We start from the raw sequence: 56566 nt of genomic DNA, 5'->3' as shown, positions 1-56566 counted from the left end.
CCGCCCGGCGGCGTTGGCCGAATTGATGGGCATCATCGTCAATGACGGCGTGAGGCTGCCCAGTGTGCGCATCGACAGCCTGCATTTCGCCAGCGACACGCCGTATGAGACTCGCCTTGGCATCAAGCCGGATGTCGGGGTGCGGGTGTTGCACAGTGAGGTGGCGACGGCCTTGCGCGAAGCGCTTGCCAGCGTGGTCGAAGGTGGCACCGCGCGGCGCCTGCGTGGCAGCTTCATGCAGACTGATGGGGAAGCACTGCGGGTTGGCGGCAAAACCGGAACGGGTGACAACCGTATCCAGACTGTCGGCGCGGGCGGCCGACTGATCAGCTCGCTGGCGCTGAATCGCACTGCGACCTTCGTGTTCTACCTCGGGCCCAATCACTTCGGGACGCTGACAGCCTACGTGCCGGGCCGCGGGGCGGACAGCTTCCGCTTTACCTCTGCGCTACCGGTACAGGTGCTCAAAGGCATGGCGCCGATACTGCAGCCGTATCTGCAGCCAGGTGCGCAGTCGCAATGCCAGCCCGTCGGCGAGCCCTTGAAGCCGACGCTGACAGCGAGCACTGAGAACAAGGCCTGACGATGGCGGGCGAGCGGTTAGGGGCACCTGACCGCATCGGCCCCCTTATCGCAAATGGCCTTTGCCGATCAGCCTGTGCTCGGCGACACTCTTCCGCTTCGCGAACCTAATGAAGGGCTCGCGCAAGGGCGAGGGAGAGATGATGAAACTGCCGATCTATCAGGTCGATGCGTTTACCCAGCAGCTGTTCAAAGGCAACTCGGCCGCAGTGGTTCCGCTGGAGCATTGGCTGAGCGACGCACAGATGCAGGCCATCGCCGTGGAGAACAACCTGTCGGAAACGGCCTTTCTGGTGCGCGCGCCTGACGGTGCGTTTCTCATTCGCTGGTTTTCGCCGCTGACTGAAATCGACTTCTGCGGGCACGCCACCCTGGCCAGTGCCTTCGTGTTGTTGGGACAGAACTTGGCCACGGCTCCGCTGACTTTTCGTGCCGCTGCGGTAGGCGATATCAGCGTCGCCGAGTTGGATGATGGTCTGCTGGAGATGAGCTTCCCCAACCGTGCCCCGGAGCCCGTCGAGAATCCGCCGGCTGAGCTGTTCAACGGTCTTCGGACCTTGCCGCGGGCGGTGCTGCGAAACCGTCAGGCCTGGTTTGCCGTGTACGACGATGAGGATCAGGTGCGCCAGCTGGCACCCGACCTGTCGCTACTCAAAACGTTGGCACCATTGGATGTCGTGGCAACGGCGCCGGGTCGCCAGCAGGATTTCGTCTCGCGCTATTTCTGGCCGGCCAACGGCGGGGATGAAGACCCGGTCACCGGTTCCATCCATGCAGGCCTTGCGCCTTACTGGAGCGAGCGGCTGGGCAAGACGCAGTTGCTGGCGCTGCAGGCCTCACGCCGAAGCGGTTTGCTGCACTGCCGGGTCGAAGGCGAGCGCGTATTTGTCGCCGGGCATGCGGTCCTGTATCTACAGGGCACGATTGAGGTGTAGTTCCCGGATCTGGAAAAGGGGCGCTCGCGTCACGCAGCGCCGCTATCGAGCCGGGCGCTAGAACGATTTCACGATCCGCCCGAGCAGCTCCATCGCTTTTTCGCTGCGCTCGTCCCAGGGATGGCCGTAGTTCAGGCGTGCACAGTTGCGAAAGCGCCGGGTGGCTGAAAAGATCGGGCCTGGAGCGAGGCTGATGCCCTGCGCGAGCGCCAGCTGCAACAATTGCAGCGAATCGACCCCCTCGGGAAATTCGAACCAGAGGAAGTAGCCGCCGCTGGGCCGCGTTACCCGGGTGCTGGCCGGGAAGTGACGCGCGGCGGAGGCAAGCATTTCGCCCTGTTGACGCTCCAGTGCATGACGCAATTTACGTAAATGGCGGTCGTAGCCGCCGTGTTGCAGATAGTCAGCGATAGCCGCTTGGGCCGGCACCGAAGGTGAAATCGTCGTCATCAGCTTGAGGCGACTGATCTGTTCGGCATAGCGGCCGCCCGCCACCCAGCCGATCCGGTAACCCGGCGCCAGGCTTTTGGAAAAAGAGCCGCAATGCATCACCCATCCGTCACGGTCGTGGCTCTTGACCGGTTTAGGCGGCTCCTGGTTGAAGTACAGCTCGGCGTAGACATCGTCTTCGATCAGCGGGACTTGATGGCGCTGCAGCAACGCATAGAGGTTCTCTTTGTTTGACTCGCTCATGCTCGCACCGAGCGGATTCTGCAGGCTGCTCATGAACCAGCAGGCCTTGATCGGCAAGCTGCTCAGCCGGCTTTCCAGGGTGCTCAGGTCGATTCCGTCCCGCGGATGCACCGGGATTTCCACAGCCTTGAGCTTGAGCCGCTCCAGCACCTGCAAAGTGGCATAGAACGCGGGCGCTTCGATGGCGACCAGGTCGCCCGGCTGGGTGACCACCTGTAAACAGAGATTCAACGCTTCCATGGCGCCGGTGGTGATTACCAGCTCGTCCAACGGCAGCATGACTCCGCTGACCATATAACGCAGCGCGATCTGCCGGCGCAGGTCAGGGTGGCCGGTAGTCATCTCGGCGATCACTTCACGCCCCGGCATCTCGCGCACGGTGTGCGCCATTGAGCGCGCCAGGCGTTGCAGCGGGAACAGATCGGGACTGGGGAAGGCGGAACCGAACGGAACGGTGTCCGGATCGCGCAGCGAGGCGAGCACCGAGAACACCAGTTCGCTAACGTCGACATCGGTGGTTTCGCTCAGGCGTGGGCTGATCTCCGGCTCGGGAAGCAGGCGTCTGGCGTGCTCGCGAACAAAATAGCCCGAGCGCGGCCGGGCCTGAATCAATCCGCGATCCTCCAGCAGGTAGTACGCCTGGAACACAGTGGAGGGACTAACGCCGTAGGTGCGACTGGCATGGCGCACGGACGGCACCTTTTCGCCCGGCGCCAGCACGCCGGAGCGGATCAGTTCGGCAATTTCGTCAGCGAATTTCTCGTAGCGCTTCATCTGCTTCTGCTTCACCAAGGGACAATATCGGCCAGCCGCGTGAGCGGGCGCGTGCGCACTGCCACCATCCTATCGAACCCTTGGTGCAATGAAGGTACTCGGGGCGGTTACCTGGCGTGCCGGGTCGCTCGCGTCAGTGACCAAGAAGTGCAGCTTCTCGTGCGCGTCCACTTTGTCGTCAACGAGCGCCACGCTGACCGGGACATCGACGATCTCGCCTGCGGCCAGACTGATCTGGTGCGGGCCGTGCAACTCGTAGGGGCCTTCGCCCAGGGTGATCAGATAGTCGTGCGGCTGCTGGGTTTTATTGATCACCTTCAAGCTGTACATGTTTTCGATCTGGCCCTCGATATTTTCTCGGTAGAGGGTGCGGTCCTTGGTTACATCCAGGGATAACGTCGGTCGCGCTTCCAACGCCCAGACGAAGGCACCGATCATAATCACTAGCGCTCCGGCATAGCCGATCAGACGCGGTCGCAGCAGCCTGGTCTGGCCGCCTTCAAGCGCACGTTCGGAGGTATATCGAACCAGACCCCGGGCGTAACCCATCTTGTCCATGACGCTGTCGCAGGCGTCGATACAGGCACCGCAGCTCAGGCAGTCGAGTTGCAGGCCGTCGCGGATGTCGATACCGGTGGGACAGACCTGCACGCACAGCGTGCAGTCGATGCAGTCGCCAAGGCCTTCGGCCTTTGGGTTGGCGTCTTTGCGCCGCGCGCCTCGTTGTTCACCCCGGGCGGCATCGTAGGACACCACCAGCGTGTCGCCATCGAACATCACACTCTGGAAGCGTGAATAGGGGCACATGTGTACGCACACCTGTTCACGCAGCCAGCCGGCGTTGATGTAGGTCGCGGCGGTGAAGAAGAACAGCCAGAACGCGGTGGTTCCGCCCAGCTGCAGACTGAACAGATTGATGACCAGTTCACGGACCGGGGTGAAGTAGCCGACGAAGGCAATCGCCGTGGCCAGGCTTACGGCAAGCCAGGCGGCGTGCTTGGCAGCGCGTCGTAACAGCTTGCTGAATGACAGCGGGGCGGCGTCCAGTTTGATTCGCTGGCTGCGATCACCCTCGGTGACTTTCTCAGCCCACATGAACACCCAGGTCCAGGTGCTTTGTGGGCAGGCGTAGCCGCACCAGACTCGACCCGCGAGCACAGTGATGAAGAACAAGCCGAAGGCGGCGATGATCAGCAACGCCGATAACAGGATGAAATCCTGCGGCCAGAATGTCGCCCCGAAAATATGGAATTGTTGTTTGTTCAAATCCCATAGCACCGCTTGGCGTCCCCCCCAGGTCAGCCACTGGGTGCCGAAATAGAGCAGAAACAAAAGTCCGCCGCCGATCAGGCGCAGATTGCGGAACAGGCCGGCAAAACTGCGGGTGTGAATCGGCCCGCCCGCCTGTGCCGGGGTCAAGCGGATCGGCTTGCGTGGATCGACGGTGTCGATGATTGTTGCGGGGATGCGTTCGGTCATTGGGGGGCCCCTGTCAGGCTATATCAGGCGGCGCCGATGATCTGATCAGGGTGTTTCGCATAACAGGCTCAGGTACCGCTGAAAAATACGCATCAGATGGCCGCTGTGCTGGTTTGGACTAGCATCCGACGGTCCATCCAAGGCGTACGCCGGCGTAACGTAGGGTTTTGGCGACGACCTCGGTAAATTTGAACGTTGCACCGTGCTGTGCCATGCGACGCCAGGCCACAGTCACCGCGAGCAGCTGATACGGTTTTTTCGTGCCCATCTGCACCTGTTTCGAGGCGCGCGAGGCAAGTCATAGTTCGTCGCCTGTGGCCGATGCGTGCTGTCAGCGCCCATTCCCGGCATGATTACCCGCTCCGCTCAACCGCTTGATAGGACCCCTGATGATTCTCAAAGGCCTGACCTGGCTGGTCGTACTGCAGCTGCTCGGCAGCGTCATCCACCTCTCGCTGCTGCCCGCCTTGCCGGGCCCGATCATTGGCATGGTGTTGCTGTTTGCGCTGTTACTGCTGCGGCGAGGCATTCCTGAGCCCCTCGAGAAGACCGCTGCGCTGCTGTTGCAGTACTTGCCGTTGCTGCTCATCGTGCCGGCGGCGGGAATCATGACCAGCAGCGATGCGTTGCTCGCCGACCTGCCGGCTATTGCCGCCGGATTGGTCCTGTCGCTGGTGGTAACCGTGCCGTTCTGCGGTTGGCTGATGCAGACGCTGATCAGACGAATGGATCGGCAGCGTGAGGATCAGGCATGAGCGGCCTCGACTGGCGCAGCGTCTGGGCGATGACTCTGGATCATCCGCTATTTTCCGTAGGGCTCACGCTGATTGCGTTTCAGCTAGCGCTGGCGCTCTACCGGCGCAGCGGCTGGCTGGTGCTGCAGCCGGTGATGGTTGGCATGTTGCTGGTGGTCGGCACGCTGTACCTGTGCGGCATCGACTATGCGAGCTATCGGGCCGACGCGTCGATGATCGCCGTCCTGGTCGGCCCTGCGACGGTCGCCTTGGCTGTGCCGTTGTACCGTCATATCCGCCGCATTCAGCAGCTGTTCTGGCCGATCGTTATCACCTTGGTAAGCGGCGGGGTGCTGGGCGTCGTCCTGACGCTGACCATTGCCGGCTTGTTGGGCGCGGACATGGCCGTATTGATGAGCCTGTCGCCCAAGGCGGCAACCATGCCGATTGCCATGCTGGTGGCTGAGCAATTGGGCGGCCTCGCGTCGCTGGCGGCGGTCTTCGTCATGCTGACGGGCGTGATCGGTACGGCCTTGGGCCCGCTGTTGCTGGGTTGGGCTGGGGTCGATCACCCGGCGGCACGCGGTTTGAGCTACGGCATCAATGCGCACGCCATCGGTACGGCGCGGGCGCTTGAGGAGGGGGACGAGTGTGGCGCTTTCTCGGCGCTGGGAATGAGTCTGCTGGGCATCCTGATCGCGCTGTTCCTGCCGCTGGCACTGGGCTGACGCTGTTTTGCGGCCTCGAACCTGTTGCGATTGCTTCGGGTACGCCTAGGCTTAGGGCTCCCATCTCAGGAGCGGTCCCATGTTCGAGCAGTTCCAGCGTAGCGAGTGCGAGGTCAATGGCGTTCGGATCAACTATCGGAAGGGCGGCTCCGGTCCGCCCCTCCTCTTGCTGCACGGCTACCCGCAAACCCATGTGATCTGGCACGAAATCGCCGATCAGCTGGCTGAACGCTTCACCGTCGTGGCGGCTGACCTGCGCGGTTACGGCGATAGCAGCAAGCCCGACGGCGGCGAGAACCACGTCGCCTATAGCAAGCGGGAAATGGCGCGGGATCAGGTCGAGCTGATGCGCTCGCTGGGCTTCGAGCACTTTGACATTCTCGCCCACGACCGCGGTGCGCGAGTCAGCCATCGGCTGGCGATGGATCACCCTGAAGCGGTAAGAAGGATGATCCTGCTGGATATCGCGCCGACCCTGGCCATGTACAGCCAGACCGACGAAACCTTCGCGCGTGCCTATTGGCACTGGTTCTTTCTGATCCGACCGGCGCCGCTGCCGGAAACCCTGCTCGAAGCGAACCCTGAACTCGTTCTGCAAAGCGCCGTGGCGACTCGTGCTGATCATGTGCACCCATTCACTGAGGCGGCTTACGCCGAGTACCTGCGTTGCATGAAGCAGCCAGGCACCATCCACGCGTTCTGCGAAGACTATCGGGCCAGTGCAGGTATCGACCTTGAGCATGACCGTGCTGATCGCGCCGCTGGCCGAATGATCCAGGCACCGTTACTGGTGCTCTGGGGGGCGCACGGAATCATCGAGCGATGCTTCGATCCGCTGAAGGAGTGGCGTGTGGTGGCGCAGGACGTACGAGGCAAGGCGTTACCGGCTGGGCACTATTTGCCTGAAGAGGTGCCCGAGTTGCTTCTGGAGGAAGTGCTTGCTTTTCTCGACTGACAAGCCGACGTATCGGTTTTTGCGATTGATTTGTGCGGAATAATCCAACCATGCACTCGCCGATCCAATAGAAGATGGCCTCATTCCGCCGCTCGGCGCCGACAGTCGAGCCGGCCAGACATTGAGGCTTCTGCAATGATCGATATTCGTCCCCGCGCGGGCCTTGGCGCTGCTCAACACGGATGGCTGGATACGCGTCATCACTTCTCGTTCGCTGAATACCACGATCCGGCGCGCATGCACTGGGGCCATCTACGGGTCTGGAATGACGACAGCATCGCCCCGCACTCCGGATTCCCGACACATCCGCACCGTGATATGGAAATCATCACCTATGTGCGCAAGGGGGCGATCACCCATGAGGACAGCCTCGGCAACCGCGGGCGGACCGTGGCCGGTGACGTGCAGGTGATGAGCGCGGGCAGCGGCATCGCCCACAGCGAATACAACCTCGAAGACGAGACCACCGAGATCTTCCAGATCTGGATTTATCCGGACCAGTCCGGCTTGCCGCCCGCCTGGGGCACACGACCTTTTCCAGCAGGCGAGCGGGCTGGCAGCTTCGTCACTCTGGCCAGCGGCATGGCCGAGGACGGCGACGCTCTGCCCATACGAGCCGATGCCCGTCTGGTTGCCGCGACACTTTCGGCCGGTCAGGTTGCCGAATACGACATTGGCTCGGACCGTAAGGTCTACATGGTGCCTGCCAGCGGGCGTATCGCAGTAGGTGAGCGAGTGGCGGCTGCAGGCGATGGAGTCGCTGTGCGAGATGAGACACGGCTGACCATCAAGGCGTTGGAAGACAGCGAAATTGTGCTGGTCGATGTGCGCTGAGCGTATCGACTAAAGCAGGAATACAACCCAGGAAGAGGAAACTGAAAATGGCAAAGATTCTCGTGCTGTACCACTCAATGTATGGCCACGTCGAAACCATGGCCAATGCAGTGGCCGAAGGTGCGCGTCGCGTTGAAGGGGCCGAAGTGACCGTCAAGCGTGTGCCGGAAACCATGCCGGAAGAGGCTTTCAAGAATGCTGGCGGCAAGGTTGACCAGGAGGCGCCGGTCGCCAATCCCTCGGAGCTGGCCGATTACGACGCGATCATTTTTGGTACGCCGACGCGCTTCGGCAACATGTCCAGCCAGATGCGCACCTTCCTCGACCAGACCGGCGGGCTCTGGGCCAAGGGCGCGCTGCATGGCAAGGTCGCCAGCGTGTTCACTTCCACCGGCACCGGCGGTGGCCAGGAGATGACCATCACCTCGACCTGGACCACCCTGGCGCACCACGGAATGATCATCGTGCCGACCGGCTATGGCATCGGCGAGTTCTTTGACATCTCCGAAATGAACGGCGGAACGCCTTATGGCGCTTCGACTATCGCTGGCGGTGATGGCTCGCGTCAGCCTTCGAACAAGGAACTGACCATTGCCCGCTATCAGGGCGAGCTAGTGGCCCAGACCACGGTGAAGCTGAAAAGCTGACCCGCTGCCCATGGTGCCGAGGCGGCTTGGCTCGCCCGGCACCACGGCGACCTGCGATCAATCGTTCCGCAGCAACCCGTACATCAGCTCGTCGACGTAGCCGCTGTCGCTGGCACGTTTGTAGGCCGCGCGCTGAGTACCCTCGTGGACAAAGCCCAGGCGTTCATAAAACGCAATGGCACGGGGATTGTCCGCCTCAACTGTCAGCTCGATACGGGTGATGCCCGCTTGCCACAGCCGCGAGATCGCGTCCTGCATCATTGCAATGGCGACGCCTCGGCCTTGCGCTTCCGGCGCCACGGCCAAGGTTCCCAGGTAGGCCACATGGGCAGTGCGACCAACATGCCGCTGCGCCTTGTAGAAGCCCATCACTTCGCCATCGACCTCGTACAGGTAGAAGCAGCCGCTCTCGAACAACGGGTCGAACACCTTGCTGAAAGCCTCCCGTGGCATCGGGTCGAAGCCGAGGAAAGGCACCACCGTTTCGTGCATGTAGATGTCGTAGACGCGGTCGTAATCGGCAGGGGCAACCAGTCGGCGCATGTCCATTTTCCTAGGGCAGTGGCGCGAACAGCGCCTCGATATCACTCGGCTCCAGTTGCCAGCCGCCTTGCTCACCGGCGTCCAGCACGCCGGAAGCCAGTTCGGCTTTGCGTTGCTGCAGTTGCTGGATCTTCTCTTCGACGGTAGCCCTGGCGATCAGCTTGTAGACGAACACCGGTTTGTCCTGACCGATGCGGTGGGCGCGGTCGGTGGCCTGGTTTTCCGCGGCCGGGTTCCACCAGGGGTCGTAATGGATCACGGTGTCGGCCGCGGTCAGGTTCAAGCCGGTACCGCCAGCTTTCAGGCTGATCAGAAACAGCGGGACGTCCCCGTTCTGGAACCGCTTGACGGGGGTGCGCCGGTCCTTGGTTTCGCCGGTGATCTGAACGTAGTCGATGGCGCGGCTCTGCAGCTCGTCTTCGATCAACGCGAGCATCGAGGTGAACTGTGAAAACAACAGGATCCGCCGGCCTTCAGCGAGCAGTTCGGTCAGCATCTCCATCAGGCTATCGAGTTTGCCTGAGGTGCCGCCACGAACTGGTCGCACGGCTTCGCCCTTGACCAGGCGCAGATCACAGCACACCTGACGCAGCTTGAGCAGTGCATCGAGGATAACGATCTGGCTGCGCGCCAGGCCTTTGCGGTCGATCTCCTCGCGGACCTTGATGTCCATGGCCAGTCGTACGGTTTCGTACAGGTCGCGCTGAGCCGGGCTGAGTTCGACCCAGTGCAGGATCTCGGTTTTCGGCGGCAGCTCCTGGGCAACCTGCTCTTTACGCCGCCTGAGCAGGAAGGGTTTTATCCGTTTGCTGAGGTGCTCCAGCCGCTCGGCGTCGCCGTGTTTCTCGATGGGCGTGCGGTAGTCCCGATTGAATTGCTTGGTGTCACCCAGCCAGCCGGGCATGAGGAAATGAAACAGCGACCAGAGTTCGCCCAGATGGTTTTCCAGCGGCGTGCCGGTCAGGCAGAGGCGCTGGCGGGCGTCCAGGCGTCCGGCGGCTTGTGCCGCCTTGCTGCTGGCATTCTTGATGTTCTGGGCTTCGTCGAGCACCAGCAGATGCAGCGGTACTTCTGCGAGCAGGTCGATGTCTTTGGGCAGCAGCGCATAGGTGGTGAGCAGCATATCGTAATCGCCCAGATGTTGGTAGAGCTTTCGACGTGTCGTCCCATGCAGCGTCGCGACTTTCAGTGACGGCGCGAAGCGGGCCGCTTCGTCCTGCCAATTGGGGATAAGCGTGGTGGGCATCACGACGAGCGAGGGGCGGTCCAGCTTGCCGGCTTGCTTCTCGAGTAACAGGTGAGCAAGGGTCTGCAATGTTTTACCCAGGCCCATGTCGTCGCCCAAGATACCGCCGACCGCGAGAGTGCGTAGGGTTTGCATCCAGCGCAGGCCATCCAGCTGATAGGGGCGCAGCGTTGCGTTCAGACCCTGCGGTGGGCTGATGTCCTGCGCGCGGTAGTCGCGCAGTCGCTGGGCGAATTCCCGCAAGTGCTCGCCGCCCTTCCATTGCAAGGGAAGGGCATCCAGTTCGGCCAGCCGCGCTGCATCGGATCGCTCCAACCGAAGGTTTTCGCCGTTTGGCTGTTCCTGCAGATAGAGCTCGGACAGAGTGGCGAGGATGGGCTTCAAACGACCAAAAGGCAGCAACACCTGCAGTGGCTGATCATCGCCGTCACGGCGTCGGGCAAGTTGCACCCGAAGGGTCTCGTCGTCGTTGCGTTGCGCCAGCGCTTGCGCTGAAAGCAGGGCAGGGTTGCGCCTGATCAGGCTGAGCAGAACCGGCAACAGACTGATCCGCTCACCTTCGACGATGATGCCCAGTTCCAGGTCGAACCAGCTGTGCTCGGGCGGTTCGTCGACCTCGGCATACCAGGCATCAATCTGCGTCACGTCATAGGCAAAGCCGGGCTGCATGACCACTTGCCAGCCTTGCTCGCGCAGCGGGGAGAGCTGGGTCTGCGTGAAAGTGAGCCAGGCCGCCTCGTTCTGCAGCTCGAACATCTCTGCCGAGTCCTTGGGAAGCGCCAGGCTCTGACGCAGCGCCGGACGGAAACCCAGTTGCTGCAATTGCTGGCGCAGTGCCTGCTCGACGTCTGGCTGGCGGGCAATGCTAAGCACGCGAGCGCCTTCGGTCTGGCGTAGGCGCTGGCCAGGCTTGGCTTTGCCGTGAACCTGGGTGCGGCCGTAGAGGAAACTCAACCCGGCACGATGTTGGTGCTCGCTGACCATGCGGCCGCTGCTGGGCTGGTAGTTGACCGCCTGATGACTGCCGAGGCTCAGGTGGGGCAGGGGGAGCAGGTCATCGACCTGATGTTCTTCAGGCTTGGCGGGGGCCGGCAGCTGTGGGGCGATTTCATGCAGCGTCAGGCTGAACAGGGCGGCCTGGGCGGACGGCACCGCAGGTGCATCGAGCAGGTGCCGGGCCAGCGACATCGGCAGACCGTGATCGACCAAGCCCAGTTCGTTCTTGGCCCCGTCGAAGTAGTACAGCGGGTCCACAGTGGTAATCAGTTGGCCGTCGGTATCGGCCATGTCCAGGCCAGGCTTGAAGCTGCCGTCGGATTGCTCGTTCCAGCTGAAGCGTGCCTGGCGGGTTCTTCCGGACTGCAGAGAGGGCTGATCCCAACTGAGAAAGGTGCGACCGGTCTGGAGAATCAGTCGCAGGATTTCGCCGCCGTTTTCGCCGTTCGGGTTGAACCCGTTACCTGACGTGCGGCCCAGCGTAGCCAGTGCGGCAATGCGTAGATCCAGCGGTTGCATGAAGTTTGGCTGGCGAAAGCCGGCTTCACGCAAACCGTAGTAGGGCTGTCGCTCGCCCCATGTGCCGTCTTTGGGTTGGCGCGCCTTGTAGACCTCTATGGTGAAGTCAGGGCATAACAGATAGTGCAGACACCAGCCTTGGCCGGCTTGGAGGTTGTCGCCCAACGCCTGCGGGAGCTGCGATAGCCACTGTTCCAGCCGGTCAGGGAAGCGCTCACCGGACTGCTCGCTCTGCTTGGCAGGCAAGCGCTCGGCTTGCGTTTCGAGGGTTGCTATCAGGGCAGCGCAATGCTTGCAGTTGAGACCAGCCGGGCAGCTGCAGAGGCAGCTGAGCCTGCCATCGCGGGACAGCTCAAGCGACTGGCGATAGACGCTGCCAGCTGATCCGCGGCACGTCGCTTCAACGTACCGCGAATCCTCCCGCACGAGCCTGATGCGGTCCTCCGCTGCGTACTGCTGGCCCCTGGCGATAGCGTTTTCAGAAAACGGCAATCGCCACGCGGCTGGGAGGTTGGGAAGAAAGTCACCTTGCATCGGCGGGTCGGGTGGCGAGCACGGGTGTTATCGACATCGTTAAGGCTTATCCGCAGACAAACGTTCGAGGAGCGCTTCAAGCGTGTTGAAGCGCTCCTCGGCACGCTCCATCGGCACCTGAAACTTGAACATCGTGGCGCCTTCGAACTTGTAGCGGTTGGGCTGGCTCTGGATCAGTTTGATCAGCACCATCGGGTCGACACTGGTGTCCGCGGCGAACTCGATACGTCCGCCTTGGGGCCCTGCGTCGATCTTGGTGATACCGAGGCTGGCGGCCTGCAACTTGAGCAAGGTCAACCTGACCAGGTGCTTGGCCGGCTCCGGCAGCAGTCCGAACCGATCGATCATCTCCACTTGCAGTTCGCGCAGGCCGTTCTCATCGGCAGCATTGGCGATGCGCTTGTAGAGAATCAGGCGTGCATGCACATCCGGCAGATAATCTTCCGGGATGAGCGCCGGAACGCGCAGGTTGATTTCCGGGCCGCCGCCGAGCGGCTGGTCGAGGTTCGGCTGTTCACCTTTCTGAATGGATTTGACCGCGCGCTCGAGCATTTCCATATAGAGGGTGAAGCCGACCGCCTGGATTTGCCCGCTCTGACCATCGCCAAGCAACTCGCCCGCGCCGCGAATCTCCAGATCGTGGGTGGCGAGGACGAATCCAGCCCCGAGATCCTGCGCATTGGCGATGGCTTCCAGGCGCTTTTCAGCGTCGGGCGTCATGGCCTTGCGTGGCGGCGTCAGCAGGTAGGCATAGGCCTGGTGGTGGCTCCGGCCGACCCGGCCGCGGAGCTGGTGCAGCTGGGCCAGACCGAACTTGTCGGCACGTTCGATGATGATGGTGTTGGCGCTCGGTACGTCGATGCCCGTTTCAATAATGGTCGAGGCGATCAGCACGTTAAAGCGCTTGTGGTAGAAGTCGCCCATCACCTGTTCGAGCTCGCGCTCGCGCATCTGCCCGTGACCTACGCCGATGCGCGCTTCCGGGACCAGTTCGGCGAGATCAGCGGCGCACTTCTCGATCGTTTTCACATCGTTGTGCAGGTAATAGACCTGGCCGCCGCGCAACAGCTCGCGCAGTAGCGCCTCTTTGATCACGGAGTTTTGCTGCTCCATGACAAAGGTGCGTACTGACAGTCGACGCGCCGGCGGCGTGGCGATGATGGACAGATCGCGCATCCCCGCGACGGCCATGTTCAGCGTGCGCGGAATCGGCGTGGCGGTCAGGGTCAGAATGTCTACTTCACTGCGCAGCGCCTTGAGCTGTTCCTTCTGGCGCACCCCGAAGCGGTGTTCCTCATCGATGATCACAAGGCCCAGGTTGGTGAACTTCACATCGTCTTGCAGCAGCTTGTGGGTGCCGATGAGGATGTCGACTTTGCCTTCGGCCAACTGGTCGACCGCGGCCTGAATCTCCTTGGCTGACTTGAAGCGGCTCATCACTTCGACGCGCACCGGCCAGTCGGCGAAACGGTCACGGAAGCTGTTGTAGTGCTGCTGGGCGAGCAGGGTGGTGGGCACCAGCACCGCCACTTGACGGCCGCTGTGCACCGCGATGAATGCCGCTCGCATGGCGACTTCGGTCTTGCCGAAGCCCACATCGCCGCAGATAAGGCGGTCCATGGGCTTGGGCGCAAGCATGTCGTGACGTACGGCTTCGATGGCGGCCTGCTGGTCCGGCGTTTCTTCGAAAGGGAAGCCAGCGCTGAATGTTTCGTAGTCCAGCTGCGGATCTTCGAAGGCGTAGCCTTCGCGTGCGGCGCGGCGGGCATAAATGTCGAGCAGCTCCGCAGCGACATCGCGAACCTGTTCGGCGGCCTTGCGCTTGGCTTTTTGCCAGGTTTCCGAACCCAGGCGGTGCAGCGGGGCGAGGGCGTCGTCACTGCCGGTGTAGCGGGCAATCAGGTGCAGGCTGGAGACCGGCACGTAGAGCTTGGCGTCCTCGGCGTACTGCAGCATGAGGAATTCGGCGGCCTGGCCTTCGATTTCCAGCGTGACCAGGCCGTGATAACGACCGACACCGTGGTCGATATGCACCACCGGCGCACCTTCGCGCAGTTCGGTGAGGTTCTTGATGACGTTCTCGCCGGCATCACGACCTTTTTCACGCCGACGACGCTGCATGATGCGTTGGCCGAACAGCGGGCTTTCCGCGATGAGCGCGATAGCCGGATCCTGCAAAAGCAGGCCGTCGTCCAATGGTGCGATCGAGATGGCTAAACGCTCACCACTTTCGACAAACTGCGGCCAGCCTGAAACTTCCAGCGGGCGTAGCTTCAGTCGCGCCAGTAGCTCCAGCAGGACTTCACGGCGACCAGCCGATTCGGCGGTGAAAAGTACGCGACCGGGAAACTCATCGAGGAAACGGCGAAGCGCACCGAGCGGCTCGCTGGCCTTGGCATCGATCGCCAGTTCCGGGAAGCGACTGGCGGCAAAGCGCTCGCGGCCGATGCCGCTTTCCACATCGTCCTGGCTGGCCACGATGCGAGGCCACAGCTTCAGGTGAGCGAAGCAATCCTCGACGGCCATGAACAATTCGGCCGGCGGCAACAATGGCCGCTCAGGGTCGACGCGACGCTCTTCGTAGCGAGTACGTACGTCTTTCCAGAAGTGCTCCGCGGCCTGCTCGATACCCGGCAGCGAAAACACCTGGGTGTCCTCCGGCAAGTAATCGAACAGTGTCGAGGTCTCGTCGAAGAACAGCGGCAGGTAGTACTCGATCCCGGCCGGGGTGATGCCGGTGGACAGATCCTGGTAGACCGGGCAACGGCGGAAATCCACATCGAAGCGTTCACGGAAGCGCGCGCGGAAGCCAGTGACCGACTCCTTCTTCAGCGGGAATTCGCGAGCTGGCAGCAGGCGGATCGACTCGACCTTGTCGATGGATCGCTGGTTTTCCGGATCGAAGGTGCGCAGCGTTTCGATTTCGTCGTCGAACAGGTCGATACGGTAGGGCAGGGGGCTGCCCATCGGGAACAGGTCGATCAGCGCGCCGCGCACTGCAAACTCGCCATGCTCGTACACCGTATCGACGCAGCGATAGCCGGCCGCTTCGAGGCGGGCACGCATCTGCTCGACATCGAGTTTCTGGCCGACATCCAGTACCAGACTGGAACCGAGCAAAAAACGCTTCGGGGCGAGTTTGTGTAGCGCTGTGGTAATGGGAACTACCAGAACTCCGTGAGTCAGCTCTGGCAGCTGATAGAGCGCTGCGATCCGTTGGGAAATGATGTCCTGATGCGGTGAAAAAACGTCATAGGGCAGCGTCTCCCAGTCGGGAAAGTGCAGAACCGGCAAGTCGGGCGCAAAGAAGGCAAGCTCTTCCTGCAGGCGTTCGGCGCTCTGGCTGTCGGCGGTCAGGAGGAGAGTGAATCGATCTGCGTTGCTGGCGGCTTCGGCAATGGCCAGGCTCAGCGCAGCTCCAGGAAGGTTGCCCCAGGTTTGCTTGCCGCTGGCGGCAGGCATGGGCGGAAGGCGCAATACGGACACGAGTGGGCGTGGCTCCGGTCGATAAAAAATGGACCGCCGGGATTGTAACTATCCGCGCGGAACGCTGTCAGTGTTTCGGCTGCACAGATTGCCGACGCTAGGGTGCGGCGGCATAATGTAGCCCTTTTTCTCAGCCCCTACATGTTGGAAGGAACTGCCCGTGACTCAGAAGCCCGACCAGTGTCTTGGTGAATGGATTGATCGAGAAGCCCTCGCCGAAGCGATGATTCCGCTGATTGGTCAGCTGTATCGTAACAACAACGTGGTGACTTCCATCTATGGCCGTGGGTTGATCAACCGTTCGGTCATCGCACTGCTCAAAGCTCATCGTTTTGCGCGTCACCGTCAGGCCGACGAAGCCGAGCTGTGCGTCAATGAAACTCATCAGATTCTTACCACCATGAGCCAGATGGACCTGGGTGCCGCTTCGGTGGACCTGGGTAAAGTCGTGGGGAAGTTCAAGGCCGAGGGGAACGGTCGCAGCCTTGACCAGTTCGTGCGTGACGAGCTGGCTGAAGTCGCTGGCAAGCGCAACACCACCGGCGTCCACAAGGGCACCGACGTCGTGCTCTATGGTTTCGGTCGGATCGGTCGCTTGCTCGCCCGCATCCTGATTGAAAAGACGGGCGGCGGCGATGGCCTGCGTCTGCGTGCCATTGTCGTGCGCAAGGGGGCTGACAACGATCTGGTCAAGCGCGCCAGCCTGCTGCGCCGCGATTCGGTGCATGGTCCGTTCGAAGGCACCATCCACATCGACGCCGAAAACAACACTATCACTGCCAATGGCAACCTGATTCAGGTGATCTATTCGAACGATCCTGCCTCGGTGGATTACACCGAGTACGGCATCGAAAACGCTCTGCTGGTCGACAACACCGGTAAATGGCGCGACGCCGAGGGTCTCAGCCAGCACCTCAAGTGCCCGGGTGTTGCCCGTGTTGTGCTGACTGCGCCTGGCAAGGGCGAGTTGAAGAACATCGTTCATGGCATCAACCATGGCGAGATCACGGCTGACGACAAGATTGTTTCTGCGGCGTCCTGCACCACCAACGCAATCGTGCCGGTGTTGAAGGCGGTCAATGACCAGTACGGCATCGTGAATGGTCATGTCGAGACTGTGCATTCCTACACCAACGACCAGAACTTGATCGACAACTTCCATAAAGGCAGTCGTCGTGGTCGTAGCGCTGCGCTGAACATGGTCATCACCGAAACGGGTGCTGCGACAGCTGCCGCCAAGGCGCTGCCGGTGCTCAAGGGCAAGCTGACCGGCAACGCCATTCGCGTTCCGACGCCGAACGTTTCCATGGCGATTCTCAATCTGAACCTGGAAAAGGCAACGAACCGCGAAGAAATTAACGAGTACCTGCGCCAGATGGCCATGCATTCGGACCTGCAGAAGCAGATCGACTTCGTTAATTCGCAGGAGGTTGTTTCAAGCGATTTCGTAGGCTCTCGTCACGCAGGCGTAGTGGATGCCGAGGCAACGATCTGCAGCGACAACCGTGTCGTTCTGTATGTCTGGTACGACAACGAGTTCGGCTACAGCTGTCAGGTGGTGCGCGTAATGGAAGACATGGCGGGCGTAAACCCACCTGCGTTTCCACGCTAACAGGCAGCTAGCACTGCAGACAAAACGGGAGCTTCGGCTCCCGTTTTTCATTTTTTAGCTCGCCGCGTATGCCGTATTCATTGTGCTTGCAGGCGAAGCGTCAATAGTCGGTTGCGGATGACCGCTTGTCTTCAGTCAAAAAATTGGAAGGCCTTGGGTGGTCAGTCACGTGTCGCGGCCTCTATAATCGGGCGGATTTCTACCTGGGCCCGTGGCATAGCGTCGCGCCAATATATTTTTGGTGCGCGTCGTGCAATTCGACCTTCAGCTAAATCGCTGGGCCTGTAAAAAAGTCTTTCAAAATCAGTGGTTAGGCGAGCCGATGATCAATATTAAACGTGGGCTAGATTTGCCCATTGCAGGTGCGCCGGCGCAGCGTATCGAGGCCGGAAGGCCCGTGCGAAGCGTCGCCGTAGTAGGGTTTGACTACCCTGGCATGAAACCGACCATGGAAGTTCAGGTCGGTGATCGCGTGAAACTGGGTCAGGTATTGTTTTCCGACAAGAAGATACCTGGCGTCCACTTCACCGCCCCCGGTGCGGGTGTTGTAAGCGCGATACACCGTGGCGAAAAGCGCGTCCTGCAATCGGTAGTCGTCGATTTGGAGGGCACCGAAGAGCTAACTTTCAACCAGTACGGTTCGACCGAGCTGGAAGGCCTGGGTGACGAGAAGGTCCGTGAGAATTTGCAGCAAGCCGGTCTCTGGGCTGCGTTGCGCACTCGTCCGTATAGCAAAGTTCCGGCTATCGATGCCGTGCCGAGCTCAATCTTTGTCACTGCCATTGATACTCACCCGTTGGCTGCCGACCCAGCAGTGATCATTGCGGAGCGGGCCGCTGATTTCGAAGCAGGGCTCAAGGTTCTTGGCAATCTGGGTAAGCTATTTCTGTGCAAGGCCGATGGCGCTTCGCTGCCCGGCGAACAGGTTGCCAAGGTTCAGACTGAGCGCTTTGCTGGTCCGCATCCTGCGGGTCTAGCTGGCACGCATATCCATTTCCTGGATCCAGTAAGCGCCACCAAAAGCGTGTGGACGGTCGGTTATCAGGATGTGATTGCGATCGGTGCGCTGTTTCTGACCGGTAAGCTTTCGGTGGAGCGTGTGGTCTCGTTGGCCGGCCCGGTCGTAGAAACCCCGCGTCTGGTACGCACTCGCCTGGGCGCCAATCTTGATGAACTGACCGCCGGCGAGCTGCAGCCTGGCGCAAACCGTGTCGTGTCCGGGTCTGTCCTGGGCGGCCGTACAGCGCATGGCGCTTTTGCCTTTCTAGGTCGCTATCACCAGCAGGTGTCCTGTCTGCGCGAAGGCAAGGAGCGGGAAATGCTGCACTACCTGCGTGCCGGTAGCGACAAGCACTCGATCCTCAATATCTACATCTCCAAGTTGATGGGCGGCAAGAAGTTTGCTTTCTCAACCTCCACCAACGGCAGCCCGCGCGCCATGGTGCCGGTTGGCAACTACGAGGAGGTAATGCCGCTCGACATTCTTCCAACCCAGCTGCTGCGCTCGCTGATCGTTGGAGATACGGAGGTTGCGCAGAAACTGGGTTGCCTCGAGCTCGATGAAGAAGACCTGGCGTTGTGCACTTACGTCTGTGCCGGCAAGTACGAGTACGGCCCGATCCTGCGAGACAATCTGACCCGTATCGAGAAGGAGGGTTAAGGCATGGGCATTCGCGAATTCCTCGACAAGATCGAGCACAACTTCGAAAAGGGCGGCAAGTACGAGAAGTGGTACGCGCTCTACGAAGCGGCGGACACCTTCCTCTATCGTCCGGGCAGCGTTACCAAGACCACTGCTCATGTGCGTGATGGCATTGACCTGAAGCGGATGATGATTACCGTCTGGCTCTGCACCTTTCCGGCCATGTTCTTTGGTATGTGGAACACCGGTTATCAGGCCAACCTGATCTACGCACAAAGCCCTGATCTGCTTGCCGTACAGGAAGGCTGGCAGTTTGCACTGATCAGTGCGTTGGCGGGTTTCGATCCAACCAGTGCGTGGGATAACTTTATCCAGGGCGCAGCGTACTTCCTGCCGGTTTATGCGGTCACCTTCATCGTCGGTGGCTTCTGGGAAGTGCTTTTCGCTTCGATCCGCAAGCATGAGGTCAACGAGGGCTTCTTCGTTACCTCGGTCCTGTTCGCGCTTACGCTGCCGCCTAGCATCCCGCTTTGGCAGGTCGCACTGGGTATCAGCTTCGGTATCGTTATCGGTAAGGAAATCTTTGGCGGCACCGGTAAGAATTTCCTCAACCCTGCTCTGACTGGTCGTGCGTTCCTGTTCTTCGCCTACCCGGCACAAATGTCCGGCGACGCGGTTTGGACTGCAGTCGACGGCTATGCCAGCGCCACTGCTCTTAGCCTCGGTTTTGCCGGTGGCATAGAAAACGTTGTGGAAAGCGGTATCACCTGGATGGACGCCTTTGTCGGCACCATTCATGGTTCGCTGGGCGAAACCAGTACGCTGGCTATCTTCATTGGCGGCGCGGTACTGCTGATGACCAAAATTGCGTCGATGCGTATCGTTGCCGGCACCATGATCGGCATGATCGCACTGAGCTCGTTGTTCAATCTGATCGGTTCGGACAGCAATCCATTGTTCGCCATGCCTTGGTACTGGCACATGGTGGTGGGTGGTTTCGCCTTCGGTCTGATCTACATGACCACCGACCCCGTGTCGGCTGCGATGACCAATACCGGTAAGTGGGTCTATGGCATTTTCATCGGTGTGATGGTGGTGCTGATCCGTGTAGTCAACCCGGCCTTCCCTGAGGGCATGATGCTGGCAATTCTATTTGCCAACCTCTGTGCTCCCTTGATTGACCACTTCGTCATCCAGGCCAATATCAAGCGGAGGCTGGCGCGCAATGTCTAGTCAAAAAGAATCCACTGTCCGTACGCTGATAGTGGCCCTGCTGGTTTGTCTGGTGTGCTCGGTATTTGTTGCCGGTGCGGCTGTCGCACTACGTCCGACACAGCTGGAGAACCGTCAGCTCGACAAGCAGCGCAGCATTCTAGCGATTGCCGGGCTCGGTGAGGCCGGTATGTCCGGCGCCGAGGTGAAGGCGCTGTATAAAGAGCGCATTGTCGCCAAGCTGGTCAATCTCGAAACTGGCAAGTTCAGCGACGAGTTCGATCCGAATACCTTCGACCCGCTGGTTGCTGCGAAGGACCCACAGCTGTCCGATGCACTGCCTCCAGAGCAGGACATCGCTTCGATCAAGCGTCGCGAGAAGTACAGCGTCGTGTATATCGTCGAAACCGAGGGAGAGCTGGATACCCTGGTGCTGCCTGTGCGTGGCTATGGTCTTTGGTCGACGCTCTACGGTTTCCTTGCCCTTCAGGAGGATCTGAATACCGTGGCGGGCCTCGGCTTCTACCAGCACGGTGAAACACCAGGCCTGGGTGGTGAAGTCGACAATCCCAAGTGGCGCAGCCTCTGGGAAGGCAAGGAGCTGTACAACGAGGATGGAGAGCTGGCGATTCAGATCGTCAAAGGTGGAGTCGATCCGCAGAGCCCGAAAGCCGACCATCAGGTCGATGCACTGGCCGGCGCAACGCTGACCAGTAATGGGGTCAACAATCTGTTGCACTTCTGGCTCGGTGAGAACGGCTTCGGTCCTTTTATCGCTAACCTGCGCGCTGGGGAGGCTTGAGTATGTCGCAACCTACTATTAAGGAAGTCCTGTTAAATCCGGTCTTCAACAACAACCCCATCGGCCTGCAGATCCTTGGTATCTGCTCGGCGTTGGCGGTTACCTCCAACTTGAAGACAGCGTTGGTCATGTCCATCGCGCTGACACTGGTTGTGGCATTCTCCAACCTGTTCATCTCGATGATCCGCAGCCAGATTCCTGGTTCGATCCGCATGATCGTGCAGATGGTGATCATTGCGTCACTAGTTATTCTGGTCGATCAGGTGCTCAAGGCTTACGCGTTCTCCTTGTCCAAGCAGCTCTCGGTCTTCGTCGGTCTTATCATCACCAACTGTATCGTGATGGGTCGGGCCGAGGCGTTTGCCATGCAGAACCCGCCGGTGCTTTCGTTCTTTGACGGGCTCGGCAACGGCCTGGGTTACAGCGCCATGCTGATCGCGCTCGGGATCATTCGCGAGCTGTTCGGTGCGGGTAAATTGATGGGCTACACCATTCTTCCCGTCGTCAATGACGGTGGCTGGTATCTGCCGAATGGCCTGCTGTTGTTGCCGCCTTCTGCGTTCTTCCTGATCGGTCTGTTCATCTGGGGCATCCGTAGCTGGAAGCGGGAACAGGTCGAGAAGCCGTCCTTCAAGATGGCGCCTCAGGTCTCGAACAAGGAGGCTTATTAATGGAACACTACATCAGCCTGTTCGTCCGTGCCGTGTTCATCGAGAACATGGCCCTGGCGTTCTTCCTTGGCATGTGTACCTTCATCGCAATCTCGAAGAAGGTCGAAACGGCTATCGGTCTGGGTATCGCGGTCATCGTGGTGCAGGCCATCACCGTTCCAGCCAACAACCTGATCTACACCTACCTGCTGAAGGCCGGTGCGTTGTCCTGGGCTGGCCTGCCGGAAGTCGATTTGAGCTTCCTCGGCCTGCTGAGCTACATCGGCGTAATCGCGGCGATCGTTCAGATCCTGGAGATGACCCTCGACAAGTACGTACCCAGCCTCTACAACGCGCTGGGCGTGTTCCTGCCGTTGATCACCGTGAACTGCGCCATCATGGGTGGCACGCTGTTCATGGTAGAGCGCGATTACAACCTGGCTGAAAGTGTGGTCTATGGCATGGGTTCGGGGTTGTCCTGGGCGCTTGCTATCGCCTTGCTTGCCGGCATTCGCGAAAAGCTCAAGTACAGCGATGTGCCGGAAGGCCTTCAGGGCCTCGGGATCACCTTCATCACCATCGGACTGATGTCGCTGGGCTTCATGTCTTTCTCTGGCGTACAGCTGTAAGGACGGGATGAACTGATGAGTTACGAAATTTTCCTCGCCATCGGCATGTTCACCGCCATCGTGCTTGCACTGGTTGTGATCATCCTCGCGGCGCGCGCCAAGCTGGTCTCCAGCGGCGACGTGAGCATCGAGATCAACGGCGAACGCACCATTACGGTCCCTGCTGGCGGCAAATTGCTGCAAACCTTGGCGGCCAACAATATCTTCCTGTCGTCTGCCTGCGGCGGCGGTGGTACCTGCGCGCAGTGCAAGTGCATCGTCGAAAGCGGTGGCGGAGAGATGCTGCCGACGGAGGAGTCTCACTTCACCCGTCGTGAAGCTGGGGAAGGCTGGCGCTTGTCCTGCCAGACGCCGGTCAAGGCAAACATGCAGATCGAAGTCCCGGAAGAAGTGTTCGGCGTCAAGAAATGGGAATGCACGGTTCTGTCCAACCCCAACGTGGCGACCTTCATCAAGGAACTCACCTTGAAGCTGCCGGAAGGCGAGAACGTAGACTTCCGTGCGGGTGGTTATGTGCAGTTGGAATGCCCGCCTCATGAAGTCCGTTACAAGGACTTCGATATCCAAGAGGAATATCGCGGCGACTGGGACAAGTTCAACCAATGGAAGTATGTGTCGAAGGTCGAGGAGACCGTGATTCGTGCGTACTCCATGGCGAACTACCCGGAGGAAGTGGGGCTGGTCAAGTTCAACATCCGTATCGCTTCGCCACCCCCAGGCAAAGATGATCTGCCGCCTGGCCAGATGTCCTCTTGGGTCTTCAGCCTGAAGCCTGGTGACAAAGTGACCGTGTACGGACCGTTCGGCGAGTTCTTCGCCAAAGACACCGACGCGGAAATGGTCTTCATCGGCGGCGGTGCGGGTATGGCGCCCATGCGTTCTCACATCTTCGACCAGCTCAAGCGTTTGAAATCCAAGCGCAAGATGAGTTTCTGGTACGGCGCGCGCTCGATGCGCGAGGCCTTCTACGTCGAAGAATACGATCAGCTGCAGTCCGAGAACGACAACTTCCAGTGGCATCTTGCATTGTCCGACCCGCAACCTGAAGACAACTGGGAAGGTCCGACTGGCTTCATTCACAACGTGCTGTACGAGAACTATCTTAAGGACCATCCGGCGCCTGAGGACTGTGAGTTCTACATGTGCGGCCCGCCAATGATGAATGCCTCGGTGATCAAGATGCTCACCGACCTCGGCGTCGAACCGGAGAACATCCTTCTCGACGACTTCGGCGGATAGTATGACCCATGCGTTACTTCAGCCCGTCATCGTTGCCGCCCTGGCGGCAGCCCTGACGGGCTGTCTGTTTCAGGACAAGGTAGAAAGTTTCGGCGGGCCCACCATGGGCAGCACTTATTCTGTGAAGTATGTGGCCGATGACGCCGCTGTTTCCAAAGAGCAGTTACGAGACGAGACGGAGGCAATTCTGGCCAAGATCGACAGCCAGATGTCGACCTACCGTGCCGACTCGGATATCGAGACGTTCAATGCGCTACCTGCCGGCGCGTGCATGGCCATGCCCGGCGAGGTTCTCGAGCTTTTTCGCGCCGGCCAGCAGCTCTCGAAGGAAAGCGCAGGCGCTTTTGATCTGACGGTAGAACCCTTGCTTGATCTCTGGGGCTTCGGTCCCCATGGAACCGGCGAGCGGGTGCCTTCTGCCGACGAGATCGCCGCGGCTCGAGAAAACATGGGGCATCAGCATATTCGGATTGATGGCGAACAGCTTTGCAAGGATGTAGCCGTACAGGTTGATTTCAATAGCATCGCTGCCGGCTACGCAGTGGAACGGGTAACCGCCAACCTGGAGGCTTCCGGCGTTCGTCGTTACCTCGTCGAGATCACTGGAGAGCTCAAAGCGCTTGGCCGTAAGCCCGATGGGGCGCCCTGGCGAATTGCAATCGAGGCGCCGCATGACAATGAGCGAGTAGCCCAGCGGATTGTCGAGCTCAATGGCTATGGAGTGTCCACGTCAGGCGACTATCGCAACTATTTCGAGCGTGACGGCAAGCGTTATTCGCATACGCTTGATCCGGTAACCGGCGCGCCGATCGATCATCACCTGGCCGCCGTGACGGTTGTCGATCGCTCGACATTGAGGGCAGATGGGTTGTCTACTGTATTAATGGTGCTCGGCCCCGAGCGTGGTCTGGCGTACGCGACGGAGCGAGGCATTGCGGCGTTCTTCGTAATTCGTGAAGAACAGGAATTCATTAGCAAAAGCACTGAGGCCTTTGATGAGCTATTCGGTGTGGGAGTAGGCGAATGACTTGGTTAATTGTTTTTCTGGTCATGTTGCTGGTGGTGTTCGGCATGTCCATCGGCGTGATCATGGGTCGAAAGCCCATCGCCGGCTCCTGCGGGGGCATTGCCAATCTTGGCATTGAAAAAGAGTGTTCGATTTGCGGTGGGAGCCGTGAGAAGTGTGAAGAAGTCAATGAACAGGCGAGCCACGGTGATAAAGCAGATCTCGCGTACGACGCGACCAGACGCTGACAGCCGACTTGATCGAAAGCTCGGGATATTCAGTGTCCCGAGCGTTGGTCTTTGCATGCAAGGTCGAGGCAAACCGTCCACCGGCGCAATGAGCCACTTGGCGGCGCGCCGATAAGCAACTTCCGCTACCCGGTTTCCCGAATTCGTTAACAGCGGCAGGGCTGCCTGCTGCCTGGTCTGGGGTGAATATGGCTGTCTACAATTACGATGTGGTGATATTGGGCTCGGGCCCTGCCGGCGAAGGCGCGGCGATGAACGCGGTCAAGGCCGGGCGCAAGGTCGCTGTGGTCGACAGCAGGCCTCACGTGGGTGGTAACTCGACCCATCTGGGCACCATCCCGTCCAAGGCGCTGCGCCACTCGGTACGGCAGATCATGCAGTACAACACCAACCCTTTGTTTCGTCAGATCGGTGAGCCTCGTTGGTTTTCGTTTCCCGACGTCCTGAAGAGTGCCGAAAGCGTAATTGCCAAGCAGGTCACCTCCCGTACGGGCTATTACGCGCGTAACCGCATTGATATCTTCTTTGGCACCGCCAGCTTTGCTGACGAGCAGACCGTGGAAGTGGTCAGTGCTAACGGGATGGTTGAAACTTTGGTTGCCAACCAGTTCATCATCGCGACTGGATCTCGTCCCTATCGCCCTGATGATGTCGACTTTTCTCACCCGCGTGTCTACGACAGCGACACTATTCTCACCTTGAGCCATACCCCGCGTCGTCTGATTATCTACGGGGCAGGCGTGATCGGTTCCGAGTACGCATCGATCTTCAGCGGCCTCGGTGTGCTGGTTGACTTGATCGACAATCGTGACCAGCTGCTCAGCTTCCTCGATGACGAGATTTCCGATGCGCTCAGCTATCACCTGCGCAACAACAACGTGCTTATCCGTCATAACGAGGAGTATGAGCGCGTTGAGGGTGTGGACAACGGCGTGATCCTGCATCTGAAGTCGGGCAAGAAGATCAAGGCCGATGCCTTCCTCTGGTGTAACGGTCGAACCGGCAATACCGACAAGCTCGCCTTGGAAAATATTGGCCTTAAAGTCAACAGCCGCGGTCAGATCAAAGTCGACGAGCATTACCGAACTGATGTCGGCAACATCTATGCGGCGGGCGACGTAATCGGTTGGCCATCACTGGCGAGCGCCGCTTACGACCAGGGGCGTTCTGCGGCTGGCAGTATCGTGGAGAACGACAGCTGGCGTTTCGTCGATGATGTGCCTACCGGTATCTACACCATTCCGGAGATCAGTTCGATCGGCAAGAACGAGCGTGAACTGACTGAAGCGAAGGTGCCGTACGAGGTGGGCAAGGCGTTCTTCAAGGGCATGGCACGTGCGCAGATTTCAGCCGAGCCGGTCGGTATGCTGAAAATCCTGTTCCATCGCGAGACGCTGGCGGTACTGGGTGTGCATTGCTTTGGCTATCAGGCTTCGGAAATTGTCCATATTGGCCAGGCGATCATGAACCAGCCGGGCGAGGCAAACACCCTCAAGTATTTCATCAATACAACCTTCAACTACCCGACCATGGCCGAGGCCTACCGCGTCGCCGCCTTCGACGGGCTAAACCGGCTTTTTTGAGCGGCTCCGACCGGTGGCCTGAGCCGGTCGGGGAAGATACACGAGGGTGGCGTTGGCCAAATCGGGAAAGTTTTTAGGGCAGGATTTCAGGCCGCCAGTGATGGCGGCCTTGCTTTACGCGTTGCGTAGCGTCGTCACGGCGAGGCCGGGATAGTCGGTGATCAGGCTATCAACACCGAAATCTGCAAGTCGACGCATCAAGGCCGGATCGTTCACCGTCCAGACCGAGACGTGCAGGCCAAGTTGACGCGCTTTGGCGATTCGCTCGGGCGTGCATAGGGTCCACTTCAGTGCCAATAGCGAGCAATCATATTGCTTGGCCACTTTCAGCGGGTCGAGCCAGGCATATTCGGCGACCAGGCCGCAGGAAAGCTCAGGTGTCAGTCGTTTCAAGGCGCGCAGTACCTCTCGCGAACCTGATGTCACGGTGACCCGGTCAAGCAAACCATGACGTTCGGCTAGCGCTTTAATCGCCAATACGGAGCGCGCGGCGCGAACGCGCGAGGCACTTTTTACCTCCAGCTGCCAGTGCTCGAATTCGCACTCCTCGAACAGCTCCTCTAGGCGCGGTATGGGGCATGGCTGTTTCCAGCTGGGGCCTCCCTGGCGCGCGTCGTATTGGGTCAGTTCTTCTGCATCATGCTCGACGACCTTGCCGCGTCTTCCTGTGGTGCGCTTGAGCGTCGGGTCATGGATGACCATCAGCTGACCATCTTTGGAAAGATGCAGGTCGAGTTCGCAGCGACGAACGCCGTGAGCGAGGCACTGTTTGAAACTGGCCAGGGTGTTTTCAGGCGCCTCACCCTTTGCGCCGCGGTGGCCATAGATTAGCGTCACGGTTGTCTCTCTGGTTGTGATGACGAAGGATGTTGGGGATGGACAACGCTGTCGATCACCCGGTTACCCTCGAAATAGACGGAAAAGTCGCGGTAATCCCAGCGAGTGATCGGTGGCTGTCCAACAGCCGGGTGTTCCTCATCGGCCAGACCGAAATGATCAAGCACATCGATTTTCGCGTCCCCGCGGCTGGGGAGCGGGAGGTTGACCAGGCCTTGCTGGCCGAGCGGGATCTTGATGTCTTCAGCGTTTGCAGGCGCGTTAAGGCTGGTAATCAGCAGTAGCAGCAGAAGAGGGCGCATCAATCAGGTTCCTTGCGAGCTTTCACGAGCCAGGCGTCGTTCCGCCGCCTGTTTCTGCAGGATATGTCGTGCAAGCAGTTGTCGCTGTGCATCAGTCAGTGCTTCGAAGGACGTTCCGATCGCAAATTGCCCGCTCTCGAGGGCTTGGCAGCTCGCCACGCGTGCGGTTAGCAACATACCCAGGCCTTGGGGCATCAGCGCCAGTTTCAGCAGCCAGGTCGAGCCCACGTCAAGCGGTTGGTCGTTGACGAAACTGATGCCGCCTTCTGACAGTACGGTGGCGCGTGCAGGCTCGAGGTCTTGCAGTAGATCCTGAGCGAGCGCCTGGCCAATCAAGTCGATACGCTTGTTCTGTACCTTCAGGTAATTGGCCAGTGTGCGATTGCCTTCGGCTATCTGACGTAGCAGATGCTGTGCTTCGAAGTCTAGCTGGTGAAGTTCGCCGAGCAATGCAAAGCGTTGCGTCGAACCCGCGCCTGAGACTGTTTCGGCGTGTTCCGGCGGCAGGATTTCCAGTGCGATCATGTCCTCGATACGATAGTATTCGCGGCGATCATCAGTGTCTTCTATGGGCATGTCGATCCCTGAGCTGCAGTGATGGCTTGAGTGTATCAGGCCGCTTGGCGTCGTCATTCAGCTTGTTATTTCCCGCCAGCGAAAGCGAACCCAACGATTTATGTTCAGACCGCTGTCCGTGTATATCGGGGCGCGCTACACACGCGCCAGACGTCGCAGCCTCTTCGTCTCCTTCATCTCCTTCACGTCCATGATCGGGCTGGCACTCGGTGTGCTGGTCATGATTGTCGTGCTATCGGTGATGAATGGATTCGATCATGAAATGCGCAGTCGCGTATTGGGCATGGTGCCTCACGCTACCGTCGAAAGCTCAACCCCAATCAACGACTGGCGGACCGTGGCCGAGCAGCTCATGAAGCATCCTCAAGTCGCTGCTGTTGCTCCGTTCATACAGATGCAAGGACTGCTTACTCATCGCGGGCAGGTCAGCAAAATATTGATCAACGCTGTGGACCCGATTATCGAGCCGGAAGTATCCATAGTGGGTCAATTCTTTCGTGAGGGTGCGTTGGCTGAGCTGGCGCCCGGCGAGTTCGGCATTGTTATCGGTGATAAGGCCGCCAGCACCTTGGGCGTAGCTGTCGGCGACAAGGTCACCTTCGTGGCCCCTGAGGTCACCGTTACGCCGGCTGGGGTATTCCCTCGCATGAAGCGATTCACCGTCCGCGGTATCTTTCATGTGGGGGCGGGCGAGATTGATGGTCATGTGGCCATGGCCAACATCTCCGATCTGGCACGACTGCATCGCTGGCAGCCGGATCAGGTTCAGGGGCTGCGCCTGCGTTTCGTCGACCTGTTCCAGGCCCCGCGCATTGCCTGGGAGCTGGCGGGCCAGCTGGGTGATGACTTCTATTCGCGGGATTGGACCCGGACCCACGGAAACCTTTATCAGGCGATCCGTATGGAAAAGGCCATGATCGGCCTGCTGCTGCTGCTGATCGTCGCGGTGGCAGCCTTCAATATCATTTCGACGCTGGTGATGGTTGTGACCGATAAGCGTGGAGATATCGCGATACTGCGAACGCTTGGCGCGACGCCGCGGCAGATCATGGCGATCTTCATGGTCCAGGGCACCGTGATTGGTGTCGTAGGTACACTGGTGGGTGCGTTGCTGGGCATCTTCGCGGCGCTCAATGTCAGTAGCTGGGTCGCCGCGCTAGAGCGGCTGATCGGGCACAAGTTTCTCAGTGCAGACGTTTATTTCATCGACTATCTGCCGTCTCGACTGATGACCGTCGACGTGGTTCAAGTCTGCGCAGCAGCATTGATTCTCAGCTTTTTCGCCACCCTGTATCCGGCGTGGCGTGCGGCCCGGACGCAACCGGCCGAGGCGTTACGATATGAGTGAGTTGTCTATGAATGAACGGTCTGCGAACGAGGCTGCGGTACTGAGCTGCCGCAACCTGGGCAAACGCTACGAACAGGGACCGGAGTCGGTCAGTGTGCTTTCTGGTCTCGAGCTGGAGCTGTTTCCAGGCCAGCGGGTCGCTATCGTGGGTACTTCCGGTTCCGGCAAGAGCACGCTGCTCAACCTGCTTGGCGGGCTGGATACGCCTAGCGACGGGAGCGTCTGGCTGGCTGGAGAAGAACTCTCTGCGCTCAGCGAAAAGGATCGTGGCCTGTTACGTAATCGTGCGCTCGGGTTCGTCTATCAGTTCCATCATCTGCTGCCTGAATTCAGTGCTCTGGAAAATGTCTGTATGCCCCTGCTGATCGGCAAAACGCCGATACCGGAAGCGCGCAAGCGGGCCAGCGAACTGTTGCAGCGTGTCGGACTGGGCCATCGACTCGCGCATAAGCCTTCAGAGCTGTCCGGGGGAGAGCGTCAGCGTGTGGCGATCGCCCGTGCGCTGGCGAACCGTCCGGCGCTGGTGCTGCTCGATGAGCCAACCGGCAACCTTGATCACCATACTGCTCAAGGGATTCAGGACCTCATGCTGGAGTTGAGCAGCTCACTGCGTACGGCCTTTCTTGTTGTCACCCACGATCCGCAGCTGGCGGGGCAGATGGATCACATATTGCGTCTGGAAGATGGTCGGTTGGTGGCTGGTTAATGTTCAGGCCACTCAGTATCTTCATTGGCAGCCGCTACACGCGGGCCAAACGTCGAAACCATTTCATCTCATTCATTTCTCTGACGTCCATGATCGGCTTGTCGCTGGGTGTGCTGGCGATGATCATCGTGCTGTCCGTCATGAACGGATTCCAGCGCGAGATGAGCAACCGCATCCTGGGTATGGTGCCGCATGCCGTAATTGCCAGTGACGGGCGGCCAGTGGATGACTGGCAATCGCTGGCCCAGCAGCTACAGGCGCACCCGGGGGTGCTCGGCACGGCACCAATTACCCAGCTTGAAGGCATGCTTTCCTACAGAGGCTCGATGCAGCCGATTGAAATCAAGGGCATCGATCCTCAGGCTGAAAGTGAAGTGTCAATCCTTGGCACGAAGATGGTCGCTGGCGGCCTCGATGACCTTGAACCTGGAGAATCAGGCGTGATCCTCGGGTTGATGACCGCGCGTCGCTTTGGGCTGAAGCTGGGCGATAAGATCACCCTCATTGTGCCTGAGCTAAGCAATGCGCCTGGCGGTATCACGCCGCGAATGCAGCGCCTGAACGTCGTTGGGGTATTCAAAGTCGGGGCTGAGCTGGATGGCAGTTTGGCAATGATTCACCGAGCAGATGCCGCTCAGATTCTTCGTTGGCAGCCGAATCAGGTCGAAGGCGTCAGGGTTAGGCTGGCAGATCTCTATCGGGCGCCCCAGATCGCAAGCGAGCTTGTCGCCGGGCTAGGTGAGGGGTACCGCGGCGAGGACTGGTCACTTACCCAGGGCAGCTTGTTCAGTGCGATGAAAATGGAAAAGACCATGATCGGTCTGCTGCTTTTGCTGATCGTGGCGGTCGCAGCGTTCAATATCATCGCCACCTTGATCATGGTGGTCGCCGACAAACGAGCGGATATCGCGATTCTGCGTACCTTGGGTGCAACGCCTCGGCAGATCATGGCGATCTTCATGGTGCAGGGCAGCATCATCGGTCTGACCGGGACCCTGATAGGGACCGTGCTGGGGGTGATTGGCGCCATGAACGTGAGCGCTCTCGTGTCCTGGCTGGAAAAGGTGTCGGGACAGCACATCTTCAGTTCGGATGTGTATTTCATCAGCACCTTGCCGTCTGAACTGCGGCTACAAGATGTCTTGCTGGTTACCTTGGCGGCACTGCTGCTCAGTTTTCTGGCGACGGTCTATCCCGCTTGGCGGGCCGCGCAGACACAGCCGGCCGAAGCGCTGCGCTACGAGTAGGTAATGATGTCAGCGGCGGTCCATCTGCCGCTTGCGCCAGCTGCGGCCGACCCACCAGCGCCAGTAACTCTGCGTGGCTACGTACCCTAGTATCGCTACTACGATTCCGACGACAAAAGAGCCGAGGAACAGGGGCTGCCAATGGCTATCGAGCATCTGGCGCACCCAGGCAAGGCTGAGTTCCATCGGCATCGGGGAAACCGGCGTATCCATCAGCCAGGCACCGACCTTGTAGTTGCAGTAAAAGACCGGCGGCATCGTCAGTGGATTGGTGAGCCAGACCAGGCCCACGGCGATCGGCAAGTTCGCCCGTGCCGGCACGGCGCACAGCGCGGCCACCAGCATCTGCAAGGGCATCGGGATCATGGCCCAGAACAAGCCAATGGCCATTGCCCTGGAAACTGAATGCCGGTTGAGATGGAGCAGGTTGGGGTCGTGAGTCAGCGTGCCGAGAAACCGCAAAGACTTGTGAGCCTTTAGACGGTCGGGGTGCGGCATGTAGCGTTTGAAAAAACGACGCGGCATGAAGGTTCTCTGGCGGGGTGAAGCGCGCTGATTATGCCTGAAACGAGACCCGGCGCTGAGAGGAGTTTGTGACATAAATTCTACACTGTGAGCACCGACAGGACGTCGGTCAGGCTATAGGGCGCGGCATCTGGGGTGTCCAGAGGGACCCGTCGCTGGAAAGGACTCCGGGAGATCCAATGCGTACAGCGATGCTGGCGCTGGCAGCAGGCCTTCTGCTACTGCGTTTTTTACCGCAATTGCCGCCCGTCTCTGTGTTGCCATTCGTATTGGCGGCGGGGCTGGCGTTATTGCCGTTCCGCTGGCGAGCGGTCGGCTGCTTTCTCTGCGGGTTTGCGTGGGCCTGTCTCAGCGCCCAGGACGCTTTGGACGACCGCCTTGCGGTCGAGCTTGATGGCCGAACGTTCTGGCTGGAAGGCATGGTAAGCGGTCTGCCGGATGTTCGCGGTGGTGTGGTGCGCTTTGAGCTGGTCGATATAACGTCCCGGCACAGCGGCCTTCCGTCCCGGCTTCGCCTTGCGTGGTACGGCGGTCCAGTGATGCAGGCAGGGGAGCGATGGCGGCTCGCTGCCAAACTGAAAAGGCCGCGAGGCTTGGTCAATCCTCATCCATTCGATTACGAGGCCTGGCTTCTGGCTCGGCGAATCGGTGCCAGCGGCACGATCAAAGCCGGAGAGCGCTTGTCGGCGGCTGAAGGGGAGCTGGCATGGCGCGACCAGCTGCGGCAGCGTTTGTTGGCGGTTGATGCTCAGGGACGTTCCGGCGCCCTCGCGGCATTGGTGGTAGGCGATGACAGCGGTCTCTCCACCGCCGACTGGCGCGTTCTCCAGGACACCGGAACCGTTCATCTGATGGTCATCTCAGGCCAGCATATAGGCATGCTTGCCGGCTTGCTCTATGGCCTGGTCGCGTTGTTAGTGCGTTGGGGCGTCTGGCCGCGTCGAATCGCCTGGTTGCCCTGCGCTTGCGGTTTGGCATTGGCTGGTTCGCTTGGCTACGGTTGGCTGGCAGGCTTTGATGTACCGGTCCAGCGAGCGTTGGTAATGGTCACCCTGGTGCTCTTGTGGCGTTTGCGGTATCGGCAGCTCGGTGTTTGGTTGCCGCTATTGATCGCGCTCAATGGCGTCCTGCTTTTGGACCCGCTGGTCGGGCTGCAGTCGGGGTTCTGGTTGTCTTTTTTTGCAGTGGTGCTGCTTGCGCTGGTATTTAGTGGTCGGCTTGGCAGCTGGCGTTGGTGGCGCACATTAGGACGCGCACAGTGGAGCATGGCTCTGGGTCTATTGCCGATCTTGCTGGCGCTTGGCTTGCCGGTCAGCCTGAGCGGACCTATCGCCAACCTCTTTGCAGTGCCTCTAGTCAGCGCGGTCATCGTACCCCTGTCGTTGCTGGGCACGGTCCTGTTATGGCTGCCAGGCGCTGGCGAGTCGCTGCTATGGATCGCCGGCGGGCTGTTGGCAATACTTTTTGACGTACTGCAGTGGCTTGCTGACTGGCAGCCCGCCTGGCTGCCGGCATCATTGCCAGTCTGGGCTTGGCTGCTGGTTGCGCTTGGAGTGCTGCTGACTCTGCTGCCCTCCGGAATCCCTTTCCGGGCACTGGGTCTGGTGCTTCTTCTGCCGTTACTGTTTCCTCCCACCAATGAGCCCCCGGATGGGCGGGCGGACATCTGGTTGCTCGATGTGGGTCAGGGGCTGGCTGTGCTGGTGCGCACGCATCAGCATGCGCTGCTGTATGACGCAGGCCCGCGATATGGTGACTTCGACCTCGGTGAACGAGTGGTATCGCCGTCTTTGCGCGCGCTCGGCGTTAGCGATCTAGATCTGCTGCTTCTCAGTCATGCCGATAGCGACCATGCGGGTGGCGCATCGGCGATTCAGCGACAGATGCCAGCTGGACGGGTAGTCAGTGGCGAGCTAGACGGACTGCCTGCTTCCTTAGGCGCCGAGAGCTGCCGCTCCGGCGAAGCCTGGGAATGGAATAGAGTCCGCTTCACGCTTTGGCAATCACCGCAGGCCATCGATGGAAATCAGGCCTCCTGCGTGCTGTTGATAGAGGCGAGCGGCGAACGTTTGCTGCTCACCGGGGACATTGACGCGGAAACTGAGAATCTGCTGCTGGCGAGCGACATGCCGCTAGACGTCGACTGGTTGCTGGTGCCGCATCACGGCAGCCGCAGCTCTTCTTCCGCTGCATTCATCGAGGCAACAGGAGCCCAGCATGCGCTGGTCTCACGCAGCTTGCATAACGCATTTGGTCATCCTCATCCAGATGTGGTGCGGCGGCTGCAGGCGGCTGGAGCGCAGCTCCATGATACGGCTGAGCAGGGTGCAATGCAGATTCGCCTAGGCGGTTTCGAGCCTGTACGAGGATTACGTGCAGTGCAGCGATTCTGGCGGGAAAAATGAGAACCGGGGCCGTCGGCGGGCTGGCGGCCCTATGCTAGAGTGGCGCCACTTTTTCGAGGGGGATTCATCTCGTGTGGGAGCTGGTTAAAGCGGGCGGCTGGATAATGCTGCCAATCATCCTGTGTTCCATCGCGGCCGCCGGTATCGTTGCCGAAAGACTGTGGACGCTCCGGCCTAGTCGAGTGACTCCACCGCACCTGCTTGGCCAGGTATGGAAATGGATCAAGGACAAGAAGCTCAGCAACCAGAAGCTCAAAGAGCTGCGCGCCGACTCGCCGCTGGGCGAGATCTTGGCTGCTGGTCTGGCTAACTCCAAGCATGGTCGGGAGATCATGAAAGAGTGTATCGAGGAAGCAGCCGCGCGCGTTGTCCATGACTTGGAGCGCTACCTCAATGCCCTGGGTACGATTGCCGGTATCGCCCCCTTGCTCGGGCTTCTTGGTACGGTGCTGGGCATGATCGAAATTTTCAGTGCCTTCATGGGCTCCGGTATGGCCAACGCGCCGTTGCTCGCAGCGGGCATTTCCAAGGCGTTGATTACCACCGCAGCGGGTCTGATGGTTGGCATCCCGGCACTGTTCTTCCATCGTTTCCTCTTGCGCCGTGTCGAAGAGCTAGTGGTCGGCATGGAACAGGAAGCGATCAAGCTGGTTGAAGTGGTACAGGGTGACCGTGACGTCGACCTAGGAGAGGGCAAGGCGTGAAGTTTCGTCGCAAGGCGCGGGAAAACGTCGACATCGGCCTGGCCCCGCTGATTGATGTGGTGTTCATCCTGCTGCTGTTCTTCGTGGTGACGACTACCTTTACTCGCGAAACTCAGCTCCAGGTTGATCTTCCTGAGGCGGCGAGCGGTGTGCCGCCGCAGGAAAGTGAGCAGAAGCGGCTGGAGGTTGTTATCGACGTCAATGGCAACTTCAGTCTCAACGGCAAGGCGCTGATCAAGCATGATCTGAACACCTTGATGGCGGCGCTCAGTAAGGAATCGGGCGGCGATACCAGTTGGCCGATGATCATCAGTGCCGATGGCAAAACTCCGCATCAGGCGGTTATTACCGCCATGGATGCGGCCGGGAAATTGGGCTTTGCGCACCTGCGCATCACTACCGTTGAGGCCCAGCCGGAGCCCTAATGTCCTTTGCTGATCGCCTCCAGCGGGCCTGGTACAAAGGGCATCCTGCCTTGGCGCTGCTCGCACCACTGGAAATGCTCTACCGGCGCGTGGTGACCGCTAAGCGGAAGCGGTTCATCGAAGGCGTGAGCGACTGCTATCGGTCGCCGGTGCCTGTGGTGGTGGTCGGCAATATCACCGTTGGCGGCACCGGCAAGACCCCCTTGATTCTCTGGCTCATCGAGCACTGTCAGCGACGAGGCCTGAGAGTCGGTGTCGTCAGCCGTGGTTACGGTGCCAGGCCACCCGAGTATCCGTGGCGAGTTGAGCCCGAGCATTCGGCGGCCGAGGCGGGCGACGAGCCGTTATTGATCGCGCAGCGGACAAACGCACCGGTCATGATCGATCCTGATCGCTCCCGCGCGGTTCGTAAATTGCTTGAACTCGAGTCGCTGGATCTGATTCTTTCCGATGATGGGATGCAGCATTACCGATTGGCTCGCGACCTGGAGCTAGTTCTTATCGACGCGGCGCGCGGGCTGGGTAACCAGCGCTGCCTACCCGCGGGCCCACTGCGAGAGCCACTGGAGCGACTAGACTCGGTCGATGCGGTGCTGATCAATGGCACGCTGACGGACAGTCCCTCTGGTTTTGGATTCGCCCTACAGCCATCAAAACTCATCGAGCTAAGCACTGGGCAGGTCAGGTCGCTCGATCATTTCCCGTCAGGCCAGCAGATGCACGCAGTTGCTGGAATCGGTAATCCACAGCGTTTCTTCGCCACGCTTGAGGCGCTACACTGGCGACCGATTCCGCATGCCTTCGCCGATCACGCCCGCTATAGCCTGGAGCAGCTGAGTTTCAGTCCAGAGCTACCCTTGGTGATGACCGAAAAAGATGCGGTCAAATGCCGGGCTTTCGCGCTGCCGGGCTGGTGTTATCTCCAAGTGCAGGCCGAGCCTTCCGCAGCGTTCGTCGCCTGGTTTGATGCCCAGCTGGACCGTTTGCTGCCGCCCGTTCATCTCTAAGTCGCCCGATCTGCCTGGTGCAGTCGGCTGCATCCAAGGACTGCGCCATGGATACCAAACTGCTCGATATTCTTGCCTGCCCGCTCTGTAAGGGTCCGCTGAAGCTGGCCGATGACAAGTCCGAACTGATCTGCAAGGCCGACGGCATGGCCTTTCCAGTCCGGGACGGCATTCCAGTGATGCTCGAAAGCGAAGCCCGCACCCTTGACGTGGATGAGCGTCTGGACAAATGACTAACGCTTATACCGTCGTGATCCCGGCGCGTTACGCATCAACCCGACTTCCAGGCAAACCCCTGCAGGACATTGCTGGTAAACCCATGATTCGTCACGTCTGGGAGCAGGCCTGCAGGAGCGGCGCGCAGCGGGTGGTGATCGCTACGGACGATCAGCGCATTCTGCAGGCTTGCGAAGGCTTCGGTGCACAGGCATTGCTGACCCGGGTCGACCATAACTCGGGTACTGATCGGCTTGCCGAGGTGGCGGACCAGCTGGGTCTTGCGGCTGATGCGATAGTTGTCAACGTACAGGGCGATGAGCCATTGATCCCACCGTCGGTGATCGACCAGGTTGCGTTCAATCTGGCTGCGCACCCCGAAGCGGCTATCGCCACACTAGCGGAGTCAATCAGTGATCCGCACGCGCTCTTCAACCCGAACGTAGTAAAGGTGCTGAGCGATATCAATGGCCTCGCACTGACCTTCAGCCGTGCGCCGTTGCCGTGGGCTCGTGACGAATTCGCGCGTGATCCTGATGCGCTTCCGAGCGATGTTCCGTACCGTCGGCACATCGGCGTCTATGCCTACCGCGCTGGGTTCTTAGCTGACTTTGTGGCTTGGGGCCCATGCTGGCTGGAGAATACCGAGTGCCTCGAGCAGTTACGTGCGCTATGGCACGGCAAACGCATCCACGTCGCCGATGCGGTCGAGGCACCTCCGGCAGGGGTCGATACCGCCGAAGACCTCGAGCGAGTTCGCAAGCTGCTTGGTGCTTAACGTGAAGGTCCTGTTCGTTTGCATGGGCAACATATGCCGATCTCCCACCGCTGAGGCGGTGTTTCGCAAATGCGTAGAGAAGCTCGGGATGGATGACCGAGTCACCGTCGATTCGGCTGGAACCGGCGATTGGCATGTCGGCAAAGGCCCAGACTCGCGTGCTTGTATGGCGGCCGCGAGGCGAGGCTATGACCTCACGGCGTTACGGGCGCGCCAGGTCTCCCTGGACGATTTTCAGCGTTTTGATCTGATACTGGCGATGGATCAGGACAATCTGGATCGGCTGCATACCATGCGTCCTGCAGTCTGCAATGCAGAGCTCGACCTGTTTCTGCGTCGATACGGATCAAGCAAGGATGCCGTCCCTGATCCGTATTATGGCGGCGAGGACGGTTTCGAGCAGGTGCTCGATCTGATTGAGGATGGCGCTGCGCAATTGCTCAATGAGATCAGAGGGCGTCAATGAGCCTCCAACTCGAGCGGGGTCGCTCCCTCAAGGCCTTAAACACCTTTGCTGTCGAAGCCCGTGCTGCCTACTTCACTGAGGCGCACGACGATCAGGCGGTAATCGAGGCGATCTATGACGCCCGCCGCCTTGATGTTCCGCTATGGATACTGGGTGGAGGTAGCAATCTGGTATTGACCGGGGACGTAGACGCCCTGGTGCTGCGCATGGCGAGCCGCGGTCTTCGAGTACTCGAAGATGACGGCCAGCGGGTAGTGATCGAGGCGGAGGCTGGCGAGCCCTGGCATCCATTCGTGTTGCGTAGCTTGGAGCTGGGTTTGGCTGGACTGGAAAACCTCAGCCTTATCCCCGGTACGGTGGGTGCAGCGCCAATCCAGAATGTTGGCGCGTACGGTGTCGAGATCAAGGATGTCTTCGCTGGGCTGACCGCACTGGACTGCCAAACAGGCAATCTGGTTGAATTTGATCCGGCTGCCTGCGAATTTGGCTACCGCGACAGCCTGTTCAAACGTCAGGCCGGACGCTATGTGATTCTTAGGGTGCGCTTCGTGCTTCGCAGGGCTGCGGTACTCAGTCTCGAATATGGCCCCCTCCAGCAGTGGCTGCAGCAGCACGACATCCACTCACCGACTCCTATGGACGTCAGCCGCGCAGTCTGTTCGATTCGCAGTGAAAAGCTGCCGGATCCCAGGGTCCTCGGAAATGCTGGCAGTTTTTTCAAGAACCCATTGATTCCTCAATCGACTGCTGATGCCTTGCTAGCGCAATACCCCAGCCTGGTCGCGTTTCCGCAGCCTGACGGGCAGGTCAAGCTCGCCGCTGGCTGGCTAATCGAGCGCGCAGGCTGGAAAGGCTATCGGGAAGGGGATGTGGGTGTTCATAGCCTGCAGGCTTTAGTGCTTGTCAACTACGGTCAGGCGACCGGCCAACAAATCCTTCATCTTGCCGAAAAGATCCAGGCTGACATCCTGGAGCGTTTCGGAGTGCGGTTGGAAATTGAGCCGAATGTCGTCTGACCTAGACTTGGTTAGGCTGCTCTGTATCCAGTCATTGCATTCCTAACCGCAGCCGTTAGTCAGCCACTCTGCAGCTATCTGCGTGCCCGGCGAAGGCGCAGCACGGCGTCACTTAAATGATCGTCGCCTACAAAAAAAGGGATGCCGAAGCATCCCTTTTTGCATTGCCGAGTCTGTCAGTCTTTACGCTTGTCGGCGTCCTGCTGGTTGGTTTCCTCGGATGCATCCGCACTAGCTTCAGCAGCGGGCTTGAGCGCATCTACTTGAGGCTGTAGCGGTTCGGCGACAGCCTGTTCGGCCTCTGCTTCGACCAGCGGGGCTTCCGGCTTCTGAGCAGCCTCAAAGCTTTGCTCCGCGTTGTCGTTTGCGGTGCTGACCGGTTGCTCGGTGGCTGGATCGCTGTCCGGCTCAGTGACAACGATTTCAGGGCTGGCCAGCTCTGCCGGCGCTTTGGCTTCGGTCGATGCTTTGGTTTCAGCTTCAGCTGCTTCCTTAGCCAGACGCTCTTGCTCCAAGCGGCGACGACGCACCTCACGTGGGTCGTTGGGCGCACGACCGCCTGTGGTCACGGTTGGTGCATCAGCCGCTGCAGCGCTCTGAACAGGCTCTTCGGCGACTGGTTCGGCTACAGCTTGCGCGGCCTTGGGCTCGGGCTCGCTAGCCGATTTCTGCGGCTCGGTGGCTTCGCGTGGCGCAGGGGTTGGCCTGGCTTCTGCCATAGCAGATGTCGCGGCTCCGTCTTCCAGCGGTCCAGTGGCATCGGCCGGCTTGTCGGCATCGGTGGTCTCAGGAGCTTTGTCAAAGGTCTCGGATGGCGGAGATGCTTCCGCTTCCTTTGTTTCTGTCTGAGCCTCAGTAGGCGCGATTTCTGTGTCGGCGGTGTTTGCCGCAAGAGCGGCGGCAGTCGCGGCGATAGCCACCTGCTCTGACTTCACCGGTGCGTTGCTTTCGCTGACTTCAGCGTTATTGGCCTGCGCTTCGTCGTCAATCTCGTTGCCGTTGGCATCGCGTTGACGGTCGCGACGATTGCTGCGGCGACGCTGACCACGCGAGCGGCGGCGAGGACGATCGCTACCTTCTGATGAATCCTGCTCCTCCTGGGAGTTCTCCGCAGTTTCGCTTTGCTGTTCTTCAGTGCTCTCGGCTTGTTCTGCCCGAGGTTTACGTTCTTCGCGGGGCGCACGAGGCTTGCGCTCAGGGCTTTCTTCACCGGCCGTTGCTACTGGCTCGGTTTGGGTAGAGTCATCGAGCGGTGCGCGCAATTCGCGCTTGCGCTCTTCTCGCGGCTGCCGCTCCTCGCGTGGAGAGCGTTCGCGACGTGGCTGCTGCTGTGGCTGCGCGTTGCTTTCGCTGACTTCTACTGGCTCGCGGGGTTCGCGTGCTTCCCGCGGCTTGCGGTCCTCGCGGGGCGGACGCGGCTGACGCTCTTCGCGAGGCTGGCGGTCTTCGCGGGGGGCACGCTCTTCGCGAGGTTTGCGCTCTTCGTCGCGATTACTGCGTGAGTCACGGCGGCGGTTCTGCTGGCGTCCGCTACGACGTTCATCGTTACGCTGTGGACGGCTAGCAGCGGCTGGCTTCTTCTCAACTTCGGCAGCGGGTGCTTCCTGCTTGCCGGCGAAGAGGCCGACCAGAGACTTGACCAGCCCCTTGAACAGGCTTGGCTCCTGAGCGGCTGGTGCGGGCAGCTCAGCGGGCGCATCGACAGGCGTCGGCGCTGGCGCCGTGCGCTGCGGTGCAGTTTTGACGGCTGCTTCCTGGCGAACAAGTGTGCGCGTCGAGCTGACTGGCTGAGCCTCCTCAACCTCGGTTGGGCTCATTTCATAGCTGGCCTGGCCGGCAATGATCTCTGGGCTATCGTCGCGTAGACGCTGCACTTCGAAGTGCGGGGTCTCCAAGTGATCGTCTGGCAGGATGAAAATGCGCGCTCGGCTGCGCAGTTCGATCTTGGTGATGGCGTTGCGCTTTTCATTGAGGAGGAATGCAGCAACCTGGAACGGCACGCGCGCCCGAACCTCGGCGGTACGGTCCTTGAGGGCTTCTTCTTCGATGAGGCGCAGGATAGCCAGTGACAGCGATTCGACGTCGCGAATGATCCCTTGGCCATTGCAGCGAGGGCAAACGATGCCACTTGTTTCGCCGAGCGACGGACGCAGGCGCTGACGGGACATTTCAAGCAGGCCGAAGCGCGAAATGCGACCAACCTGAATGCGTGCGCGGTCGGCCTCGAGTGCTTCGCGAACTTTCTCTTCAACGGCGCGCTGGTTCTTCGCCGGGGTCATGTCGATGAAATCGATAACGATCAGGCCGCCGATATCGCGCAGGCGCAGCTGGCGGGCGATTTCTTCGGCCGCTTCCAGATTGGTCTGCAGGGCGGTTTCTTCGATGTCGCCACCTTTGGTGGCGCGCGCCGAGTTGATGTCAATGGAGACCAGTGCTTCGGTCGGATCGATAACGATGGAGCCACCGGACGGTAGCTTCACTTCGCGCTGGAAGGCCGTCTCAATCTGGCTTTCGATCTGGAAGCGATTGAACAGCGGAACACTGTCTTCGTACAGCTTGATCTTGCTGGCGTACTGCGGCATGACCTGCTGGATGAAGGAGAGGGCTTCGTCCTGGGCTTCGACGCTATCGATCAACACTTCGCCGATGTCCTGGCGCAGGTAGTCGCGGATGGCGCGAATGATGACATTCGATTCCTGGTAGATCAGGAAAGGAGCGGGGCGATCCTGGGAGGCTTCCTTGACGGCGGTCCACAACTGCAACAGGTAATCCAGGTCCCATTGCATTTCTTCGCTGGAGCGGCCAAGGCCTGCGGTACGAACAATCAGGCCCATGTCGGCCGGAACGTTGAGGCCATTCAGCGCTTCGCGGAGTTCGTTGCGCTCTTCACCCTCGATGCGACGGGAAATGCCGCCGGCGCGGGGGTTATTGGGCATCAGAACAAGATAGCGCCCGGCAAGGCTGATAAAGGTGGTCAGGGCTGCACCCTTATTGCCACGCTCTTCCTTTTCGACCTGGACGATCACTTCCTGGCCTTCGCTCAAGACTTCCTTGATGTTGACGCGGCCTTCTGGCGCCTTCTTGAAGTACTCGCGGGAAATTTCTTTGAGAGGGAGGAATCCGTGGCGGTCAGCGCCAAAGTCTACGAAAGCCGCTTCGAGGCTGGGCTCGACGCGGGTGATCTTGCCTTTGTAGATGTTGGCTTTCTTCTGTTCGCGGGCACCGGATTCGATATCGAGATCGAACAGGCGCTGGCCGTCGACCAGTGCGACACGCAACTCTTCAGGCTGAGTTGCGTTAATTAGCATTCTTTTCATGTAGTACCGTCGGTTTCCAGAGCAACGGAAACGGCGTTTCGGCACACACGACTCTCGCGGTCGGTGTCAGGTGAGTCAGGAATGGTTGTAAGGCACTCCAGTGTCCAGCGATGTGAGGCCAGTTGGGCCAGCGTCGCGACGACGTCTCCTGCTTGCTGTCGGAACAGAAGCAATGGTTCGGGAGGAGGAATCAGCCAGCGGTAGCGGACGGAATGAAGCGTCTATGAAAGCCTTTGCTACGCAATCCGAGGGCTGTACATCTCCACCCAACACTCATACTTTGAAAATCGGGTGCCGCTCGCAGAATCCGGGAGCGGGTTATCGATTATCGTGATTCCCCATCGGGGGCACGCATCATGTCTTCAAGGCTTGTTTCGGAACTTGTGCTACTTGAGAAAAGCTCCGTTGGACGGCCTCACGTCCTCAAACATTGCTGGGTCGGAAATGGCGGTTTCGCTGGCATTCCCCAACCTGTCCGCTTTTGGCGGCGCCTGGACTATAACAGCAATGTTTAAGTGCTTCAAATAAGGGAAAATTGATATCATCCGCGGATGACAAATACCCCCTCTCAGACCTCCGGCGTGCAAATGCTCGAGGTCTCGCCGGAGCTTGCCGGCCAGCGCATCGATAACTTTCTCCGTACACAGCTTAAAGGTGTGCCCAAGACCTTGATCTATCGCATCTTGCGCAAGGGCGAGGTGCGGGTTAACAAAGGGCGTATCAAGCCTGAGTACAAGCTCCAGGCAGGTGATGTCGTGCGAGTGCCGCCGCTCAGGTTGCCCGAGCGGGACGAGCCAGTCCCGCTCGCGCAAGGCCTTCTTGATCGCCTTGAGGCGGCAATAGTCTTCGAAGACAAAGCATTGATCGTGCTGAACAAGCCGGCTGGTATCGCCGTGCATGGCGGCAGTGGGCTCAGTTTCGGAGTGATCGAGGCGCTGCGTCAGCTGCGCTCGGACGCAAAGGAATTGGAGCTGGTGCATCGCCTGGACCGGGATACTTCTGGGCTGCTGATGATCGCGAAGAAGCGCAGCATGCTGCGTCACTTGCATATGCAATTGCGCGGTGATGGTGTCGACAAGCGTTATATGGCGCTCGTACGGGGGCGCTGGGATACGAGCAAGAAACAAGTAAACGCGCCCCTGCTGAAAAACACGCTGCGTTCGGGTGAGCGGATGGTGGAGGTCACCGACGAGGGCAAGGACGCCCTGACGCTTTTTCGAGTGCTCCGCCGTTTTGGCGACTTCGCTACGCTGGTCGAGGCCAAGCCAGTAACCGGGCGTACGCATCAGATTCGCGTGCATGCCCGGCATGCCGGACACGGCATCGCCGGCGACAGCAAGTACGGGGATGAGGAGTTTTCTGCGGTTATTCGTGACCTGGGTGGCAAGCGCCTGTTTTTGCATGCCTACGCGCTCAAGGTGCCTTTGCCCGATGGTGGAGAACTGAGTCTGGAGGCGCCAGTCGATGAAGTCTGGACCCGGACGCTGGAGAGGCTTGGTGAATAACTACGAACTGCTGATCTTTGATTGGGATGGGACATTGGTGGATTCGATCGGGCGTATCGTCGAGTCCATTCTGGTGGCTGCTACCAAGTGTGATCTGCCGCGCCTGGATGAGAACAGTATCAAGGGAATTATTGGCCTGGGGCTGCCAGAAGCGATAGCTGTGCTGTATCCAGGCGAGACGGACAGGAAGCTGGTAGAGGCGTTTCGTCGTGCCTACGCCGATCATTATCTGGCCTTGGAGTCTGAGCCGTCGGCGCTCTATCCGGGAGTGGCGACGGCTTTACAGCACTTTCGTGATCAAGGGCACCAGCTTGCCGTGGCGACGGGTAAAGGGCGGCGCGGGCTGGATAGGGTACTGGCAGGGCAGGGCTGGAGTGATTTCTTCGATGTAACCCGTTGTGCCGACGAGACGGCCAGCAAGCCGGATCCGCTCATGATTCATGAGATTCTTGAGCACTGTGGCGTCAGTCCCGAGCGCGCCCTGATGATCGGGGACTCGGTTTTCGATCTGGAAATGGCTAGGCGAGCCGGCGTGGACAGTGTTGCGGTGTCCTATGGCGCGCAGCCTCTCGAGGTGCTGCTGTCGTGTTCGCCGCGCATGGCTATCAATCATTTTTCGGAGCTCGGTGAATGGCTGTGCTCTGCTGCTAGTCCCGCTGAGGTGGTTACATATGTCGGATGAATGGGGAAGGCCTGTGAGCGAGTCCAAGGAAGACGGCAACAGCTGGAAGCTGTTGGAGAAGACACTGCTTGCTGGCGTTCAGGAGCAGCGGCGAGCTCGGCGCTGGGGGATCTTTTTCAAGCTGTTGACCTTTGTCTATCTCTTTGGGGCGCTACTAATGTTCTCGCCTCTGTTGCAGATGGGTGACGGGAAAACTGTTGAGTCCCATACCGCGGTCATCAATGTCAGGGGGGTGATTGCTGACGAAGAGGCGGCGAGTGCGGACAACATTGTCGGTGCGCTGCGCACAGCCTTCGAAGATTCGAATACCAAGGGAGTGGTACTGCGGATCAACAGCCCGGGCGGCAGTCCGGTGCAGTCCGGTTATATCTATGACGAGATCCGCCGGCTACGTGGCGAATACCCGGCGATCAAGGTCTACGCGGTGATCGCTGATCTGGGCGCCTCGGGTGCCTATTACATCGCCAGCGCCGCGGATGAAATCTACGCTGACAAGTCCAGTTTGGTTGGTTCCATCGGTGTCACGGCGGCAACCTTCGGATTTGTCGAGACAATGGACAAACTGGGTGTTGAGCGTCGTGTGTACACCTCCGGCGAACACAAAGCGTTTCTAGATCCGTTCCAGCCGGAAAAGCCAGAAGAAACCGAGTTCTGGCGAAATGTGTTGGCGACCACTCATCGGCAGTTCATCCATAGCGTGAAGCAAGGTCGTGGCGATCGACTGCAGGTCGCCGGGCATCCCGAGCTCTTTTCTGGGCTTATATGGTCTGGTGAGCAGGCGCTTGAGCTCGGCCTGATCGACGGCCTTGGCAATGCCAGCTACGTCGCGCGCGAAGTGATTGGGGAGGATGAGCTGGTCGACTTTACCGTCAAAGAGTCGCCTCTGGAGCGATTCACCAAGCAGCTCGGCGTCAGTATTGGTTCGCAGTTGGCCCTGTGGATGGGTTTCCAGGGTCCGCAACTGCGTTAATGGGTTGTCAGGGAAGTTCGAGTCCGGCGCTATTGAGCATGTCGACCAGTCGGATCAGGGGTAACCCTATCAGGCTGGTAACGTCTGGCCCTTCCGTGCTCCGGAACAAGCTGACCCCTAAACCTTCGGCCTTGAAGCTGCCCGCGCAGTCGTAGGGTTGCTCGGTCTGAAGGTAACGCTCGATCTGCTGGTCGCTGAGCGTGCGGAAGTGGACAGTGAACCGTACGCAGTCGACCTGCGTCGTCCCGGTTTGGCTGTCAAGCAGCGCCAGTCCAGTCAGGAAGGTGACGCTTTGGCCGCTGCAGGCCTGTAACTGCTGCTTCGCTCGCTCGAATGTGTAAGGTTTGCCGAGGATCTCCTCTCCAAGTACAGCTATTTGGTCGGATCCTATAATCAGATGCTGCGGGTGGGTTCGTCCCAATGCTCGAGCCTTCTCAAGAGCCAGTCGGCGTACAAGCTGTTCCGGCTGCTCGCCAGGGTGTGCGGTTTCGTCTATCTCTGGAGAGCTGCAATCGAACTCCAGTTGCAGGCGTGAAAGCAGTTCTCGTCGGTAGGGGGAGCTTGAAGCGAGAAGCAGGCGGCGCATTTTTCTTCCTTTTATATAGGGTGCCGATTGGTGGTCGGATTGGCTCGATTGTGCGGCTGAATTCCTTTGACAGTCGAGGGGCGCATCCCTAGAATGCCGCGCTTATGTTGAAAGGACCAATACCTCCGCACGTAGAACCGCGCAAGCTCGCTGACCGAGCGGCTTCCCTGAAGGGTGAGCTGCAATTGTCTGGGTTGAAGCGGCTCGTCGATCCTCTTGAGGACGATAAGGGTGTGGTGCGCGCCAGTTTTGATTTTGGGCGCGACGAGCAGCGCACTGTGGTCATTCACAGTGATCTGGACGTTGAGGTCATGATGATTTGCCAGCGCTGTCTGGAGCCGGTTGTTCTGCCTATTCACAGCGAGTGCGATTATGCTGTCGTGAATGAGGGTTCGAGCAGCCAGCACCTGCCCAAGGGCTATGACGTGCTGGAAGTGGGAGAGGATCCTCTGGATCTGCTGGCGCTGGTTGAAGAGGAGCTTCTGCTTGCTCTTCCGATTGTTCCACTCCATGACCCAGAAGTTTGCCAGCCGCCGGCTGGGCCTGATGAGCCCGAGCCGAGTGAGGACGAGGTATCGCGGTCCAACCCGTTCAGCGTACTGGCTCAGTTAAAGCGTGACCCAAACGTTTAGGAGTTGATCCCAATGGCTGTTCAGCAGAACAAAAAATCCCGTTCCGCCCGTGACATGCGTCGTTCGCACGACGCGCTCGAGCCGAACGCCCTGTCCGTAGAAAAGAGCACAGGTGAAGTTCACCTGCGTCACCACGTTTCCCCGGAAGGTTTTTACCGTGGTCGTAAAGTGATCGATAAGGGCGCTGACGAGTAAACCTTGTCTGCTCCGGTCATAGCGATCGATGCAATGGGTGGGGACTTCGGTCCCCACTGCATTGTTCCAGCCAGTGTCCAATGTCTGGCTGAAGTCCCCTCGCTGCATCTGGCCCTGGTTGGCCAATCCTCCATACTTGAAGAAATCATCGCCCAGCATCCAGCTGTCGATCGCGCTCGCCTAACGATTGTCGATGCCGATGAGGTAATCGGCATGGATGAGCGGCCGGCGCAGGCGTTGCGTGCCAAGCCGCGCTCGTCCATGCGCGTCGCTTTGGAGATGGTGCGTGATGGTCAGGCGCAGGCGTGTGTCAGTGCCGGGAATACCGGAGCGCTGATGGCGCTTGCTCGCCAGGTATTGAAAACCCTTCCCGGGGTCGACCGCCCTGCAATGGTGACTGCTATTCCCACGCTAAAGGGGCCGTGCCTGTTGCTTGACCTCGGGGCGAACGTGGACTGCACTGCCGAGCAGCTCTATCAGTTTGCGGTAATGGGGTCGGTTGCGGCGGAAAGTCTCGGTATCGAGCGGCCGCGAGTTTCGTTACTGAATATAGGTACAGAAGAGATCAAGGGGAACCAGCAGGTCAAAGCGGCGGCGGGGCTGTTGCAGCAGGCTGGCTGTATCAATTATCAAGGCTTTATCGAAGGTGATGGTCTGTTTCGTGGCGAGGCCGATGTGGCGGTGTGCGATGGCTTTGTTGGCAATATCCTGCTCAAGTCCAGCGAAGGCCTGGCCCAGATGGTTACCCGCCGCGTCGAGACGCTTTTTCGCCGCTCGTTAATTTCGCGTCTGGTGGGTGCGCTGGCGCTGCCGCTGTTGCGTCAGTTGCGGGCCGACCTACGGCCGGCTCAGTACAACGGTGCCAGCTTTCTTGGGCTTCAAGGTATTGTCGTAAAAAGTCATGGTGCCGCGGGGGCCGAAGGTTTCCGGTCAGCAATAGGTCGTGCTGCTCAGGACCTGGAGCGAAATCTTCCAGCGCAATTGCGCGGTCGTCTCGAACACCTGCTTGTGACTGGTCGGTCCGCAAGCGACCCTGGCGATGTGACTGCTACCGATCGCTCGCCATCCAACTGAAATTCGCTGCGCCCTCGTGCGTATTCTTTCCCGACGAACAACCACAAGAGAGTCGTTTCATGTCTGCATCACTTGCATTCGTCTTTCCAGGCCAGGGCTCCCAAGCCCTTGGCATGCTTGCCGAGCATGGCTCACAGCAGTCGCAGGTCATCGACACCTTCGCCGAGGCCTCGTCTGTGCTGGGTTACGATCTGTGGGCGCTTTGCCAGCAAGGCCCAGAGGATCAGCTCAACCAGACTGACAAGACTCAGCCGGCCATTCTGACCGCCTCAATTGCTTTATGGCGTTTGTGGCTGGCTGAGGGCGGTGCGAAGCCGGCATTCGTTGCAGGCCACAGTCTGGGCGAATACTCGGCGCTTGTTGCTGCGGGCAGCCTTCCGTTTGCTGACGCGGTGAAGCTCGTGGAGTTGCGGGGTCAGCTGATGCAGCAGGCCGTTCCGGCCGGCACCGGCGGTATGGCGGCGATTCTGGGGCTGGATGATGCTGAGGTGCTGGCGGCATGTGGCGAGGCGGCGCAGGGTGAAGTAGTCAGTGCTGTCAACTTCAATGCCCCTGGCCAGGTCGTGATTGCCGGCAATGCGGCAGCGGTCGAGCGAGCCATTGAGATCTGCAAATCCAAAGGCGCCAAGCGCGCCATGCCGCTGCCGGTCAGCGTGCCCTCTCACTGCGATCTGATGCGTCCGGCGGCCGAGCGTTTTGCTGCGGCAGTCACCGGTGCAGCCTGGCAGGCGCCTGAAATTCCGCTGGTGCAGAATGTTAGCGCGGCAATCGTTTCGGATCTCGACACCCTTAAGCGTGATTTGCTGGCTCAGCTCTATAGCCCGGTTCGCTGGGTCGAAACTATTGTTGTGCTGAGCGAGCGTGGTGTGACCGGTTTGGTCGAGTGCGGCCCCGGTAAAGTGCTTTCCGGCCTTAATAAGCGCTGCGTCAAAGGCGTCAGCACCTACAATCTGGACACCCCCGAAGGTTTTGCTGCTACCCGTGGCGCAGCGCTCTGAACAAGGAGATATGTATGAATCTGCAAGGCAAGGTCGCGCTGGTAACAGGCGCCAGTCGTGGTATTGGTCAGGCTATCGCGCTTGAACTCGGTCGTCAGGGCGCCATTGTGATTGGCACGGCAACCTCTTCTTCAGGTGCTGAGCGCATTGCTGAAACGCTCAAAGAGAACGGCATCGAAGGAGCTGGGCTGGTATTGGATGTCACTAGCGATGAGTCTGTGGCCACGACGCTGGAGCATATTCAGCAGCACCTGGGGCAGCCAGCTATTCTCGTAAACAACGCTGGCATCACGCGTGACAACCTGATGCTGCGGATGAAGGACGATGAATGGCATGACGTCATAAACACCAATCTCAGCAGCCTGTACCGTCTGACCAAAGGTGTCTTGCGTGGTATGACCAAGGCGCGCTGGGGACGAATTATCAGCATTGGTTCCGTGGTGGGTGCCATGGGCAACGCTGGACAGGTAAACTACGCTGCGGCCAAAGCCGGACTTGAAGGTTTCAGCCGGGCGCTAGCCCGTGAAGTCGGCTCGCGCGGCATCACGGTCAATTCCGTGGCGCCGGGTTTCATCGATACAGACATGACGCGCGAGCTTCCCGAAGCTCAGCGTGACGCACTGCTGGGGCAGATCCCGCTGGGTCGTCTTGGGCAGGCGGAAGAGATTGCCAAGGTCGTTGCCTTTCTAGCTTCTGACGGCGCTGCCTATGTCACCGGAGCTACGGTTCCGGTGAATGGCGGTATGTACATGAGCTAATGTGACGCCAAACGCATGTATGCAGTCATAACGGCTGATTAGTTTCGTTATAAAACTGTGGTTGGTTTATAGACAGATGGTTGAAGGCAGGTTCATGCTTGCCCGCTTTCAGCTTGAAATGCGGAAAACGCTTTCTATACACTACCGCGCAGACCAGCTGCCTGATTTTTCCATAGGAGTGAAAACAAGGTATGAGCACCATCGAAGAACGCGTCAAGAAAATCGTTGCCGAGCAACTTGGCGTCAAGGAAGAGGAAGTTACCAACAGCGCTTCCTTCGTCGAAGACCTGGGTGCCGACTCCCTTGATACCGTTGAGCTGGTGATGGCTCTGGAAGAGGAATTCGAGACCGAAATCCCGGACGAGCAAGCCGAGAAGATCACCACTGTTCAAGAAGCTATCGACTACATCAACGCGCACGCGCAGTAAGTCGTAGTCCTGCTTCGAACCAGTAAGCCGCACTGCCTTCAATGGGCAGTGCGGCTTTTGTTTGAGTTTGCTGAATGCAGCTGGTCGTGCCTATGGCCGACATCTGTGAAGGAGGCTCTCTGTCCCCGCAGATGCTAGCGGAACAGGGCGAGTCGAATGAATGCAAGGAGAATTGCTGTGTCGCGTAGACGCGTCGTAATTACCGGTATGGGCATGCTATCGCCGCTGGGTAACGATGTGCCAAGCAGCTGGCAGGGGATTCTCGCCGGCCGCAGTGGTATCGGCCTGATAGAGCATATGGACCTTTCCGCCTATTCCACTCGCTTTGGCGGATCAGTCAAAAATTTTGATGTCGAGCAATACCTGCCCGCAAAAGAGGCTCGTAAGCTCGACCTTTTCATCCAGTATGGACTGGCTGCCAGTTTCCAGGCGGTACGTGACTCCGGGCTGGAAATTATTGATGCCAATCGCGAGCGCATCGGCGTCGCGATGGGGTCAGGCATTGGTGGCCTGACCAATATCGAAAACAGCTGCAAGGCGCTGATCGAACAAGGGCCTCGCCGGATCTCGCCCTTTTTTGTGCCGGGCTCGATCATCAACATGGTTTCGGGTTTTCTGTCGATCCATCTGGGCCTGCAGGGGCCTAATTACGCCATCGCTACGGCCTGTACTACGGGTACGCATTGCATCGGTATGGCCGCACGCAACATCGCTTATGGTGAAGCTGACGTGATGATTGCCGGTGGCTCGGAAATGGCGGCCAGCGGACTTGGCATCGGCGGGTTCGCGGCGGCACGCGCATTGTCTACGCGTAACGAAGATCCGGCTTCAGCCAGTCGCCCATGGGACAAGGACCGGGATGGCTTTGTTTTGTCCGACGGTTCGGGCGCGTTGGTATTGGAGGAGCTTGAGCATGCCAAGGCTCGCGGAGCAAAGATCTATGCCGAGCTGATTGGTTTCGGCATGAGCGCGGATGCTTTTCACATGACTTCGCCTCCTGACGATGGCGCGGGCGCAGCGCGCTGTATCCGCAACGCGATAGTAGACGCACGGATCGATCCCGCTCAGGTTGACTACATCAACGCTCATGGCACCTCAACACCGGCCGGAGACAAGGCCGAAGCCGCTGCAATCAGAACGGTATTCGGTGATCACGCTTACGACCTGTCGGTCAGCTCGACCAAATCAATGGTCGGTCATCTGCTTGGTGCAGCGGGCTCTGTCGAGGCGATCTTCAGCGTGCTTGCTATCCGCGATAAGGTAGCGCCACCGACGATCAACCTTGATGAGCCTGGCGAGGGGTGTGACCTCGATTTCGTTCCGCATGAGGCCAAGCCGCGGACAATCGATATCGCAGTTTCCAACTCCTTTGGCTTTGGCGGAACCAACGGATCGCTGGTGTTCCGCCGGTTCGCCGAGTGACGTTGAGCTGGGTGGACGGGCAGCCGGCTGAAGGGCTGCCCGTTCATGATCGAGCGCTTGCGTACGGCGACGGTTTATTTGAAACGATCAAGGTGGTGGGCGGCCAGCCCGAGCTGCTAGATCGGCATTTGCAGCGACTGGCGAGTGGCTGTCAGCGTCTGGCTATTCCCTGTGATATCGACCTCGTGAGCAGTTACCTCAGCGCTTTCTGTGCCGAGCTCGGAAGGGGTGTAGCTAAGCTCATTGTTAGCCGGGGGGAGGGCAGGAGAGGCTACGCTCCGCCCATTCCTTGTCAGCCCCGAATCGTCCTAACCGGATCTCCCCTGCCTGATTACCCGAAAGCACATGCCGAACAGGGTGTGCGCCTTTTCCCCTGTACGACCCGTCTGGCCGAGCAGCCGATTCTGGCCGGGCTGAAGCACCTGAACCGCCTGGAACAGGTGCTGGCCCGCGCTGAGTGGCAGGATTTGGCGTTCGCTGAAGGCCTGATGCGCGACACCTCCGGGCGGGTTATCGAAGGCGTGTTCAGCAACCTGTTTATCGTCGATTCGGCCCGGTTGATGACGCCGTCCCTCGAGCGTTGTGGGGTGGCGGGGGTCATGCGCGAAGAAGTGCTGGAGCGCGCGCGGCAAGTTGGCGTATCAACCCTGGTCTGCGATCTTTCGCTCGAACAGCTACATCGTGCAGACGAGGTTTTTGTGTGTAACAGCCTGTACGGTATCTGGCCTGTGCGCCAATTGGACGCCAGCGTATGGTCGGTGGGGCCGGTCACACGTAAACTTCAACGCTTGGTGAATGATCTGTCGAGCAATACGTGATTCGAAAATTGTCTTATGCGCTCATTGGCGCCTTGCTAGTCGCTGCGCTGGCGCTCGGCCTGGTCTTTTGGAAGCTGCACACCGCGTTAGGGCAACCACTTCAGATTGGTGAAGCGCAAACGCTCGAGGTCCAGCCTGGTGATACGCCGAGTGGTTTGTTTCAGCGGTTGGAGCGAGACGGCATATTGGGCGACTCGTTTTGGTTGAGGCTGCATTGGCGGCTGAAGCTTTCCGGCCATACCTTGCACAGCGGTGAGTATCAGTTGCGGCCTGAGATGACTGCCCGCGACATGATCGGGCTATGGCAACGTGGCGAAGTGGTGCAGCACACCTTGACCATCGTCGAAGGATGGAATTTTCGTCAGGTGCGCGCCGCGCTGGAGGCGTTGCCCACGGTTCAGCAGACGATAGTTGGCCAGTCGGATGACGAGGTCATGAAGCGCCTCGGTCAAGAAGGCTCGCACCCCGAGGGGCGTTTTTTTCCAGACACCTATAGTTTTACCCGCGGTGTTGCCGATCTCGAGCTGCTCCAGCGTGCCCATTCGCGGTTGGAGACGGTGCTGGCTGAGGAATGGCAACAGCGTAGCGAAGGCTTGCCCTATCAAGACGCCTACGAGGCGCTGATCATGGCTTCCATCATTGAAAAAGAAACCGGGGTACCGTCAGAACGCGGCGAAATCGCCGGCGTTTTCGTTCGTCGACTCGAGCAAGGCATGATGCTACAGACTGACCCGACGGTAATCTATGGCATGGGCGAAGAGTATAAGGGGCGTATCACGCGCAGTGATTTGCGCCGGCCAACCCCCTACAACACCTATACCATTAGCGGCTTACCACCGACGCCCATCGCTATGGTTGGCCGCGAAGCGATTCACGCTGCTCTGCATCCAGTTGAAGGAAAAAGCCTCTACTTCGTCGCGCGGGGGGATGGCAGTCATGTCTTCAGCAATTCCTTGAGCGAGCACAACCGCGCGGTGCGTGAATATCAACTCAAGCGCCGATCAGACTACCGTTCCAGCCCACCGCCCCGGCAAAGCCCGGCGCCGATCGAGAATGCCCAGTGACAGGACTCTTTATTACGTTGGAAGGGCCCGAGGGTGCGGGCAAGAGCACCAACCGCGAGTACCTCGCCCAGCGCTTGCGCGACCACGGTCTTGATGTCGTCTTGACGCGAGAGCCTGGAGGTACGCCATTGGCGGAGTCCATTCGTGAGCTGCTGTTGGCGCCTGCCGACGAGCCAATGAACAGTGATGCGGAGCTTTTGCTGGTTTTTGCAGCGCGCGCCCAGCATCTTGCTCAGGTCATCCGCCCCGCGCTTGAGCGTGGCGCCGTGGTGCTTTGTGATCGCTTTACCGACGCCACCTACGCTTATCAGGGTGGTGGGCGCGGGCTCTCTACTCAGCGCATTGAGCAGCTTGAAAGTTTCGTACAGGGCGAGATGCGCCCAGACCTGACGCTAGTTTTCGACTTGCCTGTAGAGGTCGGTCTGAGCCGAGCTGCAGCGCGTGGGCGCCTGGATCGGTTTGAGCAAGAAGGGCTCGGCTTTTTCGAAGCCGTGCGCAACACCTATCTCCGTCGCGCAGGGCAAGACCGGCAGCGCTACCGCATTGTCGACGCGGCTCAGTCCCTGGCCGCGGTGCAAGAGGCGCTGGACAGGCTTTTACCTGAATTGATGGACCGTGCACGTGGCTGACGGCATTCTTCCCTGGCAGGCTGATCTCTGGTACCTGCTTGCCGGTCGTCAACAGCACGCTCATGCATATTTGCTACATGGTCCTGCAGGCATCGGCAAGCGTGCGCTAGCCGACCAGCTCATGGCGCTTTTGCTCTGTCAGCGACCATCGGCGCAGGGCGCGTGTGGAAGCTGCAAAGGCTGTCTGTTACTGGCCGCTCACACCCATCCAGACCACTACATTCTGGAGCCCGAGGAGGTCGACAAGGCCATTCGGGTCGATCAGGTTCGACAGCTGGTAGGGTTCGTCACCCAGACGGCTCAGCTAGGCGGACGCAAGGTCGTGCTGCTCGAGCCGGCTGAAGCGATGAACCTGAACGCTGCCAACGCGTTGCTCAAGAGCCTTGAAGAGCCAGCAGGCGATACCGTTCTGTTGCTTATCAGCCATCAACCCAGTCGGCTGCTGCCGACAATCAAGAGTCGCTGCGTGCAGCAAAGCTGTCCGTTGCCGAAGCACCAGCAGAGCCTTGATTGGCTGGCGGCCAAGCTTCCTGATGTATCGCCCGCGCAGCGAGAAGAGCTACTTACGTTGTCTGCTAACTCGCCTCTGGCAGCGCTTAAACTGCACGGTGCCGGTGTACTTGATATGCGGGTGCAGGTGGTTGACGGGGTGAAGAAGCTGTTAAAAAAGCAGCAATCGCCCAGTCAGCTCGCTGAAGCCTGGAACCCGCATTCGCTGATTTTGTTGTTCGACTGGTTTTGCGAGTGGGCACATCTGATTTTGCGTTTTCAGATGACCGGCGATGAAAGTGGCCTTGGGACGGCCGATATGCAGAAGGTGGTTCAGTACCTGGCGGACAAATCGTCACCTGACCGGCTGCTGGCGTTTCAGGATTGGCTGCTTGCCCACAGGCAGAAAGTGTTAGGCAAAGCCAACCTTAACCGTGTCTTGCTTCTCGAAGCGCTTCTGGTGCAGTGGGCAAGCTTGCCCGGGCCAAGCTAGAATCCATCGGAACTGTTGTTAGGAATACTGCATGAGCCTGCCTGCAAACCTTGGTCCGCGTAACGGCATTCTGTCCCTGACCATCAAGGACAAGTCGGTGCTCTATGCCGCGTTCATGCCTTTCATCAAGCATGGCGGATTGTTCATTCCCACCAACAAAAGCTACAAGCTCGGCGACGAGGTGTTCATGCTGCTGAGCCTGATGGATGAGCCTGAAAAAATCCCAGTCGCCGGCAAGGTCGTTTGGATTACGCCCAAGGGTGCTCAAGGCAACCGGGCGGCCGGCGTTGGTGTGCAATTCAATGAAGGCGACTCGACAGCGCGCAACAAGATCGAAACCTACCTCGCCGGCGCGATGAAGTCCGACCGGCCAACGCACACCATGTAAGTTGATAACGGACGGCTGCCCGTTACTTCGCCTCCTTTCTGGCCTTTGCTTTTCCCCCGAGCTGCCTTGTCCTGACGAACCTGGCTGCGAATGAGCAGGTGCTTGCTCTACAATGGCGCGTTTAGGTTCGGGTAGTTTCCATGCTGATCGACTCGCATTGTCACCTAGATCGTCTCGATCTGGCCTCGCACGACGGCTCCCTTGATGCAGCGCTCGATGCGGCGCGTCAACGGGGTGTTGGGCATTTCCTCTGCATTGGTGTCAGCGCCGAGAACACTGCGGCAGTCAAAGCGCTCTCGCAGCGCTATGCAGACGTCGACTGTTCGGTGGGCGTACACCCGCTGGACCTCGAGCCTGGTGCCGAACCTGCGCTGGGCTGGTTACTGGAGGAGCTTGCCGCGCCCGGCGTGGTCGCAATCGGGGAAACCGGGCTCGATTATCATTACGAGCCCGAAGCCGCCGAGCTGCAGCAACAGTCGTTCCGCCTGCATCTAGAAGCCGCACAGGTCTGCGGAAAACCCGTCATCGTCCACACCCGTGCGGCTCGCTCCGACACACTGGCGCTGCTTCGCGAAGCGTCGTTGCCGCAGGCTGGCGTGCTGCATTGCTTCACCGAAGACTGGGACATGGCCAAGTCCGCCCTGGATCTCGGGTTCTATATTTCGCTATCGGGCATCGTGACGTTCCGCAATGCCGAAGCGCTCCGCGATGTGGCCCGCCGTGTCCCTGCGGATCGTCTGCTGGTTGAAACGGATTCGCCCTATCTCGCCCCCGTCCCTTATCGCGGTAAGCCGAACCTGCCGCAGTATGTGCGGGAAGTCGCCGAGTACCTTGCTGAGCAGCGCGGTGTCGGTTTCGAGGCGCTGGCGGCGCAAACTACGGAAAATTTCAAGCGGCTGTTTCCCTTGGCTCGCGTCAAGAGCTGAAGCGCGCCGCGGCAGCTTGCAAACCGGCGTGCGTGGCGGGCCTTCTCTGCAGATGCGGTGTACAATCCGCGCCGCTTCACGCACACGCCGGCTGCCGGCATTAGGATGCGACGGTTGGCTTAACGCTCATGCATGGCCGGCCGTCAGTCTCGTCTTTTCTTCGTCACAGACCAAACAAGGTGACGCCATGTCCAGCGATGCGCTGCACACTGGGCCGCTTCAGCGCGGCCTGAAAAACCGGCATATCCAGCTGATCGCGCTCGGCGGGGCTATCGGAACGGGGCTCTTCCTTGGCTCGGCTGGCGTGCTGCGCAGCGCTGGGCCTT

Annotated in this window: 56 protein-coding genes (2 of these 56 only partly in view); 45 read left to right on the top strand and 11 right to left on the bottom strand. The window is 59.6% G+C overall.

Translation table 11 applies throughout. The features are described from left to right. Together CXK96_RS02145 and CXK96_RS02140 are read left to right on the top strand one after the other, a co-directional pair. Positions 1-583 carry the 3' portion of a transglycosylase domain-containing protein gene (locus CXK96_RS02145; RefSeq protein ID WP_423835174.1) on the top strand. The gene continues 2543 nt to the left of window position 1, outside the view, so 583 of the gene's 3126 nt are visible here — the last part of the coding sequence; its start codon lies off the left edge, out of view; its stop codon occupies positions 581-583. Positions 584-737: 154 nt separating this feature from the next. After that, the gene (locus tag CXK96_RS02140) at positions 738-1517 is read left to right on the top strand and encodes a PhzF family phenazine biosynthesis protein (RefSeq protein WP_102835033.1); all 780 of its coding nucleotides are present in this window, start codon (positions 738-740) and stop codon (positions 1515-1517) included. A 57-nt stretch (positions 1518-1574) separates the two neighbouring features. On the opposite strand, the gene mapR is transcribed toward CXK96_RS02140, so the two are convergent. Both mapR and ccoG read right to left on the bottom strand, forming a co-directional pair. Beyond that, entirely contained in the window at positions 1575-2984 is a 1410-nt protein-coding gene (mapR, locus tag CXK96_RS02135; RefSeq protein ID WP_102834847.1) for a GntR family transcriptional regulator MpaR, read from the bottom strand. A gap of 69 nt (positions 2985-3053) precedes the next feature. Further along, positions 3054-4463 carry a cytochrome c oxidase accessory protein CcoG gene (gene ccoG, locus CXK96_RS02130; protein WP_102834846.1) on the bottom strand — a complete coding sequence of 470 codons (1410 nt, stop codon included), beginning with the start codon at positions 4461-4463 and terminating at the stop codon, positions 3054-3056. Positions 4464-4852: 389 nt separating this feature from the next. Between ccoG and CXK96_RS02125 the strand changes: the two genes are divergently transcribed. The 5 genes from CXK96_RS02125 to wrbA all read left to right on the top strand — a co-directional run bounded on the left by CXK96_RS02125 (position 4853) and on the right by wrbA (position 8361). Continuing rightward, the gene (locus CXK96_RS02125; RefSeq protein ID WP_102834845.1) at positions 4853-5218 is read left to right on the top strand and encodes a CidA/LrgA family protein; all 366 of its coding nucleotides are present in this window, start codon (positions 4853-4855) and stop codon (positions 5216-5218) included. Then, entirely contained in the window at positions 5215-5925 is a 711-nt protein-coding gene (locus CXK96_RS02120; RefSeq protein ID WP_102834844.1) for an LrgB family protein, read from the top strand. Before CXK96_RS02125 ends, CXK96_RS02120 begins: the two co-directional genes overlap by 4 nt. 79 nt (positions 5926-6004) lie before the next feature. Next, a complete protein-coding gene (locus CXK96_RS02115; RefSeq protein ID WP_102834843.1) occupies positions 6005-6880 on the top strand; it encodes an alpha/beta fold hydrolase in 876 nt (291 codons plus the stop codon). A gap of 135 nt (positions 6881-7015) precedes the next feature. Next, positions 7016-7714, top strand: coding sequence for a pirin family protein (locus tag CXK96_RS02110; protein WP_102834842.1), 699 nt, complete (start codon positions 7016-7018; stop codon positions 7712-7714). Positions 7715-7761: 47 nt separating this feature from the next. After that, positions 7762-8361, top strand: a complete 600-nt coding sequence (gene wrbA, locus CXK96_RS02105; RefSeq protein WP_102834841.1) for an NAD(P)H:quinone oxidoreductase — start codon at positions 7762-7764, stop codon at positions 8359-8361. 57 nt (positions 8362-8418) lie between these two features. Here the strand turns inward: wrbA and CXK96_RS02100 are convergent, their stop codons facing one another. The 3 genes from CXK96_RS02100 to mfd are packed head-to-tail and all read right to left on the bottom strand — an operon-like array spanning position 8419 to position 15685. After that, positions 8419-8904, bottom strand: coding sequence for a GNAT family N-acetyltransferase (locus tag CXK96_RS02100; RefSeq protein WP_256061627.1), 486 nt, complete (start codon positions 8902-8904; stop codon positions 8419-8421). Positions 8905-8914: 10 nt separating this feature from the next. Continuing rightward, a complete protein-coding gene (locus CXK96_RS02095) occupies positions 8915-12199 on the bottom strand; it encodes a DEAD/DEAH box helicase (RefSeq protein WP_256061628.1) in 3285 nt (1094 codons plus the stop codon). A 39-nt stretch (positions 12200-12238) separates the two neighbouring features. Then, positions 12239-15685: a transcription-repair coupling factor gene (gene mfd, locus CXK96_RS02090; protein WP_102834839.1), complete on the bottom strand. Its 3447-nt coding sequence runs from the start codon at positions 15683-15685 to the stop codon at positions 12239-12241. A gap of 160 nt (positions 15686-15845) precedes the next feature. Here mfd and CXK96_RS02085 point away from each other — a divergent pair, with 160 nt between their 5' ends. The 10 genes from CXK96_RS02085 to sthA all read left to right on the top strand — a co-directional run bounded on the left by CXK96_RS02085 (position 15846) and on the right by sthA (position 26308). Beyond that, positions 15846-17297 (top strand): glyceraldehyde-3-phosphate dehydrogenase, encoded by a 1452-nt coding sequence (locus CXK96_RS02085; RefSeq protein WP_102834838.1) that lies wholly within the window; start codon positions 15846-15848, stop codon positions 17295-17297. A gap of 322 nt (positions 17298-17619) precedes the next feature. Next, the gene (locus CXK96_RS02080) at positions 17620-18957 is read left to right on the top strand and encodes a Na(+)-translocating NADH-quinone reductase subunit A (RefSeq protein WP_102834837.1); all 1338 of its coding nucleotides are present in this window, start codon (positions 17620-17622) and stop codon (positions 18955-18957) included. Positions 18958-18960: 3 nt separating this feature from the next. Further along, a complete protein-coding gene (locus tag CXK96_RS02075; protein WP_102834836.1) occupies positions 18961-20172 on the top strand; it encodes an NADH:ubiquinone reductase (Na(+)-transporting) subunit B in 1212 nt (403 codons plus the stop codon). Continuing rightward, the gene (locus CXK96_RS02070; protein WP_102834835.1) at positions 20165-20953 is read left to right on the top strand and encodes a Na(+)-translocating NADH-quinone reductase subunit C; all 789 of its coding nucleotides are present in this window, start codon (positions 20165-20167) and stop codon (positions 20951-20953) included. The genes CXK96_RS02075 and CXK96_RS02070 overlap by 8 nt, the downstream gene beginning before the upstream one ends. Further along, the gene (locus CXK96_RS02065; RefSeq protein WP_178114591.1) at positions 20950-21624 is read left to right on the top strand and encodes an NADH:ubiquinone reductase (Na(+)-transporting) subunit D; all 675 of its coding nucleotides are present in this window, start codon (positions 20950-20952) and stop codon (positions 21622-21624) included. The genes CXK96_RS02070 and CXK96_RS02065 overlap by 4 nt, the downstream gene beginning before the upstream one ends. Next, positions 21624-22232, top strand: a complete 609-nt coding sequence (gene nqrE, locus CXK96_RS02060; protein WP_102834833.1) for an NADH:ubiquinone reductase (Na(+)-transporting) subunit E — start codon at positions 21624-21626, stop codon at positions 22230-22232. Before CXK96_RS02065 ends, nqrE begins: the two co-directional genes overlap by 1 nt. A gap of 12 nt (positions 22233-22244) precedes the next feature. After that, complete coding sequence (gene nqrF, locus CXK96_RS02055; protein WP_178114644.1) at positions 22245-23471, top strand: NADH:ubiquinone reductase (Na(+)-transporting) subunit F; 1227 nt, start codon at positions 22245-22247, stop codon at positions 23469-23471. A 1-nt stretch (position 23472) separates the two neighbouring features. Next, the gene (locus CXK96_RS02050) at positions 23473-24498 is read left to right on the top strand and encodes an FAD:protein FMN transferase (protein WP_102834831.1); all 1026 of its coding nucleotides are present in this window, start codon (positions 23473-23475) and stop codon (positions 24496-24498) included. Further along, positions 24495-24725, top strand: a complete 231-nt coding sequence (gene nqrM, locus CXK96_RS02045) for a (Na+)-NQR maturation NqrM (protein WP_102834830.1) — start codon at positions 24495-24497, stop codon at positions 24723-24725. The genes CXK96_RS02050 and nqrM overlap by 4 nt, the downstream gene beginning before the upstream one ends. Positions 24726-24913: 188 nt before the next feature. Then, positions 24914-26308, top strand: coding sequence for a Si-specific NAD(P)(+) transhydrogenase (gene sthA, locus CXK96_RS02040; RefSeq protein ID WP_102834829.1), 1395 nt, complete (start codon positions 24914-24916; stop codon positions 26306-26308). Between the two features lie 114 nt (positions 26309-26422). Here the strand turns inward: sthA and CXK96_RS02035 are convergent, their stop codons facing one another. The 3 genes from CXK96_RS02035 to CXK96_RS02025 are packed head-to-tail and all read right to left on the bottom strand — an operon-like array spanning position 26423 to position 28023. Continuing rightward, on the bottom strand, positions 26423-27145 hold the full coding sequence (locus tag CXK96_RS02035) for a glycerophosphodiester phosphodiesterase (protein WP_102834828.1): 723 nt from the start codon (positions 27143-27145) through the stop codon (positions 26423-26425). Continuing rightward, positions 27142-27447, bottom strand: coding sequence for a phosphodiesterase (locus CXK96_RS02030; RefSeq protein ID WP_102834827.1), 306 nt, complete (start codon positions 27445-27447; stop codon positions 27142-27144). The genes CXK96_RS02035 and CXK96_RS02030 overlap by 4 nt, the downstream gene beginning before the upstream one ends. A 3-nt stretch (positions 27448-27450) precedes the next feature. Beyond that, entirely contained in the window at positions 27451-28023 is a 573-nt protein-coding gene (locus CXK96_RS02025; RefSeq protein ID WP_102834826.1) for a PilZ domain-containing protein, read from the bottom strand. A gap of 100 nt (positions 28024-28123) precedes the next feature. Between CXK96_RS02025 and CXK96_RS02020 the strand changes: the two genes are divergently transcribed. Genes CXK96_RS02020 through CXK96_RS02010 form a run of 3 tightly spaced genes read left to right on the top strand, consistent with a single transcriptional unit; the run spans position 28124 to position 31324 of the window. Next, complete coding sequence (locus CXK96_RS02020; protein ID WP_102834825.1) at positions 28124-29371, top strand: lipoprotein-releasing ABC transporter permease subunit; 1248 nt, start codon at positions 28124-28126, stop codon at positions 29369-29371. Continuing rightward, positions 29364-30077: a lipoprotein-releasing ABC transporter ATP-binding protein LolD gene (gene lolD, locus CXK96_RS02015; RefSeq protein ID WP_418952664.1), complete on the top strand. Its 714-nt coding sequence runs from the start codon at positions 29364-29366 to the stop codon at positions 30075-30077. Before CXK96_RS02020 ends, lolD begins: the two co-directional genes overlap by 8 nt. Beyond that, positions 30077-31324, top strand: a complete 1248-nt coding sequence (locus CXK96_RS02010) for a lipoprotein-releasing ABC transporter permease subunit (protein WP_102834823.1) — start codon at positions 30077-30079, stop codon at positions 31322-31324. Before lolD ends, CXK96_RS02010 begins: the two co-directional genes overlap by 1 nt. 9 nt (positions 31325-31333) lie before the next feature. On the opposite strand, the gene CXK96_RS02005 is transcribed toward CXK96_RS02010, so the two are convergent. Beyond that, positions 31334-31849 carry a DUF2062 domain-containing protein gene (locus tag CXK96_RS02005; RefSeq protein ID WP_102834822.1) on the bottom strand — a complete coding sequence of 172 codons (516 nt, stop codon included), beginning with the start codon at positions 31847-31849 and terminating at the stop codon, positions 31334-31336. Positions 31850-32028: 179 nt separating this feature from the next. Here CXK96_RS02005 and CXK96_RS02000 point away from each other — a divergent pair, with 179 nt between their 5' ends. The 8 genes from CXK96_RS02000 (at position 32029) to murB (ending at position 38866) form a co-directional block, all read left to right on the top strand. Beyond that, positions 32029-34254 (top strand): DNA internalization-related competence protein ComEC/Rec2, encoded by a 2226-nt coding sequence (locus CXK96_RS02000; protein WP_180981471.1) that lies wholly within the window; start codon positions 32029-32031, stop codon positions 34252-34254. 71 nt (positions 34255-34325) lie between these two features. Further along, positions 34326-34958 (top strand): MotA/TolQ/ExbB proton channel family protein, encoded by a 633-nt coding sequence (locus CXK96_RS01995; RefSeq protein ID WP_102834821.1) that lies wholly within the window; start codon positions 34326-34328, stop codon positions 34956-34958. Beyond that, positions 34955-35383: an ExbD/TolR family protein gene (locus tag CXK96_RS01990; RefSeq protein ID WP_102834820.1), complete on the top strand. Its 429-nt coding sequence runs from the start codon at positions 34955-34957 to the stop codon at positions 35381-35383. Before CXK96_RS01995 ends, CXK96_RS01990 begins: the two co-directional genes overlap by 4 nt. Beyond that, the gene (lpxK, locus tag CXK96_RS01985; RefSeq protein WP_102834819.1) at positions 35383-36390 is read left to right on the top strand and encodes a tetraacyldisaccharide 4'-kinase; all 1008 of its coding nucleotides are present in this window, start codon (positions 35383-35385) and stop codon (positions 36388-36390) included. The genes CXK96_RS01990 and lpxK overlap by 1 nt, the downstream gene beginning before the upstream one ends. Before the next feature lie 47 nt (positions 36391-36437). Beyond that, positions 36438-36623 carry a Trm112 family protein gene (locus tag CXK96_RS01980; protein WP_102834818.1) on the top strand — a complete coding sequence of 62 codons (186 nt, stop codon included), beginning with the start codon at positions 36438-36440 and terminating at the stop codon, positions 36621-36623. Next, positions 36620-37384 (top strand): 3-deoxy-manno-octulosonate cytidylyltransferase, encoded by a 765-nt coding sequence (gene kdsB, locus CXK96_RS01975; protein ID WP_102834817.1) that lies wholly within the window; start codon positions 36620-36622, stop codon positions 37382-37384. Before CXK96_RS01980 ends, kdsB begins: the two co-directional genes overlap by 4 nt. Position 37385: 1 nt before the next feature. Continuing rightward, positions 37386-37850: a low molecular weight protein-tyrosine-phosphatase gene (locus CXK96_RS01970; RefSeq protein ID WP_102834816.1), complete on the top strand. Its 465-nt coding sequence runs from the start codon at positions 37386-37388 to the stop codon at positions 37848-37850. Then, positions 37847-38866: a UDP-N-acetylmuramate dehydrogenase gene (murB, locus tag CXK96_RS01965; RefSeq protein WP_102834815.1), complete on the top strand. Its 1020-nt coding sequence runs from the start codon at positions 37847-37849 to the stop codon at positions 38864-38866. Before CXK96_RS01970 ends, murB begins: the two co-directional genes overlap by 4 nt. Before the next feature lie 176 nt (positions 38867-39042). On the opposite strand, the gene rne is transcribed toward murB, so the two are convergent. Next, positions 39043-42183: a ribonuclease E gene (gene rne, locus CXK96_RS01960; protein WP_219807514.1), complete on the bottom strand. Its 3141-nt coding sequence runs from the start codon at positions 42181-42183 to the stop codon at positions 39043-39045. 551 nt (positions 42184-42734) lie between these two features. Here rne and rluC point away from each other — a divergent pair. Genes rluC through sppA form a run of 3 tightly spaced genes read left to right on the top strand, consistent with a single transcriptional unit; the run spans position 42735 to position 45340 of the window. Further along, a complete protein-coding gene (rluC, locus tag CXK96_RS01955) occupies positions 42735-43688 on the top strand; it encodes a 23S rRNA pseudouridine(955/2504/2580) synthase RluC (protein WP_102834813.1) in 954 nt (317 codons plus the stop codon). Then, the gene (locus CXK96_RS01950; RefSeq protein ID WP_102834812.1) at positions 43681-44370 is read left to right on the top strand and encodes an HAD-IA family hydrolase; all 690 of its coding nucleotides are present in this window, start codon (positions 43681-43683) and stop codon (positions 44368-44370) included. Before rluC ends, CXK96_RS01950 begins: the two co-directional genes overlap by 8 nt. After that, positions 44360-45340, top strand: coding sequence for a signal peptide peptidase SppA (gene sppA / locus CXK96_RS01945; RefSeq protein ID WP_102834811.1), 981 nt, complete (start codon positions 44360-44362; stop codon positions 45338-45340). Before CXK96_RS01950 ends, sppA begins: the two co-directional genes overlap by 11 nt. A gap of 7 nt (positions 45341-45347) precedes the next feature. On the opposite strand, the gene CXK96_RS01940 is transcribed toward sppA, so the two are convergent. After that, positions 45348-45926, bottom strand: coding sequence for a Maf family protein (locus CXK96_RS01940; RefSeq protein WP_102834810.1), 579 nt, complete (start codon positions 45924-45926; stop codon positions 45348-45350). Between the two features lie 104 nt (positions 45927-46030). Here CXK96_RS01940 and CXK96_RS01935 point away from each other — a divergent pair, with 104 nt between their 5' ends. The 14 genes from CXK96_RS01935 to CXK96_RS01870 all read left to right on the top strand — a co-directional run. After that, complete coding sequence (locus CXK96_RS01935) at positions 46031-46558, top strand: YceD family protein (RefSeq protein WP_102834809.1); 528 nt, start codon at positions 46031-46033, stop codon at positions 46556-46558. A gap of 12 nt (positions 46559-46570) precedes the next feature. After that, the gene (rpmF, locus tag CXK96_RS01930) at positions 46571-46753 is read left to right on the top strand and encodes a 50S ribosomal protein L32 (RefSeq protein ID WP_019342480.1); all 183 of its coding nucleotides are present in this window, start codon (positions 46571-46573) and stop codon (positions 46751-46753) included. A gap of 3 nt (positions 46754-46756) precedes the next feature. After that, positions 46757-47827 (top strand): phosphate acyltransferase PlsX, encoded by a 1071-nt coding sequence (gene plsX, locus CXK96_RS01925; RefSeq protein ID WP_102834808.1) that lies wholly within the window; start codon positions 46757-46759, stop codon positions 47825-47827. 59 nt (positions 47828-47886) lie between these two features. Continuing rightward, positions 47887-48825 carry an ACP S-malonyltransferase gene (gene fabD / locus CXK96_RS01920; protein WP_102834807.1) on the top strand — a complete coding sequence of 313 codons (939 nt, stop codon included), beginning with the start codon at positions 47887-47889 and terminating at the stop codon, positions 48823-48825. 14 nt (positions 48826-48839) lie between these two features. Further along, positions 48840-49583 carry a 3-oxoacyl-ACP reductase FabG gene (gene fabG / locus CXK96_RS01915; protein WP_102834806.1) on the top strand — a complete coding sequence of 248 codons (744 nt, stop codon included), beginning with the start codon at positions 48840-48842 and terminating at the stop codon, positions 49581-49583. A 191-nt stretch (positions 49584-49774) separates the two neighbouring features. Beyond that, the gene (gene acpP / locus CXK96_RS01910) at positions 49775-50011 is read left to right on the top strand and encodes an acyl carrier protein (protein WP_003283670.1); all 237 of its coding nucleotides are present in this window, start codon (positions 49775-49777) and stop codon (positions 50009-50011) included. 177 nt (positions 50012-50188) lie between these two features. Continuing rightward, a complete protein-coding gene (gene fabF, locus CXK96_RS01905; protein ID WP_102834805.1) occupies positions 50189-51433 on the top strand; it encodes a beta-ketoacyl-ACP synthase II in 1245 nt (414 codons plus the stop codon). Positions 51434-51435: 2 nt separating this feature from the next. Beyond that, positions 51436-52251 carry an aminodeoxychorismate lyase gene (gene pabC / locus CXK96_RS01900; RefSeq protein ID WP_102834804.1) on the top strand — a complete coding sequence of 272 codons (816 nt, stop codon included), beginning with the start codon at positions 51436-51438 and terminating at the stop codon, positions 52249-52251. Beyond that, positions 52248-53315 carry an endolytic transglycosylase MltG gene (gene mltG, locus CXK96_RS01895; RefSeq protein ID WP_102834803.1) on the top strand — a complete coding sequence of 356 codons (1068 nt, stop codon included), beginning with the start codon at positions 52248-52250 and terminating at the stop codon, positions 53313-53315. The genes pabC and mltG overlap by 4 nt, the downstream gene beginning before the upstream one ends. Continuing rightward, entirely contained in the window at positions 53312-53944 is a 633-nt protein-coding gene (gene tmk / locus CXK96_RS01890) for a dTMP kinase (protein WP_102834802.1), read from the top strand. Before mltG ends, tmk begins: the two co-directional genes overlap by 4 nt. Beyond that, complete coding sequence (locus tag CXK96_RS01885; RefSeq protein WP_102834801.1) at positions 53937-54926, top strand: DNA polymerase III subunit delta'; 990 nt, start codon at positions 53937-53939, stop codon at positions 54924-54926. Before tmk ends, CXK96_RS01885 begins: the two co-directional genes overlap by 8 nt. 31 nt (positions 54927-54957) lie before the next feature. Beyond that, entirely contained in the window at positions 54958-55314 is a 357-nt protein-coding gene (locus CXK96_RS01880) for a PilZ domain-containing protein (protein WP_019342489.1), read from the top strand. A gap of 140 nt (positions 55315-55454) precedes the next feature. Continuing rightward, complete coding sequence (locus CXK96_RS01875; RefSeq protein ID WP_102834800.1) at positions 55455-56240, top strand: TatD family hydrolase; 786 nt, start codon at positions 55455-55457, stop codon at positions 56238-56240. 187 nt (positions 56241-56427) lie between these two features. Further along, positions 56428-56566 carry the 5' end (the start) of an amino acid permease gene (locus CXK96_RS01870; RefSeq protein WP_102834799.1) on the top strand. Its footprint extends 1265 nt past the window's final position, so only the first 139 of its 1404 coding nucleotides appear in the window; the start codon lies at positions 56428-56430; its stop codon lies off the right edge, out of view.

Origin of the sequence: Stutzerimonas stutzeri (assembly GCF_002890895.1) — a bacterium.
Classification (GTDB): Bacteria; Pseudomonadota; Gammaproteobacteria; order Pseudomonadales; family Pseudomonadaceae; genus Stutzerimonas; species Stutzerimonas stutzeri_AB.
This window is presented reverse-complemented; position numbering and strand designations above follow the sequence as displayed.

What these genes read in the sequence shown, in the direction of transcription:
- mapR (WP_102834847.1), bottom strand. Translation starts at nt 2,984, where the DNA reads ATGAAGCGCTACGAGAAATTCGCTGACGAAATTGCCGAACTGATCCGC.
- ccoG (WP_102834846.1), bottom strand. Translation starts at nt 4,463, where the DNA reads ATGACCGAACGCATCCCCGCAACAATCATCGACACCGTCGATCCACGC.
- CXK96_RS02125 (WP_102834845.1), top strand. Translation starts at nt 4,853, where the DNA reads ATGATTCTCAAAGGCCTGACCTGGCTGGTCGTACTGCAGCTGCTCGGC.
- CXK96_RS02120 (WP_102834844.1), top strand. Translation starts at nt 5,215, where the DNA reads ATGAGCGGCCTCGACTGGCGCAGCGTCTGGGCGATGACTCTGGATCAT.
- CXK96_RS02115 (WP_102834843.1), top strand. Translation starts at nt 6,005, where the DNA reads ATGTTCGAGCAGTTCCAGCGTAGCGAGTGCGAGGTCAATGGCGTTCGG.
- CXK96_RS02110 (WP_102834842.1), top strand. Translation starts at nt 7,016, where the DNA reads ATGATCGATATTCGTCCCCGCGCGGGCCTTGGCGCTGCTCAACACGGA.
- wrbA (WP_102834841.1), top strand. Translation starts at nt 7,762, where the DNA reads ATGGCAAAGATTCTCGTGCTGTACCACTCAATGTATGGCCACGTCGAA.
- CXK96_RS02100 (WP_256061627.1), bottom strand. Translation starts at nt 8,904, where the DNA reads ATGCGCCGACTGGTTGCCCCTGCCGATTACGACCGCGTCTACGACATC.
- CXK96_RS02095 (WP_256061628.1), bottom strand. Translation starts at nt 12,199, where the DNA reads ATGCAAGGTGACTTTCTTCCCAACCTCCCAGCCGCGTGGCGATTGCCG.
- CXK96_RS02080 (WP_102834837.1), top strand. Translation starts at nt 17,620, where the DNA reads ATGATCAATATTAAACGTGGGCTAGATTTGCCCATTGCAGGTGCGCCG.
- CXK96_RS02075 (WP_102834836.1), top strand. Translation starts at nt 18,961, where the DNA reads ATGGGCATTCGCGAATTCCTCGACAAGATCGAGCACAACTTCGAAAAG.
- CXK96_RS02070 (WP_102834835.1), top strand. Translation starts at nt 20,165, where the DNA reads ATGTCTAGTCAAAAAGAATCCACTGTCCGTACGCTGATAGTGGCCCTG.
- nqrE (WP_102834833.1), top strand. Translation starts at nt 21,624, where the DNA reads ATGGAACACTACATCAGCCTGTTCGTCCGTGCCGTGTTCATCGAGAAC.
- CXK96_RS02050 (WP_102834831.1), top strand. Translation starts at nt 23,473, where the DNA reads ATGACCCATGCGTTACTTCAGCCCGTCATCGTTGCCGCCCTGGCGGCA.
- nqrM (WP_102834830.1), top strand. Translation starts at nt 24,495, where the DNA reads ATGACTTGGTTAATTGTTTTTCTGGTCATGTTGCTGGTGGTGTTCGGC.
- sthA (WP_102834829.1), top strand. Translation starts at nt 24,914, where the DNA reads ATGGCTGTCTACAATTACGATGTGGTGATATTGGGCTCGGGCCCTGCC.
- CXK96_RS02030 (WP_102834827.1), bottom strand. Translation starts at nt 27,447, where the DNA reads ATGCGCCCTCTTCTGCTGCTACTGCTGATTACCAGCCTTAACGCGCCT.
- CXK96_RS02025 (WP_102834826.1), bottom strand. Translation starts at nt 28,023, where the DNA reads ATGCCCATAGAAGACACTGATGATCGCCGCGAATACTATCGTATCGAG.
- CXK96_RS02020 (WP_102834825.1), top strand. Translation starts at nt 28,124, where the DNA reads ATGTTCAGACCGCTGTCCGTGTATATCGGGGCGCGCTACACACGCGCC.
- lolD (WP_418952664.1), top strand. Translation starts at nt 29,364, where the DNA reads ATGAGTGAGTTGTCTATGAATGAACGGTCTGCGAACGAGGCTGCGGTA.
- CXK96_RS02010 (WP_102834823.1), top strand. Translation starts at nt 30,077, where the DNA reads ATGTTCAGGCCACTCAGTATCTTCATTGGCAGCCGCTACACGCGGGCC.
- CXK96_RS02005 (WP_102834822.1), bottom strand. Translation starts at nt 31,849, where the DNA reads ATGCCGCGTCGTTTTTTCAAACGCTACATGCCGCACCCCGACCGTCTA.
- CXK96_RS02000 (WP_180981471.1), top strand. Translation starts at nt 32,029, where the DNA reads ATGCGTACAGCGATGCTGGCGCTGGCAGCAGGCCTTCTGCTACTGCGT.
- lpxK (WP_102834819.1), top strand. Translation starts at nt 35,383, where the DNA reads ATGTCCTTTGCTGATCGCCTCCAGCGGGCCTGGTACAAAGGGCATCCT.
- CXK96_RS01980 (WP_102834818.1), top strand. Translation starts at nt 36,438, where the DNA reads ATGGATACCAAACTGCTCGATATTCTTGCCTGCCCGCTCTGTAAGGGT.
- kdsB (WP_102834817.1), top strand. Translation starts at nt 36,620, where the DNA reads ATGACTAACGCTTATACCGTCGTGATCCCGGCGCGTTACGCATCAACC.
- murB (WP_102834815.1), top strand. Translation starts at nt 37,847, where the DNA reads ATGAGCCTCCAACTCGAGCGGGGTCGCTCCCTCAAGGCCTTAAACACC.
- rne (WP_219807514.1), bottom strand. Translation starts at nt 42,183, where the DNA reads ATGAAAAGAATGCTAATTAACGCAACTCAGCCTGAAGAGTTGCGTGTC.
- rluC (WP_102834813.1), top strand. Translation starts at nt 42,735, where the DNA reads ATGACAAATACCCCCTCTCAGACCTCCGGCGTGCAAATGCTCGAGGTC.
- sppA (WP_102834811.1), top strand. Translation starts at nt 44,360, where the DNA reads ATGTCGGATGAATGGGGAAGGCCTGTGAGCGAGTCCAAGGAAGACGGC.
- CXK96_RS01940 (WP_102834810.1), bottom strand. Translation starts at nt 45,926, where the DNA reads ATGCGCCGCCTGCTTCTCGCTTCAAGCTCCCCCTACCGACGAGAACTG.
- CXK96_RS01935 (WP_102834809.1), top strand. Translation starts at nt 46,031, where the DNA reads ATGTTGAAAGGACCAATACCTCCGCACGTAGAACCGCGCAAGCTCGCT.
- rpmF (WP_019342480.1), top strand. Translation starts at nt 46,571, where the DNA reads ATGGCTGTTCAGCAGAACAAAAAATCCCGTTCCGCCCGTGACATGCGT.
- fabD (WP_102834807.1), top strand. Translation starts at nt 47,887, where the DNA reads ATGTCTGCATCACTTGCATTCGTCTTTCCAGGCCAGGGCTCCCAAGCC.
- fabG (WP_102834806.1), top strand. Translation starts at nt 48,840, where the DNA reads ATGAATCTGCAAGGCAAGGTCGCGCTGGTAACAGGCGCCAGTCGTGGT.
- acpP (WP_003283670.1), top strand. Translation starts at nt 49,775, where the DNA reads ATGAGCACCATCGAAGAACGCGTCAAGAAAATCGTTGCCGAGCAACTT.
- CXK96_RS01880 (WP_019342489.1), top strand. Translation starts at nt 54,958, where the DNA reads ATGAGCCTGCCTGCAAACCTTGGTCCGCGTAACGGCATTCTGTCCCTG.
- CXK96_RS01875 (WP_102834800.1), top strand. Translation starts at nt 55,455, where the DNA reads ATGCTGATCGACTCGCATTGTCACCTAGATCGTCTCGATCTGGCCTCG.